We start from the raw sequence: 55249 nt of genomic DNA, 5'->3' as shown, positions 1-55249 counted from the left end.
TGAGTCTGGGTCAGCAGCACCAGCAGTGCCGCTACTGTGACCAGCCCCAGCATCAAGGCGAGCGCTCGGCTCACCTGTGCCGACACCAAGGTTAAACGGGCGATCAGATCATCCACATCAATGAGGCTCACCGTGGGGTGACGACGGATCAGCTCCACTTCTGCAGCGCGCCCTTGAGCAGGCAGTCGATAGCTGCCCAGCCAAGTCTGGCCAAACGGGGCCAGCAGATCGGCGGAGAAGATCATGTAAAAATTGGGGCGCATGTTATCCCACTTAACGCTGCGCAAACTGCTGACCCGCGCGCCAAAACTACGCCCCTCAATGGTAAAGGCCAGCATGTCCCCCAACTTGATGCCAAGCCGTTGGGCCAACTCACTATCAACCGAGACCTCCCCAGGCCCAGCAAGCCAGTGGCCAGCCACTAGCTTGTTATCCACGGGGAGCTGGGTAGTGGTGGTGAAATTGAGCTCTCGATCCACCCCTTCACGCCCGGTAGGCGCTCCCTCACCGACTGCTTCCCCCGCAATGTGGGTCAACCGCCCGCGGACCATGGGATAAAAATCGGAGGTGACAGCACCCGCCTCGGTCAGTGCGGTCAATATCGCCTCTCGCTCGTTGTCCGCCACGTTAACCAGAAATCGATTGGGGGCATCGGCAGGTAAGCGGGTAGCAAATTCATCGACCAGATCAACCCGCGCTGCCCACAGCAAGCCAAACAGCATCAAGGCCAAGGCAAAGCCTGCCAGTTGAAACAAGCCACTGCTGCGCTCGCGCGCGAGGTGTGCCAGCGCCAGCCGCAGTGCATGAGGGCCGCGGACTCGCCCCCCGAGCCGTAACATCAGCGCCACTAGTCCAGCCAATAGCCCCATCAGTAATCCCATGCCGCCGACTAGGCCCAGCGCCAATCGGACATCAGCAGTAAAGCCCCATACCAATGCAAACAGGCCAAGCAACCCCACCGGCAAGGCGAGCCAAGGGGGAATACTCGCCGCTAATTCACGGCGTAGCACACGTAATGGGGGCACTTTGAGTAACCGCAGGAAGGGAATAAACGCGAGGAGCAGGGTAATAAAAAGCGCCACCGCCGCCCCCAGCGCAAAAGGGCGCCATGATGGCGCAGGCAAGTCAGCTGGCAGCAGATCCCCCAGCAGCTGCAGGGTGAGCCACTGCATCGCGCTGCCCGCCAGTAATCCCAACAGCGCCCCGACCAAAGTCAACGACAGTAATAGCCCCCCCATCAACTGCCACAAGGCGCGACGCGAGGCCCCTAGCGTCTTGAGCAGCGCCACCATGTTGGTCTGGCGCTCAGCAAAGTGGCGCACCGCAATCCCCATCGCGAGCGCCCCCAGCAGCACCCCGCAAAGGGATGCAAGCCGGAAGAAGCGTTCCGCATTGGCCAGCGAGCGCCCTACCCCTGATTCACTGTCATCGGGGGTAATCCACTTCTGGCCCGTTTGCAATTGCGGCAGTAACCAGCGCTCGTAACGGGCAAGCGCCTCCCGCTCCCCTTTGAATAGATAGCGCCACTGCTGACGACTACCGGGTAACAGAGCACCCGTTGCTTCGGTATCTGCACTGTGGATCAACGCTCGTGGCGCCAGCAGGAAGGGGCTAAAACCTTGGTCTGGTTCCTCCCCCAGTAACCCTGCAACCTTGAGCACAGTATTACCCACTTCCAACTCATCGCCGACCTTGGCCGCCAGTAATTGCATCACGCGAGCAGAGAGCCAAATTTCACCTGGTGCTGGGGCTCGGTCCGGGGTCAGTTGGAGCGTTCCGTAGAAGGGGAAACCATCCGGCACGGCACGGATGGATGCCAGCTGCAGCGCATCCCCATGAAACAACATGCTGTTAAAGCTCACCGTTGCCTGCACCGCTAACCCTTGCTGCTGCGCCTGTTGCAACCACTCTGCAGGCAGGGCGCTGGCAGTACGCAGCACCCGATCGCCACCAATAAAATCACGCCCTGATGACTTAAGCCCAGCGTCGAGCCGATCCGCTACCAGTGCCACACTCAACACACAGGCCACACAGAGCGCCAACGCCAAGACAAACCAGCGCAACTCACCGTGCAGCCCCTCTTTGCGCAATAACCGCCATCCTAGTCGCCACAGCCTCATTGGTCTCGCCCCTGCCTGAACCCTGTGTCACAACGGTCACACCACACCATGGCTGACCTCGCGCTCTAATTTGCCGGCAACCATCACCAACTGGCGTTGACAGCGCTCAGCCAGCGTTTGGTCATGGGTCACCACCACCAGCGTGGTGCCATATTGCCGATTCAGTTCGAACAACAGCGCAATCACCTTTTCCCCGGTTTTGCTGTCAAGGTTGCCGGTGGGCTCATCGGCCAGTAATAAGCTGGGGCGGGTCATGAACGCCCGCGCGATAGCCACCCGCTGTTGCTCACCACCAGAAAGACGCGGCGGTAAATGGTGCAGCCGCTCACTTAGCCCCACCGCTGCCAGTAACTCTCGCGCTCGGGGTTCACAATTGCGCTCGCCCCGCAACTCGGCTGGGAGCATCACATTTTCCAGGGCACTCATGGTCGGCAGCAGCAAAAAAGATTGGAAGATGAAGCCGATCTGCTCGGCACGCAGCCGTGCGCGCCCCTCTTCATCTAGCTCACCGAGGGATTTACCGAGAATTTCAATCCGGCCACTGCTGGGCAGGTCCAACCCCGCCAATAACCCCAACAAGGTCGACTTGCCAGAGCCAGAGGCGCCAACCAGCGCCACTGTTTCACCGCTATTGACTTGCAGATCGATCCCTTCAAGGATGGTGAGGCTTTCTTGGCCAAGGTTGACCGACTTGCCAAGGTCCTTGACCACAATAATGGGGGTTGAACTCATGCTGTATGTCCTGTTGTCCCCATCGGTTCATCGCAATACATGATGGGAGTTAAATTGATGAAACGCGCGTTACTCATTCTGTTCGTGGGTCTGGGCTCGCTGGTGGCCAGCGCCCAGAGCCAAACCCTGCTAGTGCTTGGTGATAGTCTCAGCGCTGGTTATCAAATGCCAATTGAACAAAGTTGGCCCGCCTTGCTCAATCAGCAATGGCAAGACGAAGGGGGCGAGCACCGCTTGATCAATGCCAGTGTCAGTGGGGAAACGACCCAAGGCGCAGTGGCGCGGCTACCAGCGCTGTTGGCCACCCATCAACCAGATTGGCTGCTGATCGAACTAGGTGGTAACGACGGCCTACGTGGTTTTGCGCCAGCGATTACTCGGCAGAATTTGGCCAAGATGATTGCATTGGCCCAAGAGCGCAAGACCAAAGTGGTGTTGACCCAGATCCAGCTACCCCGTAACTATGGCGCGCGCTACTTACGCCAGTTTGAGCAGATTTTTCCTGACTTGGCGAACACCAACCAACTGCCGCTACTCCCCTTTTTTATGGATGATATTGTCCTGCGCCCTGAACTTATGATGAACGATGGCATCCACCCCACCCCTGCTGCCCAACCGCTGATCCGAGACAAGGTTGCGCGCTTTATGGCCCCTTTACTTGGCCACTGATCACCAAGCCCAGCGAACCAAAACAAGCGTTCATAACAGGATGCCCTATCGATAAAACAGATCCCGCCGAAGCGGGATCTGTTTTATCGATGCTTGCCACCCCCCGTTGTTCGGCGCTGGTGCACGCTTAGCGCCCGAGCACCTGACGCAGTCGCTCTTGTGCGACCCCCACCAACAAATCGGGTTGAAACTTAGAAATAAGACGATCACATCCCACCTTTTTGACCATGGCCTCATTGAAGTTGCCACTCAGCGAGGTATTGAGAGCCACAAAGAGATCGGACATCCGGGGATCACTGCGTACTTCATGGGTCAGCCGATAACCATCCATCTCCGGCATCTCAGCATCGGTGATCATCAATAGAATTTCGTCTGTTACTTTTTTGCCTTCATCGCACCAGCCTTTCAGTAAGCTGAGGGCTTGCAACCCATCTTGGCACTCGAGCACCTCAAGCCCCAATTGAAGAAGGGTTTCACGAACCAAGCGGCGGGCCGTGCTGGAATCATCGACAATCAACACCTTGCGGCCATGCATCTCGGGCAAGATGCCGCTGTCTAGCACCCCATCAGAGATACGAATGTCATAGGTAATGATCTCGGCCAGCACCTTTTCCACATCGATGATCTCGACGATCTCTTCATTTCCCTCCCTAAAAACACGGGTAATTGCAGTGAGGTAATTCGATCGGCCCGCAGAACGAGGGGGGGGCAAAATATCTTTCCAAGTCATGTTGACGATATTGGCCACCTGACCCACTAAAAAGCCCTGAATAGTACGGTTGTATTCGGTAATGATGAGATTATCTTCACTATTAATAGGCACAGGCCGCATCCCAATGGCACTACGCAGATTGATCACTGGGATAGAAATGCCACGAATATTGGCAATCCCACTGATGTTGTGATGTGCCCCCGGCATTTTGTTCAGGCTGGGTAGTTTAACGACCTCTCTAACCTTAAAAACGTTGATTGCAAACAGTTGTTTGGAGCCCAAGCGGAACATCAACAACTCCAGGCGGTTCTCTCCCACCAACTGAGTTCGCTGATCAACTGAATCTAATATGCTCGCCATATGCTGCCATCCATCCGAGTGATAATTTATTTCATTGTAGGGAACCACGCTGGTAAACGCTGGCTCTTTTCTTATCGGCCACGTTCCAGAAATCAGGCCATTTTCTTATCGGCCAATGTGTAAAAATAAAAAAGTGAGGCCAAGGCCTCACTTCATGACGTAGACGGTTAGATCAGTAGCTACACACCGATTTCCAACTGCCGTCAGTTGCCTTGGGCTCACTGCTGGTCCACCAATTGGCCTGCCATACCACCTTGTTATGGGTGATACGATCCCCTGCGTTGGCATGATCACCTTGTGGCCAGCTTGGATAGGCTTTGTAAGCGGCCGGGTTGATGTTTTGGCTGCTGCACGTTGCGCCACCGGGATTACCGCCGCCGCCCGCCAACACAGCTTCAGGCAAGCTTGGAAACTCCGCCTTCAGGCCAATGGTCTGGCTACCGCTGATGATCCGCATCCCACTCGGCACGCCAGCCGCTGGCAGATAGTAGGTCATCGCCACTTCAATCTCAGCTCCCGGAGCCAGGGTCTGCCAGCTTGGCAGATTCATGGCGACCTTGTGGAAGTCCTTCTCGCCCGCAATGCCTTCCGAGTTGTCGTTGCCACCGCTCTCCACCACTTTGAGCCCCATGCCACTCTGATCCGTGATGGTGTCAGAAGTGGAAGTGGGCATCAGAAACTCAATGCGTGCACCGCCCGGAATAGTCTGGGTCGATTTGTTAACCAGCTTGAGTTTCGGATTGATCGGGTAGTTCGAATCCCCTTCCTTGAAGCCGGAGAGGCTGACCTGGATATCGAGCTGAGCGCTCGGCGCGGCCTGATCGTTCTGCTTGTTGTTGTACGGGGTAGCCTTGGCAAACTTATCATAGGCCAGGGTAGTCAGGGTGCTGCCCATACCGTACTCGTTCTTGGCCGGATCGAAGGCGTAGTCGCCCGCCATCTCCCAGAACATCACGCCACCCAGACCCCGCTTGATGATGTAGTCGAGCTTCTTGCCCATCGACTCCTCATCTTCGGTAGAGAGGAACACCTTTTTCTCTTCGTTCCACAACCAAGGTGCCTGCGCCTTGTCATCGTAGTAACGCACGTATTTACCTTGCATCACATGGGCTGGGTTGTTGGGATCCAGACCCCAGGCAGTGCCGTAACTCGGCAGCGTGGTGATGCCGAGGCTGGCCGCGTTCTCTAGGTTCTTAGCGTGCCACATGGGCACAGCGCCACCGCCGATCTCTTTGCCGTTCTTGTCGAGATCATGCCAGATGTTGTCGATACCGACCGCACCGTTGCCACAAGGAACTGTGCTGCCACCGGTGCCCGGCTGACACTGGTTCTGGCTCGGTAAGGCCGCTTTGCCACCTAGGCCATGGCTACCACCGCTCACCCCTTGCCAACCACGGGTGTAATAGGGCACCCCGATGTTGATCTTGCCGGCCGCTAGTGCACCACGGAAGTAGTGAGCAGACCAAGCTGCGTTGAGGTAACCGATACCGCCAAACTGCGCTTGGCTGTAGACCCCCCAGTGGGAGAGCTCAGGGTCGGCATTGTTGTCGAACAGTGCCGCGTTGTGGCCGACAAAGTGGTTCCAAGCACCGTGGAAGTCATAGGTCATCAGATTGACGTAATCGAGGTACTGGGTGACCTGGAAGTTCTCCATCCCCCGCAGCAGATAGGCCGAGGCCGGTGACGCGATAGTCAGCATATATTTACGACCATCCTCAGTACCCGCGTTATCGAGCCGCGCCCGCAAGGTCTTCATCAGCACCTCGTAGTTGGCGAACAACTTGGCACGGCACTGGTTGGAGAGCGGGAAGTCGTTGGGGTTGCCGGCATCCTTCATCGAAGTGGGGTATTCGTAGTCAATATCGACCCCATCAAAGCCGTACTGGCGGATAAAGCTCACCGCCGAATCAGCCAAGGTATTGATCCCGGCCGTATTGACCGAGCAGTCGCCCTTAGTAGTGGCGGTGTAGAAGCCGCGCGTATCGGCCCAGCCCCCGACCGAGATCAGGGTTTTCACGTCTGGGTACTGCTTTTTGTACTTCGACAGCAGGTTGAAGTGACCCTTATAAGCAAATTCTGGGTCCATCTCTGCCCCCGGCACGCCGTCCCACGTCATCTTGGTGGCCGAATCATCCACCTTGACCTGATAGCTCTGCTCATCCACCGCCGCGAAGGCATAGTTGATGTGGGTGATCTTGTTCCACGGAATATCACTCACCAAGTAGGCGGGTAAGCCATTCTTGCCGGTACGCCAAGAGGTGAAGTAGCCGATGACCCGGCGGGCATGGTCATCCCCCATGCACTCATAACCATCTGGACGATAGACTTGCCGGATATCACAGGAGAGATTGCCCCCCGTCGGCGGTAGCGCAGCCTCTTCTACATTCACGGTGACAGCCACTGACTCACCAATCAGACTCGCCTTATCAGTCACCACCCACTTCAGGGCCGCGCTCCCTTTGGCGCTTGGCGTCCAATTCACCTGCCAAGGGGCGCTGGTGTCTTCGCCTATCTTCTTACCATCGACATAGAGCTCGACTTTGGCCACGTCGTTATTGGCATCGATGACATTGCCGCTCACTGCCACGCTGCGCCCCAAGCTCACTTTGCCGCCATTGGCTGGGCTGCTGATGCTCGCCTTGGGTGCCTCTGGCGCGGCAACGGCGGCGACGTTAAAGCTGGAATCCGCCTCGCTCAGTACCTTGCCATCTTTATCCAGTGCCCGCGCCTTAAGGGCGTGAGCACCGACACCAGCGGCATTCCAACTGGCACTCCATGGGGCAGCGCTCGCCGTGGCAACCAACTTGCCATCGACCAGATATTCCACCTTCACTAGGGCGCTGCTGCTACCGTTTAAGGTCAGCGCCAGCGCCACTGGGGCCCCTTCGTTGACTGCACTCCCCACGGCGGGCGAGCTAACCGCTACGCCAAACGCAGGTAAAGAGATCTCTCCACCAAAGAGTTTCCACGCATCCGCCCACACCACCCCGACACCGGGAGCATAGTGGTAGGACGATGCACCACACCAACCTGAATAAGGAAATTCTTTACACTCGTAAAGGGCGCCAGCGTTACTGACAACATCACCAGCTTTATAAGCAGTCCCCGCCTGATAAGTGGGGTAAGCGGCCTGCACCCAAGCGGGCACAGTGGCAAGGGCCACCAGCATGGCAAGCCGGTTGGGCCTTAAGATCTGTTGCATATCGTTATCTTCCTTGTTTTGTCTTGGCATGGTTGACCAAGCACAAAGACCGCCGCAACCAAGGGGGAAAGGGCGCCGATGATGGGCCATGGACCGGCCATCAACATCCTACTCATCCTGAGCCCCCGACAGGGATTGCGTTACCGACAGTGTGGAGAAATGACTCACCCACTCAATTGTCACTTAGGCTTTGACTTGGGTTCCGTAAGGAACAAGGCGAGTATAGGAATCAAGCAACCGACTCACAATCTTAGTTCTCGAGAAAAAATATGTATTTTAGGTGACAGCCTAGTCCATAAAAAAATCGAATTTTGATTTATTTATCATTAAATTCATCATCTTAATGAATGATAATCGGCCTCAGCTGAGAGGCTGATTAGGGTTGGCTCAGCGATATAAAATGTCAGAAATGTGACAATGCGCGCTTGCTGATGGGGCAACGGGGAGATGCCCACACCACATAACACGCGAGCGCTGGGTGACTACACCTGATGGATGGGATTAACCAGAGGCAGGATCAGGGTGAGAGCGGCTCGCGGTGATACTCAGCGCCGCCGCACTCGGGGCAGCTCGCCAGTGACTGGGGATGCAGCACGGTATGGCGCCAACCGCACTGGTCACACACCATCACCCCGAGCCCCACCCAATCACCCGCCTCATACACACCTTTGTGTTCCAGCTCGTCGGCCAGCTCGCGCCACTCCACCTGGGCGCGGTCAGTCACATCCGCCAACCAGGACCAGACCGTATCCTTGAGGGCTAGCATAAAGGCAGACTCTTCAAGCTGTTCGCGATCGTCATGGCGCCCCTCGTCATAGCTGCCCAAATCCCGCTTCACATACTCAGCAATGAGTGCCAACTCGTCCTGAGTGAGATCGCTGGCTGCCTCCAGATAGGCCTGCACCTTGGCAATCAGCCGATTGAGGCGCTCGCCCTGAAACTGTTCGGTCTCCTGCCACTGTTTTTGCAGCTCGGCAATAAAGGCTTCGTACCCTTTTTGACGTTTGTTCATGCTGATGCTCCTCTAGGATGCTGGCGGTTGTTGCCGCTGCGGGATATGGGTATTCTATTGCGATTTTCTGGCTGATTTTAGCCACTCATTTCACAGATCCGGATGTCACCAATGCAAGAGCAATACGTTCCCCAGTCCATCGAACCTGCAGTGCAAAAGCACTGGGATGCCAAGAAAACCTTCAAGGCGGTGGAGAAAGTCGACAAGGAGAAGTTCTACTGCCTCTCCATGTTCCCCTATCCCTCTGGTCGACTACATATGGGGCACGTTCGTAACTACACCATAGGTGATGTGATCTCCCGTTATCAACGCCTTAATGGCAAGAACGTGCTGCAACCCATCGGTTGGGATGCATTCGGTCTGCCCGCTGAGAACGCCGCGATCAAAAACAGCACGGCACCAGCACCTTGGACCTACGAAAACATCGAGTACATGAAAAACCAGCTCAAGATGCTGGGTCTGGGTTATGACTGGGATCGCGAGCTGGCCACCTGCAAGCCGGATTACTACCGCTGGGAACAGTGGTTCTTCACCAAGCTCTACGAGAAGGGACTGGTCTACAAGAAGACCTCCTCGGTCAACTGGTGCCCGAACGACATGACGGTGTTGGCCAACGAGCAGGTGGTCGACAACTGCTGCTGGCGCTGCGACACCCCAGTGGAGCAAAAAGAGATCCCCCAGTGGTTCATCAAGATCACCGACTACGCCGAAGAGCTGCTTAGCGACATCGACAACCTCGATGGCTGGCCAGAGATGGTCAAGACCATGCAGCGCAACTGGATTGGCCGCTCCGAGGGGGTCAACATCAGCTTCGCCATCGACGGTCAGCCTGAGTTGCTGGAGGTCTACACCACCCGCCCTGACACCTTCATGGGCGTCACCTATGTCGGTATCGCCGCCGGTCACCCGCTAGCGCTGCAAGCTGCTGCCAGCAATCCGGAACTGGCCGCCTTTATCGAAGAGTGCAAGAACACCAAGGTCGCTGAAGCGGAACTGGCCACCATGGAGAAGAAAGGCATGGCCACTGGCCTCTATGCCATTCATCCGCTGGATGGCCGCAAGGTCCCTGTCTGGGTCGCCAACTTCGTGCTGATGAACTACGGCACCGGCGCCGTGATGGCCGTTCCGGCCCACGACCAGCGTGACTTCGAGTTCGCCACCAAATATGGCCTCGACATCAAGGCGGTGATCAAGCCGGTTGATGGCGACGTCGACGTGAGCGAAGCGGCTTACACCGAGAAGGGCGTGCTGTTCAACTCCGGCGAGTTTGACGGCCTCGAGTTCCAAGGTGCTTTTGATGCCATCGCCGCCAAGTTGCAAACCATCGGCCGTGGCAAGCGCACCGTCAACTTCCGTCTGCGTGACTGGGGTGTCTCCCGTCAGCGCTACTGGGGTGCCCCCATCCCGATGCTGACCTTGGCTGACGGCACCGTGGTGCCGACGCCGGAAGACCAACTGCCGGTATTGTTGCCGGAAGACGTGGTGATGGACGGTATCCAGAGCCCGATCAAGGCTGACGCCGAGTGGGCCAAGACCACTTACAACGGCCAGGAAGCGTTCCGCGAGACCGATACCTTCGACACCTTTATGGAGTCCTCTTGGTACTACGCCCGCTACTGCTCCCCAGACTACGACAAGGGCATGCTGGACCCGGCGGCGGCCAACCACTGGCTGCCGGTGGATCAGTACATCGGCGGTATCGAGCACGCCTGTATGCACCTGCTCTACGCCCGCTTCTTCCACAAGCTGCTGCGGGACGCTGGCCTCGTCAACAGCGACGAGCCGTTCAAGCGTCTGCTCTGTCAGGGCATGGTGCTGGCAGACGCCTTCTACTACAAAGACGAGAAGGGCGGCAACGTCTGGGTCAGCCCGACCGACGTCAAGATCGAGCGTGACGAGAAGGGGCGGATTACCAAGGCTGTCGACCTTGAGGGACGTGAGCTGATCCACTCCGGTATGACCAAGATGTCCAAGTCCAAGAACAACGGCGTCGACCCGCAGCTGATGGTCGAGCGTTACGGCGCTGATACCGTCCGCCTGTTCATGATGTTCGCCTCGCCGGCCGAGATGACCCTAGAGTGGTCCGACTCTGGCGTCGAGGGTGCTCAGCGCTTTCTTCGTCGCCTATGGCGCCTGGCCTTTGAACATCTGGCGGGTGGTGCGGTGGCGGCGCTGGATGTGGCCGCACTCACCAACGAGCAGAAAGCCATACGCCGCGAACTGCACAAAACCATCGCGAAGGTGAGCGATGACGTGGGTCGTCGCCAGACCTTCAACACCGCCATCGCCGCCATCATGGAGCTGATGAATAATCTGGCCAAGCTGGGCAGCGACGAGCAGGACCGCGCCCTGATGCAGGAAGCGCTGGAAGCCGTGGTGGTGATGCTCTACCCCATCACCCCACACATCAGCTTCGAGCTGTGGCAGATGCTCGGCAAAGGCGACGACATTGACCATGCCAGCTGGCCAGTGGCCGATGAGGCCGCCATGGTCGAGACCGAAAAACTGGTTGTTGTGCAGATCAACGGTAAGATGCGCGGCAAGCTGACCGTTCCAGCAGATGCAAGCCAGGCTGATGTCGAGCAGCAGGCCATGAACGACGCTGCACTGCTTAAGTTCATCGATGGGCTGACTGTGCGTAAGGTGATTTACGTACCAGGCAAGCTGCTCAACATTGTTGCTAACTAACAAGTTGCCAACTAACCGGCTGCCAGCCACGTACTGCCGAGCTGTAGTAGTAAACAGATGATAACGGCGGGCCCAGCGCCCGCCGCTTGCTGTTGTGGCTTTCCCTTACTGCAAAGAGGATTTCTATGAGCACCATCTTCACCCGCTTGATGGCCGTCGTTCTGACAGGCTTGCTGCTGCAAGGCTGCGGGTTTCATATGCGTGGATCGGGGATTCCAAGCGAGTTGATGACCATGAAGGTCACTGGCGATAACAAAAGCGACTTTTACCGGCTAGTGACCACCCGCCTGAAAGCAGCGGGGGTGACACTCGCTGATAAAGAAGGCGTTCCTGTCCTCGCTCTGGGTAACATCGGCACGACCAGCCAGGTCGCCTCGGTCAATGCACTGGGGGCGGACACTGAATATGTACTGGGCTTTAGCACCCAGTTCACCATCGCTGTCGCGGGCAAACCGACCCAAGTGTTTCCCATTAACTTCAACCGCAGCTTCCTCAACAAGCCAGATGCGGCGCTTGCCTCCTCCCGCGAGCAGGAGCAACTCAACCGCGAGATGCAGGAACAGGCGGCCAATCAGGTGCTCCGGCAGTTAAGCCAGGTCAGTTTTTGATGCGCCTATCCTGATGAGAATCGGTGAATGAGAGTCTACCCAGAACAATTTGCTGACCACCTCAAAGCAGGGCTTCGGCCCTGCTATCTCGTTTTTGGTGACGAGCCGCTACTGCGATTGGAGGCTATCGACGCCATCCGTCAGGTCGCCCGTAAACAGGGCTTTGATGAGCGCCACACCTTCGTGGTAGAGCAGGGGCTGGACTGGAATCAGGTCTATGACGCCTGTCAGGCCATGAGCCTCTTCTCTGCCCGCCAAATCATCGAGCTAGAGCTGCCCGCCAAGGTGGACAAAGATTTGGCGGCCCGCATTAGCGAGATTGGCAAGCAGCTTCACCCCGACCTGCTGCTGGTGCTCAGTGGCGGTCGTCTGAATCAAACCCAGATGAAGGCGGCTTGGTTCGACAAGCTCTACCAGAGCGGGACCTATGTCCCAGTCAATCACCCCGAACCCAAGTTTTTCCCACGCTGGATGAGTTCCCGTTTTGCCCGTTTTGGCCTCAAGGCACTGCCGGATGCCATCAACTTCATGTGCCACAGCTATGAGGGCAACCTGCTGGCCGCCAGCCAGGAGATTGAGAAGCTGACCCTGCTCTCACCGCCGCAACCCATCAGCATCGGGTATCTGCAAGAGACCATCATCCGCCACGCTCACTTCACCCCGTTTCAGCTGATCGACACCCTGCTGGAGGGAAAAGTGAATCGGGCCCAGCGGATTTTGGCTGCGCTGCGCGCTGAGGGCACTGAGCCGGGGATGCTAGCTTGGACCCTCTGCCGCGAGCTGGAACAACTGACCGAGCTGGCGCTCGTGATGCACAGCGGCCAACCGCTAGGCACCCATTTTAGTCGCCTGCGGATCTGGCAAAGCCGCCAGCAGCTGATCCAGCAGGCGCTGACTCGGCTGCCGCTGGCCAAGCTGCAGCAGCTGTGGCAACTGATGACCCAGCTGGACGATGCCCAGCGCCACTTTGATACCGAGCAAGCTTGGCTGATGCTGCAAACCCTCACCCTCGGTTTTCGTGATGCCAGCCCGCTGCCCACGGTGATGATGGCGAGGTCGCCATGCTGACAGCCCCAATCGGCTTATTAGGGGGCACCTTTGACCCGATCCATATCGGCCATTTGCGCCCAGCCATCGAGGTGCGCGATGCCATTGGTCTTGCTGAAGTGCGGCTGATCCCAAACCATATCCCACCCCACCGCGCCAACCCGTTCTGCTCCAGCGAACAGCGGCTCGCCATGGTCAGGCTGGCGGCGGCGGAGAACCGCCACTTTGTAGTGGATGAGCGCGAGCTTTTGCGCGACAAGCCCTCTTACACCATCGATACCTTGGTTGAGCTGCGGCAAGAGCTGCCCGAGACGCCACTCTGTTTTTTGATGGGGATGGATTCACTGCTCGGCCTGCCGAGCTGGCACCGCTGGCAGGAGCTGCTCGGTTATGCCCATCTGGTGGTAAGCGTGCGGCCAGGCTGGCAACCAGATTATCCGGCCGAGGTGGCGCAGCTATTGGCCCGCCATCACACCACGGATGCCAGCGCACTGCATCGGTGTCTGGCCGGCCATGTCTGGCTGGCGGACAACCAGCCCATCGATCTATCTGCCACTCGGCTACGCGCGTTGCTGGATGCAGGTCAAGATGCCCGTTACCTCTTACCCGAGTCGGTTGCGCACTATATTGATCAACAGGGGCTCTACCGCACCATGTGCCGATAGCCCTGCGGTGACCCGTTCCAGTAGGAAACGAATGTGACCATGATATAATCCGGCGCCCTCACGCTGTCAGGCGCTGGTACACAGGAGAGACTCATTGCAAGGCCAAGAACTACACGCCTTTATCATTGACAAGATCGATGACATGAAAGGCCGCGACATCATCACCCTTGATGTGCGCGGCAAATCCAGCATCACTGACACCATGATCGTCTGCTCCGGCAACTCCAATCGCCACGTCTGTGCCATCGCCAACCACTTGGCCAGTGAAGCACGCCTCGCTGGGCTTGACCTGCTGAGCGTCGAGGGGCAACTGACTGGCGAGTGGGTACTGGTAGATCTCGGCGCCATCATCGTGCACGTGATGCAGGATGAGTATCGTGACTTTTACCAGTTGGAAAAACTGTGGGGCGATGCCGCCCAGCTAAACATGCAATAACCAGAGCGGCCGCGTAGCAACCATGAAGATTCAATTAATTGCAGTGGGCACCAAGATGCCCGCTTGGGTAGAACATGGCTTCGAAGAGTATCGGCGCCGGTTCCCAAAAGAGATGCCATTCGAACTGGTCGAAATCGCGGCCGGAAAACGGGGTAAAAACGCCGATATCCCGCGCATTCTGCAAAAAGAGGGGGAAGCCATGCTCGCTGCCGCCGGCCGCGCGCGCCTCGTCACCCTCGATATTCCGGGCAACCCCTGGACCACCGAGCAACTCGCCGCCCAACTCGAGGTCTGGAAACTCGATGGCCGTGATGTAGCACTGCTGGTGGGGGGGCCGGAAGGCTTATCCCCCGAATGCAAGGAGGCAGCCGAACAGAGCTGGTCGCTATCGCCACTCACCCTGCCCCATCCGCTGGTGCGCGTGCTGGTAGCTGAGAGTCTGTACCGAGCGTGGAGCATCACCACCAACCACCCCTATCACCGAGAGTGAGCCTTAATTCATGTCTGCGCACTGCCCAACGTCGCCTCATCCCATTCATCACGCACAGCGCGCCTTCCCTTGCTGCTGTGATGAGCGAGCGCTGGGCTTAGCAAGGCTCACCCATTGCTGCCCACCCATGCCCATTGAGGAGACAGCATGTTAAAACAACGCATTGAGATGCGTGACCACAGTGCCGAGGGAAATCTGTTTTTCCGGCGTACCTTGGTTGCTTATATCGTTATCGTGACCCTCATGTTGATTTTGCTGGGCAATCTCTATTACCTGCAGGTTGAGTCTTACGATACCTATCAAACCCGTTCCAACTCGAATCGCATTCGGGTGGTGCCAGTTGCCCCCCCACGCGGCTTAATTTATGACGCTAATGGCGTGTTGCTAGCAGAAAACCGCCCCGTTTATAGCTTGGAAATTGTGCCGGAAGAGACAAAGGATCTGGAAAAAACCACCGATGAGCTGATCCAGTTGCTCTCCCTGCCGGAGGGGACCAAAGAGAAGTTCTTGACCGAGGTCAAACGGCAGCGTCGTTTTAAGCCGGTGGCGCTCTATGAAAAACTGAGCGAGCATCAGGTCGCGCTGTTCTCGGTCAACCAGCATAACTATCCTGGGGCCAGCATCGAGGCCTACCTCAAGCGCTACTACCCGTTTGGCGATACCTTGACCCATGCGCTGGGCTACGTGGCCAAAATCAACATCAAGGATGTCGAGCGCCTAGAAAAAGAAGAAAAAATCGCCAACTACGCCGCCACCCAAGATATCGGTAAACAAGGGGTAGAGAAGTTCTACGAAGATGAACTACACGGAGTCGCCGGCTATCAAGAGGTCGAGGTCAACAACCGTGGCCGCGTCGTGCGCACCCTCAAATTCCAGCCCCCGGTGCCCGGCAAAGATATCTATCTCAATATCGACATTCGGATGCAGCTCAAAGCGCAACAGCTGCTAGGGGGGCAACGGGGCGCCATTGTGATGATGGACCCCACCACCGGCGCCATCATCGCCATGGAGTCGAGTCCAAGCTACGACCCCAACCTGTTCGTGACCGGTATCTCCAGCGCGAACTATTCGGCGCTGCTCAATGATCCATCACGCCCCTTGGTCAATCGCACCACCCAGGGGATTTATGCCCCCGCCTCCACGGTTAAGCCCATGATGTCGGTGATGGGTCTCAATGAGGGGGCCATCACCCCCAACTATCGCTACTTCGGCGGCCCCAGCTTCTCCATTCCCGGCACCACCAAGAAGTTTCGTGATTGGCGTAAATGGGGCCATGGCTGGCTCGATGTCTACCGCGCCATCGAGGTCTCTGCAGATACCTATTTCTATGATCTCGCCTACCGAGTCGGCATCGACAAAATCCATAGTTACATGACCAAGTTTGGCTTTGGCCAGTACAGCGGGGTCGATCTCTATGAAGAGACCAAAGGGGTGATGCCCTCTCGTGACTGGAAGATGGCACGCTGGCGCCAGCCTTGGTATCAAGGCGACACCATCTCCATCGGGATCGGCCAAGGCTATTGGAGTGCGACCCCGATTCAGCTTGCCAAGGCCACCAGCATCTTGACCCAAAATGGTCATGATGTGACGCCACACCTGCTGAAAAGCACAGCTTCGCAAGAGGGGGTGGTCGATGCCCCCATCAACCCCAACATGGCATTACAAGCCAAAAATGAGAGTTACTGGCAGGTTGCACGGGAAGGCATGTGGCGGGTGATCAATGGCAATGAGGGGACGGGACGCAAAGCATTTGCCAATACCCCCTATAAAGCAGCAGGTAAGTCAGGCACCGCTCAGGTGGTCAACATGAAAGAGAATCAGGTCTACAACGCCAAGGCGATGAAGGTGGAACACCGTGACAACGCTCTGTTCGTGGCTTTTGCACCTTATGACGCACCGAAAGCTGTGGTGGCGTTGGTGTTAGAGAATGCCGGGGGGGGCAGTGCTAATGCCGCCCCAGTTGCCCGCGCCATGTTGGATGCCTACCTGCTCCCCCCTGAAGCGCCCTTGCCACCGGCACCGGAACCGCAGACCCAACCGAGTGAGGCCACCCCCCATGAGTAATTCAGCTCGGCAACAGAGCATCTGGTACAAGCTGCATATCGACCTTCCCCTCTTATTGGGGCTGTTGGCAGTGATGACCCTCTCGATGGTGGTGCTCTACTCCGCCTCCGGTCAGGATCTCGATGCCATTGTGCGACAGCTGGTGCGCGGTGGCCTCGCTTTCGCCCTGATGATCGGCATGGCGCAGTTACCGCCCTCCTTCTATGCCCGTTGGTCGGTGCCACTGTTTGTCCTCGTGGTGCTGTTATTGATTGCTGTGGATGTGTTTGGCCACATCGGTAAAGGAGCACAGCGCTGGCTGGATCTCGGTTTTATGAAGTTTCAACCGTCCGAGGTGATGAAACTGTCAATGCCGGTAATGGTAGCCGCTTGGCTCAGCCGCCATTCGTTGCCACCCAAGCTTAGCCATGTGCTGATTGCGCTGGTGATGGTGCTGCTGCCGACCCTGCTGATCGCAGCCCAACCCGACCTTGGCACCTCCATTCTGGTGGCCGCGTCCGGCTTTTTTGTGATTTTTTTGGCTGGCCTCAGCTGGTGGCTGATTGGGCTCGCACTCATGCTGCTAGTGGCATTTATGCCGGTGCTTTGGTATTTCTTGATGCACGACTACCAGCGCCAGCGGGTGCTGATGCTGCTCGACCCAGAAAAAGACCCACTTGGGCGTGGTTACCACATTATCCAATCCAAGATTGCCATTGGTTCTGGCGGCGTCTTTGGCAAGGGCTGGCTGCAGGGCACCCAATCCCAGCTTGAGTTTCTGCCCGAGCGCCACACCGATTTTATCTTTGCGGTCTTTAGCGAGGAGTTTGGGCTAGTCGGGGTTATTTTGCTGCTGGTGCTCTATCTCTACGTCATCAGTCGCTGCCTGTTTATTTCGATGCAAGCCCAGAGCAGCTTCGAGCGCCTCTTAGGCGGGGCCATCACCCTCACCTTCTTCGTTTATGTCTTCGTCAACATGGGGATGGTAAGCGGCATTCTGCCGGTGGTGGGGGTGCCCCTGCCGCTGGTCAGTTATGGCGGTACCTCGATGGTGACGCTGATGGCAGGATTTGGCATCTTAATGTCAATCCAGACTCACCGACGGCTGCTTGCCTGATCCAGGCTTGGACCTGCACACATGCTGCGTCCTCTTGCTTGTCCCCGCACCGATAACCGGTGAGGGGACGCCGGCCTGCTGCCATCAGGCAAGCATATCGGTTTGACCGGATGACCCATGCCCTTATGGGATAGCAACCTCACTCTTTCACCCGCATTCAGGAAACATATGTCTCTTCGCCGCACCCTGCTACCGCTTACCTTGAGCTGCTTGCTGGCCGCCTGCAGCAGCCAACCAGACCAACCCACAGCACCACGGGAACCACTACCAGAGCCTGCCCGCCCCCCAGTTATCGAGATCCCACAAGCAACCGGTGCCATTCCTCGACCCGAACCCCTGAGTAATAGGGGTAACCAGGATTACCAGATTGAGGGAAAAACCGAAAAAGTGTGGCGCGATATCAAGCATTACAGTGAAGAGGGCACCGCCAGCTGGTTGGCCAAAGACCTTGATGGCAATAAAACGGCCAATGGCGACACCATGGATAGCGCACTCTTTAGTGCTGCTCACCGCAACCTGCCACTGCCCAGTTATGTCAAAGTCACGAACCTAGATAACGGGCTGGAGACCATCGTGCGGGTCAATGATAGAGGCCCATTTGATAACAATCGCCTGATTGATCTCTCCTATGCCGCCGCAACACAGTTAGACATGGTGGCGAGCGGCGAAGCGCGGGTACGGTTAGAGCTCATCAATGACACCCCAGACCAGCAGATTGAGCTTGTTCCTCAATTTACGATGACCACCACCCCTGATACCACCAGCCAAGCGAGTCCTGCCGTGCCCCCGCAGCGTCCCCCCGTTGCCCCTACGATGCCGCGCACTCCCAGCTCACCGCCCGTGAGCAAGCCGATCACGACGCCCGCCAAGGTCAGCCCTGCGCAAGGCAAGATGATCCAAGTACTGGCCAGTGGCTCACAAGCGCGGGCGGAAGCGATGGGGAAAGTGATGACCCAGCGTTATGCCGTGCCGTATCAAGTGGTGACCCACGACGCCCTGTTTAGAGTATTACTTGGGCCAGTGGCCACCGACCAACAAGCCACGCTGTTAGAAAAGATTCGACAGGGGGGACTCGAACAAGCATTTATTGTTCCTTAATCCGCTATCTGGCGGGCAACGCCCAGCACGGCAGGCGACAGTGGCCAATTTCACCACCTTAGCGAGCCGATCTGGGCAAAAAACCAGAGATGATCGCCACGTCAGGCTATGCCATGCGGTCGCATCTGGTATAGTGATGCCCGCATTTTATCCCCATCTGGCTCGCAGGAATTTCATGATGTCCAAATTTGCCCGCTCAGTGATTCTGGCCTCACTGTTAAGTGCTACCGCACAGGCCAACACGCCGACGCCGGTACCAGTACCGACCCCAACGCCTAACGCCAATCCCGTGGTAGTGCCTGCCGCGCCGGAAATCTCCGCCAAGGCGCATATCCTGATCGACTATTACTCCGGTCAGGTGCTGGCAGAGGCCAATGCTGATGAGCGTCTGCCACCTGCTAGCCTGACCAAAATGATGACTTCCTACATCGTTGGCGATGAACTGCTCAAAGGAAAAATCAAGGGCACCGACATGGTGACCATCAGCGAGAATGCGTGGTCAAAAAACTACTCCGACTCTTCCAAGATGTTTATCGAAGTGGGTAAGCAGGTCTCCGTCGATGATCTCAACAAGGGCATCATCATCCAATCGGGTAACGATGCCTGCGTTGCCATGGCAGAACATCTGGCCGGCAGTACCGACTCCTTCGCCAGCCTGATGAATGCTTGGGCCGCCAAGCTCGGCATGAAAGACTCCCAGTTCAAAAATCCTCACGGCCTCGATGAAGAGGGGCACTACAGTACTGCCCGCGACATGGCCCGCTTGGGTCAGGCGCTGATCCACGATCAGCCGGAGGAGTACAAGATTTACGCCCAGAAGTCGTTTGTCTTCAATGGCATCACCCAGCACAACCGTAACCGCCTGCTGTGGGATCAGTCGCTACAAGTGGATGGCATCAAGACCGGTCACGTCAGTCAGGTCGGCTATAACTTGGTCTCTTCTGCGACCAACAACGAAGGGATGCGCCTGATCGCCGTGGTGCTGGGAGCCAGCAGCGAGGGCTCGCGCGCTGCCGAGAGTAAAAAGCTGCTGACCTATGGTTTTCGCTTCTTCCAGAGCCTGACCCCCTACAAAGCGGGCACCGAATTGGTCACCCAGAAAATCTGGATGGGCGACAAGCCACAAGTGAAACTCGGTGTCGATCAGGATGTGTCGGTATTGGTCACCCGTGGCCAAGGCAACAACCTCAAAGCCGATTTCCAACTGAATAGCGAACTGAAAGCCCCGTTGGCCAAAGGGCAGCAGGTCGGCATCGTGTTCCTCAAGCAAGGGGAAAAAGAGATTAAACAGGTGCCGTTGGTGGCGCTGGAAGAGGTGGCTGAGGGTGGTTTGATCAGCCGTCTGTGGGATTATGTGGTGATGCTGGTCGCCAGCTGGTTCAAGTAATCCCCCAGCGTGGCATAGCCCCACCACAGCGGCGCCAGCGGGCGCCGCTGTTCGTTTTCCTAGGCAACGAACCCGATACCCCTATCATCTGCCGGTTCCGCCCCATCCCAATTTGTGATAAAAACAGCGCCTCTGCCCCGTGTACATGGGTGCGGGTTCTGATCTAGATACTTGCGACATCCATATCATCCCATGTCACCTTCGTCGTGACATGGTGGTCCACGAAGAGTATGTGTGAGTAGCCATAAAGAAACGATCATCGCTGTGATGATCCAAAGGTGAGTAAATGAATACCAAGTTTGACGAACTGCTGGAATTTCCCTGCGAATTTCCGTTCAAAGTGCTCGGCATCGCCGATCCGGCTCTGCCGGACATGGTGGTGGCAGTCCTTCAGCAGCATGCGCCCGGCACCTACAGCCCGACGGTCCAGCCCAGCTCCAAGGGCAACTACCACTCAGTGCGTGTGACCGTGACCGCCCAGAGCAAGGAGCATATCGAAACCATGTATGCCGCGCTTGGTAAGATCGCGCTGGTAAAATACGTCCTGTAGTTTCTTTCTCGCCCCGGCTTGCGGGGCGATCATGTTTAGCCGAACAGCCCGTCGTGAGGAAGCCATGCCAGCTGGGATTTCCCAACTTCCGTTGATAGTTAGGCATTTGGGTCGCCGCCCCTACCAGCGAGTATGGGAAGCCATGAAAGCCTTCACTGATAGTCGCAGTAGCGACACCCCAGATGAGTTTTGGGTGGTGGAGCACGACCCCGTCTATACCCAAGGGCAAGCGGGCAAAGCCGAACATCTGCTTAATCCGGGCCAGATCCCAGTGGTGCACAGTGATCGCGGTGGCCAAGTCACCTATCACGGCCCCGGCCAGCTGGTGCTTTACGTGCTGGTGGATGTGCGCCGCAGCCAACTGTCCGTGCGCGAGTTGGTGACCGCCCTGGAAACCGCCATTATCCGCACCGTCGCCCAATACCATATCCACGCCTACGCCAAAGCAGACGCCCCTGGGGTTTATGTGAAAAACGATCTGGGTATCGAGGCGAAGCTTGCATCGTTGGGGCTGCGTATCCGTAAGGGATGCTCCTTTCATGGGCTGGCCCTCAATATCAACATGGAGATGAGCCCCTTCCTGCACATCAATCCGTGCGGCTATGCGGGCATGGCCATGACCCAGACCAGCGCGCTGGGTGGCCCACACAGCGTGGCAGAGGCATACCCCATCTTGGTGGCCGAGCTGGCCCAGCTGATGGGGTATCAAGCCATCAATAACATCGACGAAACAGCATGAACAACCCCATGCAGCGTCGTGCTAAGGGCATCGAGATGCCATTGGTGATGATCAATCCGACCACAACAAACACCGAGAGTGAATCATGAGCAAACCCGTTCGTATGGAGCCGGGCGTCAAGCTACGGGATGGCGACAAGATGGCCCTGATCCCGGTGAAATTCATGCCAGATCCCACCGAGGAAGTGCTGCGCAAGCCTGATTGGATGCGGATTAAGCTGCCTGCGTCGAGCCAAAAAATCGAGCATATCAAGAGCACCCTGCGTAAAAACAAGCTGCATTCGGTCTGTGAAGAGGCCTCCTGCCCCAATTTGGCGGAGTGCTTCAACCACGGCACCGCCACCTTCATGATCATGGGCGCTATTTGCACTCGTCGCTGCCCCTTCTGCGACGTGGCCCACGGCCGTCCGCTGGCACTCGATCCGGAAGAGCCGAAGAAGCTGGCGCTGACCATCAAGGAGATGAACCTCAAGTATGTGGTGATCACTTCGGTGGATCGCGATGACCTGCGCGACGGCGGTGCCCAGCACTTCGCCGACTGCATTCGCGAGATCCGCGAGCACAGCCCGCAGACCCGCATCGAGATCCTGACCCCGGACTTCCGTGGCCGGATGGAGCAGGCACTGGAGGTGTTCCGCGAGACGCCGCCAGACGTCTTCAACCACAACCTGGAAACCGCCCCGCGCATGTATCGCGTGGCCCGCCCAGGGGCCGATTACAAGTGGTCACTGGAGCTGCTGCGCCGCATCAAGGAGATGCATCCGCATATACCGACCAAGTCTGGGGTCATGATGGGATTAGGTGAGACCAATGAAGAGATAGTACAGGTACTCAAGGATCTGCGTGAGCACGGGGTCAACATGCTAACCCTCGGTCAATATCTGCAGCCAAGCCGCCACCACCTGCCGGTCAAACGCTACGTACCACCGGCAGAGTTTGACCAGCTCAAAGAGGTGGCCATGGGGCTAGGCTTTACCCACGCCGCCTGCGGCCCTTTTGTGCGCTCTTCTTATCACGCGGACCTGCAGGCAAAAGGCGAAGATATTGTCGGTTACCAAGCCAAATAGCTGGACTGGGTATTGATAAGCCATGGGCAACGGTTGCCCATGGCTTATCTGATAGATGAGATCGGCACGATGCCACAACCAAGATCCTGACTGATCCGCCCCTTCACTCATGAGCAGGCGTTTGCAACTAGGTGATCGTGGGTTTATAACCATGATTAGCCCAGCATGACTGCTGAGTCATCAGAGATGAACATGGCATGTAGCTAACGGTTACATGACTCCCTACAAGTGAAAAAACCTAAGAGTGGGGGGATGGCAATCATGAAACGAAGTGGGTTTACTCTGCTGGAGTTACTGATAGGGATAGCCCTGGGTGTGATACTGCTGGGGATCGGCGCTCCTTCACTCGTTAACCTGCTTAATAGCAATATTGCCCATCAATACGCACAACATCTGCTCCAGCACCTTAATTATGCTCGCCAGCAAGCCATCGATAATCAGCAGCTGATGACCGTGTGCTTAGCCGTAAGCGACAACAATAATGGGGAGTCTTGTCTCGATGCCAATACAGCAGGTGCATCGCGCTTGATCGTATTCATTGATAGCAGCTCCGACCAAATATTAAATGCTAACGAACAGCTGCTGGCAGCCAGTGATCCCCTACCGAATAACTTAACCCTGAACGGCAATCGCCAGTTCACCCAATTCTCGCCAGATGGCACCGCCATCGGCACCCATATGACGTTCCAACTCTGCGTGAGCCAGCAACCCATGGTTAATGTAACTATCTCTCCCTCAGGGCGGAGTAGTATCGCGACTGACTCGCTTATTTGTCCGTGATCTGTATCGCCGCAGTGGTTAATAAACCCAAACCATCCAGGCTATTTCGGCGATAGGCCAGCGTTACCCAGTAAATAATATCTGCGCTATACGCCTTGAGATCAGCGCCAATCTGCTAGTCCGATAATGTGGCAACTTATTCCATGGTCGCTGCCTACTGCTAACCATAATCGGTTAACCGTAGGCAACAACAAGGATGAGCTAGGCCGAAGATTAGCGATTAATCCTAGTAATCATGGCCAATGTTATTCTGCGGTCTTTTTCAGCGGCTTTTTAGGCAAAACAAAGCCAAGCTTTTCTAGTATGGTATCAAAATGGTTGAGATAAATATTTAAACCTACCGCCCATAAGGTCGCAATTAAGATACCACTGTGTAATAACGGCGATAAATACTCCGGCATATATTTGAAAAAGTCTTTTGCCACAATAGGGATCATCCCCATACCAAGACTGATCGCGACAATATACAAGTTGTAGCGATTATTCTGATAATCAACCAGTGATAAAATCTTAATCCCCGTCGCTAATACCATGCCAAACATCACAATTCCTGCCCCCCCTAACACAAATAAAGGGATGGAAGAGATAAATGCGCTCATCTTAGGCATTAAGCTAAACATAATTAAAATGACACCGCTGGCCACACAGACATAGCGACTACGGATCCCCGTCAGGCTGACCAATCCGATATTTTGTGAGAATGAGGTGTGGGGAAATGAGTTGAATACGCCACCAATAACAGTCCCGATAGCATCGACTCGTAACCCACGATTTAAGGCTTTTTCATCGACCGGCTGCTCGACTATATCGCCAAGAGCCATAAACATACCCAGTGATTCAATAAACACGATCAAACAGACAATCGTCATGGTCAGAATTGACCAAAACTCAAACTTAGGCATACCAAATGCAAAAGGCGTCACGATACCAAACCACGAGGCATCAGCAACTTTAGCAAAACTAATTTCCCCCATCTGCCATGCAACAATAAACCCAAAGATAATCCCAAGTAACACCGAGATATTGCTGATAAAACCTTTAGCAAAGCGGGTGATCAACAATATAAAGACCAATACTGCCCATGCAGTCCCGATATAGCGTAAATCACCATAAGTTCCTTTCGCTATTGCTTCTGAGCCCCCTGCGGCCCAGTTAATACCGACCCCCATAATGGAAATACCAATTGAGGTGATAACCACACCAGTTACAACATGAGGGAACAGCCCTTTAAGCTTGCCAATTAAAGGTACGAAAAAGAAAGAAATAATACCTGCTGCAATCGTGGCACCAAATATACCTTGGATACCTAGCTCACTATTATTGCCAATCGCCATCATCGGAGGCACTGCGGCAAATGTTACCGCCATAATGACCGGCATCCTAATACCGATGTATTTACCTACACCCAATGATTGTAAAATAGTAGCGACACCACAGCAAAATAGATCGGCACTGATCAGCATCGCCGTTTCTTGCTCGCTCAGACCTAAGTTCTTCGCAATAATCAGTGGAACTGCAATGGCTCCCGCATACATAACCAAAACATGCTGAATCCCTAAGGTCCATAATTTATTTGCAGGTAGACGCTGATCAACCGAGTTAACACTTTTACTCATGAGATATTGTCTCCACGGTGATGCAATATTTTACTGAACTACATATACATGCAGCCATTAAAAATGGTGCGGATAAGTATTGTCGGCAATGTCGCATTAAAATATCCCTTTCGATAAGAGTGATGACCACTGGCTAGTATCAAGCCTCGCGTGCTACATAGTTTCAGACTGACATTAACATACCCAGTATTTCAATTGGGTGGAGGAAACCACCACCATAATTGAAATTAATAAATTTGCCACATGTCTTATGCTAATAAAGCATGTAAGCGGAAATAAGCAATTTGGTAGATCTGTGTCAACGCAGTTTTTATCTCCTGCTCACGCGAGTTAGCCAATCGCTGAGTAAACGCTTGAATAATACTTTCTCTGTTATGACCTTTTACTGCGATGATAAAAGGAAAGCCAAACTGTTCATTGTAACGCTGATTCAAATATTGCAATTGCTGAAACTCTTCGGCACTGCACGCATTTAAACCGGCCCCTTGCTGCTCATTGGTCGATGCAGCGGTAAGTTCACCACGGATCGCCGCCTTGCCAGCTAATTCAGGGTGCGCACGAATTAACGCTAGTTGCTGTGCAAGATCAGCACACTCGACCACATTAACCATGGCCTGGTGGAGCTCATCAATCCCGCTATAAGGGCGCGTGGCTAAGGCGCCTTCAGCGACCCATGGCGAATGTTCAAATATATCTGCCAAATGCTCAATAAAGCTGGCACTAGCAAACTGATTTAATTCGGTAAGCAACATAGTATTACCTTTTATTTTTGCTTTTTATAATACCCATCAACATCACTCAATAATATTACTGAACTACCCAATTACTAATTAATAGGCGTTCATCATCAGTCATCTGAGTAACATTACCTAGCGGCATATTTTTGCTATTCACTTCCTTCTTTATTCTTTCTGCATTTAATTGAATGTTAGTTGGATTGGTTAACACTAGCCCTTTTTGTGGTGCTGCCATAATAGTGCCTTGGTCTGCGTGACAAGCTGTGCAGCGATTTTTAATCACTTCGACCACTTTGTTAAATTCATCTTGTTGGCCAAGCGCAGCGTTACCCGAGGTAGCGGCAGCTAGCGTATTTTCAGGCGGTTTATTGGTACTATCAGCAGAAATAGTGGTGGCTGCGGCTGATGGCTGTACAGCGTTAGCTGACTTGTTTTGTGGCGCGGCAAAAAAACCAATAACAAGTAAAATCACGCAGCCAGCTACTAATAATGGCGCTTGGTTTTTCCCTGCATGCATAGAAACAAAGTATTGACGAATTAAGGCACCAGCAAAAATAAAGCCGACCATGAATAACCAAGAAAACTCATGGGAATAAATAAACGAGTAATGGTTAGACAGCATCAATATCACAACAGGCAAAGTAAAATATGTGTTGTGTAAAGAGCGCTGTTTGCCACGTTTACCATCTAGTCCATCGACGGCTTCACCCGCTTTAAGGGCTTTCACCATCCGCCTTTGTCCTGGAATAATCCAGAAAAACACATTGGCAGACATGCAGGTTGCCATGACCGCACCAGTGATCAAGAAAGCGGCACGTGCATGAAACATGTGCGTGCTTAAGTAAGCGACGGCAATCATCATCACTGCCACAGCGATAGATAAAAGACCATCTTGCTCCATATTAGGGCTAATCAATTTGCACAATTGGTCATATACCAACCAACCGGCCAGCAAGAATAACACCACCACTAAATTCGCAGTCATGCCATCCATCTTGGCAAACCAGCTCCAACTAAGATTGGGGTCTACCAATAAGAAACTGGAGTTGAGCATGTATACGACGATAAACAGCGCAAAACCAGACAGCCATGTCACATAGGACTTCCAAAATGACCAATGTAAATCTGCTGGAATTTTCGGTGGGTTAGTTAAATATTTTTGATAATGATAAAAGCCGCCACCATGCACGGCATATAACTCACCCAAAAATCCCTTTTTCTTGCCTTCAGCATCACTCGCTGGTTTGAGGCTGTTGTCGAGCATGACAAAATAAATCGACTCACCAATCCAAGCTATCGCGGCAATAACATGTAACCAACGGATGAGAAAATGCGCATATTCAATTAAGAAATCCATTCTATATCCTTATTTAACCTTATTTTTATAGGAGTTTACCTGCATAGAAGCCTATAAAATATTAACTACCACGATAGGTTGAATAGCTCCAAGGGGTAACGACGAGGGGAACGTGAAAGTTATCGGCAGCATTGGTAATATTAAATTGTAAAACCACATCATCTAAAAACTTAATCTCCGGCAAGGTTATGTTCTGCTTATCGAAATAAGGTCCCATCTCAAATATGAGTTGATAACGACCAGGCTGTAAATCATCCCCTTGTAAAAGCGGCACATCACATCGTCCATCAAGGTTGGTAATATGGCTACATATTCGCTCAAATGTTTGGCCGACATACCGATATAGATGAAAGCTTACCCCTGCAGCGGGTTTACCTTGTGAACTGTCTAAGACATGGGTTGATAACTTGCCCACAACATTATCCTCCAACGATGAAGTATTAATATATTTTATGTTATGTATTAGAGGGCTTAGCTAGTGACATAGCTTAATAACAGCTAGCCCTCTATCTTGATATTATCCGAGCGGCCATTTACATGATAAAAACATGTACCAGCAATATCAGTTTTTATAATATTCAATACTAATGCGCGTTAGTATTTTCAACGGCAATATCTTCACCGCTCACATCAACATAGACGGCTTTTTTATCTGCAATGCAATAATAAATTGTCGCAGCAATCCCTACGCCGAAAAACCAAGTGAACGATGACATAAATTGAAAGGAGGGTAACAGCGCTAAGCCCAATGCTATCAGCGATGATGGAATCAGTGCATATATTGCTTTAGGGTTGTATCCAGCCTGATAAAAATAACTACCATGGCTCGCTTCAGTGTATAAGTCAGGCACATTAACTTTCGCCTTTCTTAGCAACCAATAGTCGGCCATGATGATGCCAAATAATGGCCCTAACAGGGCGCCAAGTCCACCTAGGAAATACACAATCACAATCGGTGAGTTATATAAATGCCATGGTAAAATCACTAATCCAAGCACCGCACTAACGATAGCAGCACGTCTGAAATTAAGTGATCGTGGAAACAAGTTAGTCAAGGCATAGACTGGCGCAACAAAGTTCGCCATCAGGTTTACTGCAACTGTCAATACTAGCAAGGCAATACAGGCGATACTTAATATAAATTTATTCGGAATGCTTTGTACAATATCTGATGGGCTCTGGATAATTGTGCCATTGAGACTAAATTGTCCTCCTGCCATTAAGATAACAATCACCCCGAATAGGAACATATTGATCGGGATACCCCAGAAATTACCCCGCAACATTGATTGCTTACTTTTCGATGATCGCGTGAAATCACAAAAATTGAGTACAAATGTGCCATATATCGCCACCCAAAGTGCGCCACCACCAAATATGGTGAGCCACATTTCTGTGCCGACTAATTTGTTAGTAATCGATGGTGCAATATTCCCATCGACCTGAATGAACATCCATATGGCCAAGCTCGTCATGGTTACTAAGACGATAGGACCTGCAATCGCCTCATATTTACGAACCAGTTCCATGCCATAACTAATAATCACTGTTTGGACGACCCATAAACTGAGAAACGTAGCCCAGCCAAGTGACGATAAACCGAGAATATTGTTTTGGTTATAGGCTGCCACACCGGGAAAGAGTGCTTCGAGCATAATCCGCAGCACCACTGAGGCTAAGTAGGTTTGTATACCAAACCAGACGATAGCAACCCCACCTCGGAGTAGTGCGGCGATTTGAGCGCCGTGGATGCCGAAAGCAATCCGGCTCATGACAGGGAATGGTATTCCGGTTTTTTCGCCCATCAGGCCAGATAGGCTCAGTAATAGAAAGAGCAACACAGCACCAATACTAAGTGAGAGCAGTATTTGCCAGCCACCCAACCCTAGCGCGAATAAACCGATGGCAAAGGAGTAGTTGCCCAAGCTATGCACATCATTAACCCACAGCGTAAAAATATTGTAACCGCTCCAACTCCTGCCCTCACGCTTGGTCGGTGCAAGATCCTGATTGTACAGCCGAGGACTCAGTTTATCGTCCACGTCCGGCAGGCTATGTGGGGTTGCTGGTGATCTCACCACATTCCCAACAACCGTTTCTCCGAACGTCCCAGCAATCGAATTGGTCATGATGACTCTTTCTCCAACGATATGGTAAGGGTGTTACATCTATAAATTCCGTATTATGAAAATTTGATACTGCATTATGAAAGTACAGTGATTACTGTCGAGCAGTCAATACTTGAACAAGGTTTTGAGTACGAGGATGTGACATAACACGCAACATTTATGAAACATTTGATTAATTGACTGAGCTGAAACAGCGTGGGATTAACGACAACGAAGAAACAATAACATACTGAAAAAAAAGAATTTTAATAACTACACTATGCGTGGTAGCACATTATTTGGTCACTCCATTCAATCCTCTCCTTCATCTAGCAATGAATAATTTCCATAAACAAACCTTAACAATTCATCGTCGGAGGGTGAAACCTAAGCCAATCCTCAAAAGAACCTTCAATTGTGTGAGATTGGTAACAAAATGAGCAGCACTTCATTTACCACTTATTGACGTAGCACAATAAACAACACAAAATTTCACATAATGGAAAACAATTTCCCAATTATGAAATTAAAATCAAGACAGGAATAACGATGCGAATTCTCGTTGTGAACGTTAATACGACCGACAGTATGACCCGCGCCATCGCGGCGCAGGCCCGCGCAGTGGCAGCCGTAGAGACAGAGATCATTGGTCTAACGCCACGGTTTGGTGCTGAGTCATGCGAGGGTAATTTCGAGAGTTACTTAGCTGCATTAGCGGTGATGGACGCCGTCCAGCACTATCCCCATCCGTTTGATGCGGTGGTCCAGGCAGGCTACGGCGAACATGGTAGAGAGGGGCTGCAGGAGCTATTAGATGTACCGGTAGTCGACATTACCGAAGCGGCAGCCAGCACGGCGATGTTCTTAGGCCACAAGTACTCGGTGATTACCTCGCTGGATCGGGCAGTACCGCTGATTGAGGATCGTCTACGGCTGGCGGGATTACTACAGCGTTGTGCATCAATTAGAGCAAGCGGTCTTGGAGTGCTAGAGCTAGAAGAGCATCCAGAGCGGGCAATCGATGCTATCGCCGCGCAGGCCGTGCTCGCCGTTGAACAAGATAAAGCGGAAGTGATCATTCTTGGCTGTGGCGGCATGTCTGGGCTGCGTGAGCGGGTATCTCAACGCACCGGCGTCCCGATCGTCGATGGCGTGGCCGCAGCGGTCACCATTGCAGAATCATTAGTGCGGCTTGGGCTCACCACCTCGAAAGTCCGCACCTATGCCCCGCCGCGTCCCAAACAGGTCAGCGGCTGGCCGACATTCTTCACTGATCACGCAGGCAAATGAACGCGCACTGGGGAGTGGTACGGGCAAGCATATGCAGAGCGGCTAGCCTCACCACAGGCCTCCCCCCAAATCAGATAACAGTGACACCGCACTAGCCGCGCAACGATCAAGCAATCCCATCACAGCAGTGCATGGGGTTATTGAACTAGGAGCCGATTCCAGTAGGCGCAATGGCCACCGCCAAGGTGGTCACGCATAGCGAGCAGAAACTGCAGCGAACATGGCGTAGCTGAGGATTTCGAGCACGATGCAGGATCAAGTGACAAGTGCAATCGCCCTACTGGAATTGTCTCTAAACGTCTGAGCAGAACCATGCCATGACGTTATTTCGCAGTAATGTTCCCTGCCGTCCATGAGGGAATTTATGTTGACTGAGATTGTCGGACGATCTCAACCTTAATAACTAATAGGAGTTCAATAATGATGCTTAAAAAAGTGGTATTAACCAGTGCATTACTTTTTACTGCCGTCTTGCCCATGCACTCTTATGGCGCTAATCCAGCGATATATATCAACGATCTGAATAAAGGTAGCCAAGCTGAATTTGAATCAGCGCTCAGTAAAATTTTTGAACGAGCACCTTGGGCCATTGAAAGTGTTGCGGCTAAACGCCCTTTTAAAGGATTTGTCGATCTCTATGAAAATATTATTTTGACGATTAAAAATGCTGGTCCAGAAACCCAGATGACATTAATTAAAAGCCACCCAGATCTTGCCTGTAAAGGTATTCGCCCAGCTGAGATCACTCAGCATTCAGAAAACGAACAGGGCGGTGCTGGCCTCAATGAATGTTCACCAGAGGAGGCGAGTAAACTGGCTGAGCTCAATAAAACCTATAAAGCCAAATTTGGTTTCCCTTTTATGTTGGCGATCAAAGGATTTAATAGAACCGAAATGATCGAGCAGCTTGAGCAAAGAATTAACAACGATCGCCAGCAGGAATTTGATACTGCCCTTCAGCAAATATATAAAGTCGTCATGTGGCGTCTCTCTGATACTGTGAAATAACAATCTACCCACCACCTATTTTCTCATTATCAAGCAGCGATAAACATTGCGTTTATCGCTGCTTTTATATTGCCTACATACCTTACCCTGTCGGCATGATGGGCACAGCCTATTGGGCCTCGCATCGCGCCTAAAAACGCAGCAAACAAGTCGTACCTGAAGGTGTCGAGCACAGACGCAGGGCCAACATGGTGAGCTAACTCGCCTAATGGGATAGGTTCTACATAGCCAAATAACGTGCGGCTATCTGCCACCCATGCTCGTCACGGGCTGAGGTTCTTAGCAGATGAAGGAACATAACAAGAGGGCGGGGAGCAGGAATACCCCATCAATGCGGGTCAACATCGCCCCTCTGCCAACCGCAGAGGGGCGCTAGCTATCTGGTGAATATCAAACGGCACGCGCCGTACCACTTCACTGGCATGTGCCCGATCATCATCACCTACTGCGCCAACCGAGATGGCCGAGGCGTGTTACCTCAGCCGACCGGATAACGAGGTGAATCGGGCCTTAATCAATGCCGTGGTTAGCGCACATCAATGACGCAGGGGAGAGAGCGCGGTCGGAGCATCCGCCGCACAGCTCGCCAGATCCTCAAACTCATTGATATTGTTGATTTCTGTCCCCATCGCGATGTTAGTCACCCGCTCCAAGATAATCTCCACAACCACCGGCACCGAATACTCGGCAATCAGGGCTTTCGCGTCGTTGAGGGCCGCATAGATCTGGCTTGGGTCTTTCACCCGAATGGCTTTACAGCCTAGCCCCTCGGCGACTTTGACGTGATCAACGCCATAGCCTTCGGTTTCCGGCGAGTTGATATTCTCAAACGCCAGCGAGACGTGATAATCCATCTCAAAGCCACGCTGTGCCTGACGGATCAAGCCCAGATAAGAGTTATTCACCACCACATGGATGTAAGGCAGCTTGAACTGAGCCCCTACCGCCAACTCTTCAATCATGAATTGGAAGTCATAGTCACCGGATAGCGCCACCACGGTTTCATTCGGCTTGGCACGCACCACCCCCAAGGCTGCTGGGCCAGTCCAGCCCAGTGGGCCAGCTTGCGCCGCGTTGATCCACTTGCGCGGACCATACACATGCAGGAGCTGGGCGGCAGCAATCTGCGACAAACCGATGGTGGTCACATAAGTGGTGTCACGGCCAAAGGCGCGGTTCATTTCCTGATACACCCGCTGCGGCTTAATCGGCATATTGTCGAAATTGGTTTTACGCTGCAGCGTCGCTTTACGGTCGCGGCACTCGTTCACCCACTGGCTGTAATTAGCCACATCCCCTGCGGCTTTGCGCTCTTTGGCCACCTCTAACAGTCGATCGAGGGCAATACCTGCATCGGAGGTAATCCCCAAATCGGGGGCAAACACGCGGCCAATTTGGGTCGGCTCAATGTCGATGTGGATAAACTTGCGCCCCTGGGTATAGGTTGCCAGACCGCCAGTGTGGCGGTTCGCCCAGCGGTTACCAATCCCGATGACGACGTCTGACGCCAGCAAGGTCTGGTTACCGTAGCGATGGGACGTTTGCAGCCCGACCATGCCGACCATCAGCGGGTGATCGTCAGGAATGGCGCCCCAGCCCATTAAGGTCGGGATCACTGGGATTTGTAATATCTCAGCCAACTCCACCAGCTTTTCGGAGGCATTGGCATTGATCACCCCGCCGCCTGCCACGATCAGTGGTCGCTCGGCACTGAGCAACATATCCAGCGCCTTTTCAGCCTGCTTGCGCGAGGCGGCAGGCCGCTCGACCGCCAGTGGTTCATAGGTCTCAGGGTCCCACTCAATTTCGGCCAGCTGCACATCGATCGGCAGATCCAGTAACACTGGGCCTGGACGACCGGAACGCATCAGCTGGAACGCCTTTTGGAACGCCCCCGGCACCTGAGCAGGCTCCAGAACGGTCATGGCCATCTTGGTCAGCGGAGCGGCAATCGTCTGAATATCGACCGCCTGAAAATCTTCTTTGTGTAACTTGGCAACCGGCGCCTGACCGGTGATGCACAGCATAGGGATCGAGTCCGCCCACGCGGCGTACAGCCCTGTGATCATGTCGGTCCCAGCCGGGCCCGAGGTGCCGATACAGATGCCAATGTTGCCGGGTTTGGCACGGCTATAGCCGTCGGCCATGTGGGATGCACCCTCCACATGGCGAGCGAGGGTGTGACGGATACCACCATGGGCACGCATCGCAGAATAAAAGGGGTTAATTGCCGCACCGGGCAAACCGAAAGCCTCTGTCGCGCCTTCTAACGCCAAAATGGCCACTGCCACATCAACCGTACGCATCTTCGCCATAACGTGTTCTTTCCTTCATCTTGACTGGGTGTGGGCCGCGCTTAATCAAGGTCCCATTCACCACGAAAAATAGTGACCGGTTAACCGGCGTTGCCTTGACCACGGCCAGAGAGTTGCTCCACTTGCAGTAACAGGGCGGAGTGGTCTAATGCGCCATGACCTTGGGCGCGTAATGAACCCATCAGTTGCGCCGTCAGGGCCCCTAATGGGATCGCCACCCCCGCCTCCCGCGCAGCGGCGGTCACGATGCCCATGTCTTTGTGGTGCAAATCGACGCGAAAGCCCGGCGCAAATTGATGGGCCAACATGGTGGCAGCTTTGCGATCCAAAATCCGGTTGCCCGCCAGCCCACCTGCCAACACCTTGATCGCCGCCTCGGTATCCACCGCATGGGCTTCTAAAAACACCAAGGCTTCGGCCACCAGTTGAATGGTGCCCGCTACAATCAGCTGGTTGGCCGCTTTCACCGTTTGGCCAGACCCAGCAGGGCCCACGTGCACGATGGTTTTACCGACGGCGTCGAGGATCGGACGCGCTTCGGCCATATCTTCAAGCGAGCCACCGACCATGATCGATAAGGTGCCCTCGATAGCGCCTTGTTCTCCGCCCGAGACCGGAGCATCCAGCGCCCGCAGCCCTGCAGCTTGCGCCGCAGCCGCCAACCGCGCCGCTACGTCAGGGCGAATACTGCTGGCATCGATCCACAGCGCCCGTTTGCTGGCGTGGGCAAAGACCCCGTCCTCTCCTAATACCACCGCTTCAACATCGGCAGAATCAGGCACCATGGTGATGATCATCTCAGCACCCTTGACGACCTGTGCAATGCTGTCAGCCCCTTGGCCACCCGCGTCCACCAGCTTTTGGGTATTCGCGGGGGTGCGGTTGTAACCCACCACCTGATGCCCCGCCTTGACCAGATTGATGGCCATCGGTAATCCCATGATCCCGAGCCCAATGATTGCGACCTTTGCCATTGTATAAACCTCCTAGGTATGAATTACGCCCGCTGTGCTGGTGCTAACCAGGCGAAAGGATCGGCTTGGGTTGCTTTGTATTCCAAACCGATATGTCCTTGGTAACCAAGGGCTTGGCTACGTTTGATCCACGTATCGAGAGGCAGCTCACCAGTGCCAGGTTCGCCACGGCCAGGTACATCAGCGATCTGGATATGGCCAAATTGGTGGGCATACTGCTCAATCACGGCCGCCACGTTGTCACCGTTGCTGGCAAGGTGATAAAAGTCGGCTAACAGGCGCAGGTTGGTGACCCCACTTTGCTGCTCCACGCGCGTAATGATCGCCATCGCCTGCTCTGCGGTTTTCAGGGGATAGTGCTCGGCGCCGCTGAGCGGCTCCAGCAACACGATGCCACCGATGGTGGCAACGGCACGGCAGGCCATGGCCAGATTCTCGGTCGCGATATCATCTTGCTGTGCAGCGCTGTAACCGGATTCACGCAAGCCATACAGCGCATTGAACGCCTTACACCCTAACCGCCGCCCGATCTCCACCACGACATCGATGTTGTCTTTAAACTCTGCGCTGCGCGTGGGTGAGGAGAGTAAGCCGCGATCCCCCCCTGGCATGTTACCGGCGTTAAAGTTCAGGCCGGTCAACGCCACCCCCGCCGACTCTATCGCACTGATAAACCCTTCCACTTCCTGTGCAGAAGGCACCGAGCTATCGAAAGGCCACCAAAATTCGACCGCGGAAAACCCCGCCGCTTTGGCCGCTGCTGGACGAGCCAGCAGGGGAAGGTCTGTCAATAAAATCGAGCAATTCACGGTATATGCCATACGTCACTTTTCCTTTAGCTAAACGGTTTAACCACCAACTCCTTGATGAGAGATCCCCGTTTACCCCAAGAAATTTCTCATTGTGGAATTATGTTTTTGTTATGTGAAAGATTATGCACTTGTTATCACTGTGTCAAGACACTAAAAACGTCGATAAACCGAACTGTGATCGCGTTAATAAGAAGGGGATGGCAGACCTGAGAGGGGAGCTGGGCTGCTAGGAGCAAGCAGCGCAACAGCCACCCATAGCGATGGGTGGCTCAAAAACCACAGAAGAGGAGTGCAACAGCGCGCAATTAAGCGGGTTTGTTACCGCGCCCTAGGGTGATTTGGCGGTTAACGTCTTTGTACAGCAGATAGCGGAAGCGGCCAGGACCACCGGCATAGCAGGCCTGTGGGCAAAACGCCCGTAGCCACATGTAATCCCCTTCCTGCACTTCTACCCAGTCATCATTGAGCCGATAGACCGCTTTACCTTCCAGCACATATAAGCCGTGCTCCATCACATGGGTTTCGGCGAAGGGGATAGAACCGCCCGGCTGAAAAGTGACGATATTGACGTGCATGTCGTGCGCAAGATCGTTCGGGTCCACAAACCGAGTGGTCGCCCACGCATTGTCGGTATCTGGCATCGCGGCAGGGGCAATATCTTGCTCTCGGGTGACAAATGCTTTAGCAACATAGCCAGCCAACGGCTCATAGACTTTGCGTACCCAGTGAAAGCTGGCACTGCTGCTGCCCTGATTTTTAAGGCTCCAGACTGCACCGGCGGGTAAATAGGCATAACCGCCCTCTTCCATCAGGTGCTGCTTGCCTTCCAGAGTCAGGGTAATGCTGCCTTTGGTGACAAACACCACCGATTGCACATCCGCTTCTAACTCTGGCTGCTCACTGCCACCGTCAGGCAGCACCTCGACGATGTATTGGGCAAACGTGGTGGCAAATCCGGCGATGGGCCGCGCCAAGATCCAGCAACGGGTGTTGTTCCAACCGGGCAAATTGCTGGTGACGATATCCCGCATGACACCGCGCGGGATCACGGTATAGGCCTCTTTGACGATCGCCCGATCGGTCAGTAACTCAGTTTGCCCCGGCAAGCCGCCGCTGGGGGTGTAATAGTGCGGGCTAGACATAACAACGAATCTCCTTGTTCAACATAAAATAACGTCAGATAACCAAGTGGAACACTCCTCGCCAAGGTGCCGGCATGACCCGCCGGCACTGGCATTACCGGCCTGTTCGCATCAACTGATAGAAATGTTCGGTGCTGATTTGTACCTGCTCTTGCAGCTCTGAGGTAGCAATGGCGCCACAACTCAGCCCACGCTCAATGAAACGGGCCAAGGCTTTGACCGTCGCAGGTTCATCGAGAATGCCCGCCACACTGCCATGTACGTAGTTATACAGACGCTGCGCTGCACTGGCGAAATGTGAACGATAGAACGCATAGGTAGCAATGTAACGAGTGACCAACTGCGCCGGATGCAGATCCCAGCCCTGGTAGTAACCATTCTCCAAGGAACGATTGACCAGACGGGCGTGCAGCATCCAGGCGGCTCTCACGTCGCTCGGGTCCCCCACTGGAATAATGTTGGTAGAGCCATCGGAGAGGGTAACTCCCGTCCCCGCCACCGCCACCTGCATCACCTGCTTGGCATAATCTGCCGCTGGATGCTCCATGGATTGGTAGGCAGCGGAAATCTGCAACGAGGCACTGTAATCGTAAGTGCCGTAGTGCAGCGCCGTGACCCGCCCCTGACCGCGATGTAACAATTGAGCGACCGGCACGCTGCCATCTGCCGCCAAGATCAGCTGCGGCGTTTCAACCTGCACCTCAAACTTTAATCTGCCTGCTGCCAAGCCGTGAGCCTGCTCCAATGCTTGGCACACCGAGACCATCGCCTCGACCTGCGCCACCGTAGAGACCTTAGGCAGGGTTAATACCAGCTCCTCTGGCAGTGCACCGCGCTGCATCAAGGTCGCCAGAAAAATATCTAAGGTGCGCAGCCCCTGTTCACGAAATGCCGCTTCGAGGCATTTAAAGCGAATGCCAATAAAAGGAGGGCTGAGCTTGTCATCTAGCGCCTGCAATACTCGCTCGGCGGCGGCTTGCGCCTCGGCATCTTCGAGCCCAGCGGCACGAATGCCGTAGCCGTCCTCAAAATCGATGCGCAGATCTTCGATCGGTTCTTGCTGCAGCTTGGTGATCACCCGTGGGGCGATCTGCTCAATCAGCGCAGGCGCCATCCCCGTGAGGTGACAGACCGCAGCGATGCCACCATGCTGTTCCGCGCTCTCTAACGCCTGCGCCCCCATTCGCTGGGCAAAATCTGGGGTGTAACGATCTGCCGGCGTGTAATAGGTGTGCACCGGTTGGCGAGCAAAGGTGTCACCGGGATACTGGGTCGCCAGTAAGGCGTCCGTGCTGGCCAGCGCGCTTTCTACCCGCCCCAAATCGGTGGCGGTTAGCCGTCTTGGGATCGGGTTCATGCAGTCACCATGGCATAAGCACGAGTGGTCAGGAAATCTTCATACTGTTCCGAGACGCAGAGATCCGCCATCAGCTTACTGGCAGGGGCATAAGCGCTCACAAACAGGTCTGGGGCGACCTCACTTTGTAAGCGAGCCGTCTCTTCGGCCAAGATGGTGGTGACCAATTCCGGTGTGACGATGCGGCCGGTGTCAGCCAACTGCACGTTACTGTGGATCTGCTGCCACACTTGCGAGCGCGAAATCTCCGCCGTGGCGGCATCTTCCATCTGGTTGCGGATCGCGACCGCGCCGTTGCCCGCAATCCAGCTGCCCAAGTAGGCAATGCCGACGTAGAGGTTATCCCGCAGCCCAGCTTCGGTTGCTTGACCTTGTGTCGAAGAGATGTCGAGCAGCTGCGCCGCACTGACCTGCACCTCATCACGCAAGCGATCTAGCTGGTTAGGGCGATCCCCCAACACGGCACTAAAGGCGGCTTGGCAGATAGGAATTAAGTCTGGGTGCGCGACCCAAGAACCATCGAAACCATCGTTCGCTTCCCGGGTTTTATCGGCCCGCACTTTTTCAAAGGCAATTTCGCTAACGTTAGGATCGCTGCGGTTCGGGATAAAGGCGGCCATCCCCCCCATGGCGAAGGCGCCACGCTTGTGACAGGTCTTTACCAGCAGCTCGGTGTATGCCCGCATAAACGGCGCCGTCATGGTGACCGAAGCGCGATCGGGCAAGGTAAAGGCACTGCCGGCATCACGAAAGTATTTGATGATGCTAAACAGGTAATCCCAACGGCCCGCATTTAGCCCAGACGCATGTTCACGCAGTTCATAGAGGATCTCTTCCATCTCAAATGCCGCGGGAATGGTTTCTATCAGCACGGTTGCTCGTACCGTGCCCCGCGGGATCCCCAGCGCTTTTTGGGCAAAAATAAAGATGTCGTTCCACAACCGAGCCTCATGATGGCTTTCCATTTTTGGCAAATAGTAGAAAGGCCCATCCCCTCGCTCCGTCAGCAGGGTCGCGTTATGGAAAAAGTGCAGACCGAAATCCACCAGCGCGGCCACCGCAGGTTTGTCGTTCCACAGCAGGTGCGCTTCATCCATGTGCCAGCCACGAGGACGCACCACGATGACTGGGCGTGGGCTACTGGTCTGCAACTCATAACGCTTGCCATTGGGCTCTGGGGCGGTGTAGCTGAGGGTGCCACGGGCGGCATCAAACAGATTGATCTGCGAGTCGATCACGTTAAACCAGTGGGGGGAGTTGGCGTCTTCCAAATCCGCTAACCAGACATTCGCGCTGGAATTGAGCGCGTTGATCGCCATCTTGGCGGGTGACGCGGGCCCCGTGATCTCAACATGGCGTTTTCTTAATTTCTCAGGGGCACTGGCCACTTGCCATTGCGCTGAGCGGATTGCCGCTGTTTCAGGCAAAAAATCTAGCTTACCTTGCTGAGCAACTTGATTGCGGCGCACCGTGCGCGCAGCCAGGAGCTGATCACGACGCACGGCAAACTGCTCATGCAATGACGCAACGAATGCTAACGCTTCTGGGGTCAAAATCTGATTTGCGCGCTGAGATGGAGCGGCAGATGTCTGTTTCAATGCCATGTGATCAACTCCTTTAAATGGGCAATAGGTTCTTTTTGATTCCACAATACGGATATTACAATCTACAATGTGGAAAAACAAATGATTTACCTATTCGTCACAATTACCGTAAGGTGAGCAAGAAACTTTATTTATCCATTTGTTATTTAATGGTATTTTGGATTTTGCGCTTTTCTGGCGGCTGGCAGCTAAAAACTGGACGAAAATCCAGCACAGGGAGTGCGGGATAGCATAAAGAAGTGTGGTTTAATACCAGCAAAGGATATTGGCCATGGTTATCTGTTAAACTGGCCGCGCGTCGTGCACGATGGTGAACTGCCTCGGTTTCATTGCATAAGCTCAATGATTCTTACTGGATATGAACGCTATAATGCATTGATAATTAACTCTATTTTCTATCTAAAGAGCCCATGAGATGAGTGAAAAAAAGTCCACAACAGGAAGTGTTCAGTCAATTGAGAGGGCCTTTGAACTCTTGGAAACGATTGCTGATGCTGGCCATGCTGTGACGCTGAGTCAGTTGGCTTCCACCACCCATTTGCCACTGCCCACGATCCACCGCTTGTTGGGGACGCTTGTCACCTTGGGGTACGCCCGCCAACTGCCTAATCGTCGCTACTCGCTGGGGTCAAAATTGATCCGCCTAGGCGATCTCTCAAATAAGCAGATGGGGGCGGCGGCCGTTCCCCATCTCAAAATCTTGGTAGATAAGCTGGGTGAAAGCGCCAATATGGCGATCTTGGATGCAGAGCAGGTGGTGTATGTTGCCCAGGCCCCCTCTCCCCACTCCATGCGGATGTTTACCGAAGTGGGCCACCGTGCCAGCCTGCACAATACGGGGGTGGGCAAAGCCCTCCTGGCCCAAATGAGTGATGATGCGGTGCGCCGTATCGTGGCCCATACCGGTTTACCTGCCGCCACCGAGTTCAGCATTACCCATATTGACGATCTACTGGCGGAACTGGGCAAGATCCGCCAGCGTGGCTATGCCATTGATGATCGAGAGCAGGCAGTTGATGTTCGCTGTTTTTCTATCGCCATCCCCAATGCCCCCACTCCCACCGCGATCTCGGTCTCTGGCCCTATCACCCGAGTGGATGAAGTGTTTGGATTGCGGGCGGTGCCCATTTTGCAAGAGGTCAGCCGGGTGATCTCTGCCGAGCTCAATGCGGATTAACCCGTGATGGGCTGCGATCCGCTGGCCACATCAAGACCGCCCCAACCGTGATCTAGCGCCTCCTCCCCAGTATTTGACTGGGGAGACCACACGGACTAAATAGGAGCTGTGTTCACCAAGGCCACGCTATCAAGATAGGTGTATCGCTCGTTGATTTTTCAGTCAAATATCCGCAAGGAAGGGCAGTTCAGGGTTGTATCTCACTGATAACGCGGTAGAGTAAGGGCATCTTGAGTTTGCCTGATCTTATGCTCGATTTATCAGCACTCAGGCGTAACTTGGCCAGTATTTATCAACCTTACGTCAGTGGTAACAATATGGAACAAGTCAACAAGTCCACCTTTAACGATGTACTGGAATATGTGCGTATGTCCCGTCGTCAAAACAAACTCAAGCGCGAAATAGCCGATAACGAAAAGAAGATCCGCGATAACCAGAAGCGGGTCTTGCTGCTTGATAACCTGAGCGACTACATCAAGCCAGGCATGAGTATTGATGAAGTGCAGGCCATCATTGCCAACATGCGCACCGACTATGAAGAGCGGGTCGATGACCACATCATCAAGAATGCCGAGCTCTCCAAAGAGCGTAAAGATCTCAGCGCTCGCTTAAAAGGCATGAGCTCGCAAAAGTAACGAGCACAGCACTCGCCGTTATCAACAACACCGCGCCTAATGGGCGCGGTGTTGTTTGGTAAAGGAAGCAGCGACCGACAAGGCGCGGACTCTCAGCTCCTCCCCCCGCTCTACGCTCTGGTTTTTAGCATCGCGCCACGCTGCCAAAGGATCTGGATTCTCGGTATACTCGCCCCTCGCTTTTATGTTTCCTGCTGGTACAGCGATAACGACATTCGCCTTTGCTGGATTGACTTGTTCTATTGTATCGCCAGCCACCGTCCCCATTGGCAACCGAGTATCGCCAGCCAGTGAGTACAAACATAGGGCAGATTCAATCAACAAATGTCTGGAAATACCCGCAAATGACGCAGAAACAAAGCAGTAAAAACCCCGTTAAATCAGGCGCCGAGGCCATCTCTGGCAAGCTTGCCCACCGCCAGACATTCTCTATTGCCCCGATGTTAGACTGGACTGACCGTCATTGCCGATATTTTCATCGATTAATGAGCAAGCAGACCTTGCTTTATACTGAAATGGTGACTACTGGCGCTATTATCCACGGCAAAGGGGATTATCTGGGGTATAGCGTGCAAGAGCACCCACTGGCCTTGCAGCTAGGGGGCAGTAACCCGGCAGATCTGGCCCGTTGCGCCAAGCTGGCCGAAGAGCGTGGTTATGACGAGGTCAACCTCAACGTCGGTTGCCCCTCGGATCGCGTACAAAATGGCCGTTTTGGTGCCTGCCTGATGGGTGAGCCTGCGTTAGTTGCCGATTGCGTCAAGGCAATGCGCGATGTGGTGAATATTCCGGTCACCGTCAAAACCCGTATTGGCATCGACGATCAGGACTCCTACCCATTTTTGCAGGCCTTTATCGAGCAAGTGCGGGACGCGGGCTGCGATACCTTTATTGTTCATGCCCGCAAGGCGTGGCTAAGTGGCCTGAGCCCGAAAGAGAATCGTGAGATTCCGCCACTCGACTACCCCCGCGTCTATCGCGTTAAGCAGGATTACCCAGAGCTGACCATCGCTATCAATGGCGGTGTGACCTCCCTTGAGCAGACCCGTGAACATCTGCACCATCTGGATGGGGTGATGATGGGGCGAGAAGCCTACCAGAACCCTTACCTGCTCGCGCAGGTCGACCAACAGATATTTGGCATGACAAGTGCGGTGCCCAGTCGCCACGAGGTAGTGCGGATGATGCTGCCCTACATCGAGCAGGAGCTGGCCAAGGGGAACTATTTATCCCACATGACCCGCCACATGTTAGGACTGTTCCAGCACATGCAGGGCGCACGCGCTTGGCGCCGTCACCTCAGTGAGAACGCCTGCAAACCCGGAGCCGGTATTGAGGTGGTATTGGATGCGATGGCCCATGTACCGGAAGATGCCGCTACCGGCTTAAACATCGACCACCCCGTCCGCTGAATAGCTCACGTAACCATGCACTCACCGGCGGTGCTGCTGCCAACAATAACGACCAACAGAAGATAGCCGCCCTCTTGCTCTGTCATCCCCAGCCCAGCATCAGCCATGCTGACACTGGGCGGCCAGCGGCGTATACTGGCTCCTCTTGTATCTGATGTGCGGCGCTGATGGAGGTAGCAATAATGAGCGATTGGGACAGGGTATTAGCCGGTGGTGCGTTGGACGGCCAGAGTGAGGAGATAACCCGCGATCGATTGCACGGCCAAAGCGTGTTGGCGCAACTCAATGCCACCGCAGCCAGCGATAACGGGCAGCGCCAACAACTATGTCGTGAGCTGTTTGGCCACTGCCCTGACTCTTGCTGGATCAGTACCCCCTTCACCTGTGAATTTGGCCGTAACATCTACCTCGGTGAGCAAACCTTCTTTAACTTCAACGTCACCATCCTCGATCTGGGGGAGGTGCACATCGGCAGCCATGTGCTGCTCGCCCCTAACGTGCAGATTTATACCGCGACCCACAGCATGGATCACTTGGCTCGGCGCGGCTGGACGGCCTACAACCAACCCGTCCACATAGGCGATGATTGCTGGATCGGTGGCGGCGCCATTATCTGCCCTGGCGTGACCATTGGACCACGCTCGGTCATTGGCGCTGGGGCAGTGGTGACCCGTGATATTCCGTCAGACTCGCTAGCGGTGGGCAACCCCGCTCGGGTGATCCGCACCCTGCATCCAGCAGAAACTCGTGCAGAGCTGATCTCATGATGGCGCTGGCACTCTTACCATTGGGCTGGACCCTGTGGTTAGGCCTCGATAGCCAGCGCTGGTGGCCACTGGCGGTACTCGTTGGGATGAGCCTGCTCACCTTCGCCGCGTATGGTTGGGACAAACGCCAAGCGGTACGCGGAGGCTGGCGCATTCCCGAGTATCGTCTGCATCTGCTGGAGTTATGCGGTGGGTGGCCGGGCGCCCTGATCGCTCGGCAATGGCTGCGTCATAAGACCCAAAAACGCAGTTATCGGCTGGTGTTCTGGTTTATTGTGCTGCTGCATCTCACAGTATGGGGCCTCTGGCTGGGTCGCCCACTGTGGCAATAATCGACACAGCAACCCTCGGCCGTGTGCCCATTTCTCCATTACCGAGGGGTGAGCACAGACCAGATACTGGCCAATCTGGTCAGTCGCCCTTGAAAAGCTGCATTTCATCTCCATCTCTTTGACTGTTGCTCGCAACACATAAGATGTGGTGTGAATATTGTGCAGTCCGTGGCATGAGGCCATGTGCACTGTGTCGTTATTGACTAGGAGAATTGATTCATGAAGCTTTATTACAGCCCAGGTGCTTGCTCGTTATCTACCCACATCGCCCTGCTCGAAGCTGGGATGACCGCTGAACTAGTACAAGTCGATGTCCGTGGCCACAAGCTGGTTAAAGATGGGTCTGATTTTTATGCCATTACCCCGTTAGGCTATGTGCCGATACTGGAGCTCGACGACGGCACGCGTCTGAGCGAGGGCGTGGCCATCGTTCAGTACATTGCTGACCAAGTACCTGAGAAAAACCTGGCGCCCGCTAACGGCACGCTGGCCCGTTATCAGCTGCAAAGCTGGTTGAACTTCATCACCACAGAGCTGCACAAAGGGTTTGGTCCGCTGTTTAAACCCACAACCCCAGAGGTATACAAGCCAGTTGCCACAGAGGCACTGCTCAACCGCTTGGCGTTTATGGATGCGCACTTAGCTAAGCAGCAATATGTAGCGTCCAACGAATTTAGCGTGGCGGATGCCTACTTGTTCACCGTGTTGGGCTGGGCTCCACACGTCGGGATAGACCTCTCCCCGTTCGCTCACCTGCAGGCTTTCCAAGGTCGGGTTGCGGCGCGCCCTGCGGTACAAGCGGCACTTAAAGCGGAAGGATTGCTCAAGTAATCCCGCCCTGCTGTCACTTGGGCCGCTATCGGCTATCTCTGGGGGGCACGGTCATACCGTGCCCCTTTCTATTGCGACTGAGTGCTGGCGCACTATTTACAGCATGATACCGCCGAAGAAAAAGCCAAGGGCCACAGCAATCGCGATGGTCGTCACACCGGGAATGAAGAAGGGGTGGTTGAACACCGCCTTGCCAATCCGCGTCGAGCCGGTGTCATCCATCTCCACGGCCGCTAGTAGAGTGGGATAAGTCGGCAGCACAAACAACGCACTCACCGCAGCAAACGAGGCAATCGCAGTGAGCGGGCTGACGCCCAGTAGCAGTGCAGCAGGCATCAATGCCTTGGTGGTCGCGCCCTGTGAATAGAGCAGCATGGCGGCAAAAAACAGCACCACCGCCAGCAGCCAAGAGTATTGATTTAGCAAATCACCGGCGATCAGCTGGATGGTGTCCATGTTGCCTTTCACGAAGACATTACCCAACCAAGCAACCCCCAACACACAGATACAAGCGGACATGCCGGACTTAAAGGTCGGCATATTAGTCACTTGGGTCGCATCTAACTTACAGACCAAGGTCATGATGGTCGCCGCCGCCAGCATGATGCCCATGATGGCGCCGTCACGGGGGATGGGCGGGTTGCTGATAAGCCCCACTTTGCCGGAGATGGCAGTGGCGTACGCCATCACCGCAACGATGGCAGCGATGAAGATCCACACCGACAGTTTGGCGTAGGGCTTAAGTTCCAGCTGGGTGGCACCACGCAGTTTGATCAATCCCTTGGCTTTACGATCCAGATAGACTTCATCCTGTTCCAACGGCTTGCCAAGCATGTTGGCGACCACGGCCCCCAACATACAGGCGATAAAGGTGGACGGGATACAAATCGCCAACAGGGTTAGGTAGTCCACCCCGAGCGGCTCCAGCATCCCAGAGAAAGCGACCACGGCAGCCGAAATCGGAGAGGCCGTGATAGCTATCTGGGAGGCGACGACTGCGATGGAGAGGGGCCGAGATGGCCGGATCCCTTGCTCCTTTGCCACCTCAGCAATCACCGGCAAGGTCGAAAATGCCGTGTGGCCTGTCCCGGCCAGCATGGTCATCAGATAGGTCACGATGGGGGCAGCAAAGGTGATGTATTTCGGGTTTTTGCGCAGGGCTTTTTCAGCCAGATGCACCAGATAGTCCATCCCACCAGCCAACTGCATACAGGCGATAGCGCAGATGACAGAGGCGATGATCATGATCACATCCCACGGGATGTAACTCACTAGCTGGTCACTCGGGATGGAGACACCCAAGCCCCAGGTCAGTACCAATACCCCTAGCCCTCCCGCAAAACCGATGCCGATACTGCCTATCCGAGCTCCCAGATAGATAGCAGCGAGCACCACAAATAACTCAATTCCAATCATGACAACGACTCCACATTTAGTTTTATTGATGCGCTGTGGCATAAAGCCAATTCCCGATAGACGCGAGCAGCGGCGATCGGGAGTTGGCTCTATGGGTCGGGGAATCCCCGACCCAAGCTAAGTTATACGGCTGCGTCGCGAGTGAAACGCTTGGCTTTGTATTGCGGATTCATCAGGTTATCAATGGAGAGAATTTCATCTAACTGCTCGACACTCAGTAACCCCCGCTCCAGCACGACTTCACGGACGTTTTTACCCGTCTGGGCACAGATCTTACCCACGATATCCCCTTCGTGATGGCCGATGAACGGGTTCAGATAAGTGACGATACCAATAGAGTTGAGCACATGATTCATGCAGATCTCTGGGTTGGCGGTGATCCCTTCCACGCACTTCTCACGCAGGGAAATACAGGCTTTCTCCATCAGGCTTAACGATTCAAACATTGCCTGACCAATCACCGGCTCCATCACGTTCAGCTGCAGCTGACCGGCTTCGGCGGCGAAGGTGATGGTGATGTCGTTACCGAATACCTTGAAGCAGGACTGATTGACCACTTCCGGGATCACCGGATTAACCTTGGCCGGCATGATGGAGGAGCCCGCCTGCATTTCTGGCAGGTTGATCTCTTTGAGTGCGGTGCGCGGGCCAGAGGAGAGCAGCCGTAGATCGTTACAGATCTTGGAGAGCTTCATCGCCAACCGCTTGATGGCGCCGTGTAGCATGACGTAGGCGCCACAGTCAGAGGTCGCTTCGATCAGATCTTCTGCCGGTACGTAGCCACGGCCAGTGATCTCGGCTAATCGCTTGATCGCCAGCGCAGAGTACTCAGGAGGAGTATTCAGGCCTGTGCCTATGGCGGTCGCGCCTAAGTTCACTTCCAACAGCAGCTCTTGGCAGCGTCTGATGGACTTGATCTCTTCACGCAGGGTCACGGCAAAAGCGTGGAACTCCTGACCCAAGGTCATCGGCACCGCATCTTGCAGCTGGGTACGGCCCATCTTCAGGATCTTCTTGAACTCACTCGCCTTACCATCAAAAGCGGCGATCAGCTGCTCCAGCGCATGGAGGGTGACGTCGGTGCTGTTAACTACCGCCACGCGAAAGCCGGTGGGGTAGGCGTCGTTGGTGGATTGGCACTTGTTCACATGGTCGTTGGGGTTGATCACATCGTAGCGCCCCTTCTCCAACCCCATGATCTCCAAAGCGATGTTGGCCAACACTTCATTGGTGTTCATGTTAACGGAGGTGCCAGCACCGCCCTGATAAACATCGATCGGGAACTGATCAAAGCATTTCCCTGTGCTCAACATCAGGTCACACGCCTCGACGATCTTGTCGGCAATTTCAGGGCGAATCGTACCCAACTCACCATTGGCTAGCGCAGCGGCTTTTTTGGTCAATACCATGCCACGGACAAATTCGGGTACATCAGAAATCTTCTGGTTGCTGATCTTGAAGTTCTCAACGGCTCGCAAGGTGTGCACGCCATAATAAAGCTCATTAGACACTTCTTTACTGCCCAGCAGGTCTTCTTCAATGCGAACGTTGTGGTTGTCGCTCATTGCAATGCCTCAGAAATCAGATAAGTAGAAAAATCCATACCGAGTGGTCACGCATTCCCTGCGAACAGCTCATCCTGAAGCACCACCTATCGTGTAGGGCGGTTGGGTTTCCCCGTCCCGTCAACTGACCGTCATGCTACTCCAATTGAGGTATCAGTTATCAGAACTTGATCACTAAATTCATCTCTCTTCAAATTACGTTTATGGATTCAAAGATATATGAATTTATTTACATCCTATTGATACATCACTTCTTTTTTATTTCCCAAACGATGAAATGACGCACTCATCTATCCGGTGCACCTACCTCTCGGTTGAAAAATGCCTCGCAGCCCCCATTTATTAGCCATATAGGGTCATGCAGCAGCCCGTGGAGTCTACCTGAATCAAGGCCTCCTTGAGCAAGGCAGGGCATCTCTTTTTCAGCTATGTGAGGTAGATATGGGTAAGTTATTGCTGCTGGTATTAGGCCTAGTGGTGCTGGAGCTCACCGTGATGATCGAAGTCGGCGCCGCCATCGGTGCGCTACCTACGATCGGCTTACTGATATTGACGGCGGTGGTGGGCTCCTCGCTGGTGCGCAGCGAAGGGATCAAAACCCTTTTGCATGCGCAACAAAAAATGCAGCTAGGAGAGATGCCAGGGCGCGAAGTCATGGGGGGGATGCTGCTGGCAGTGGCTGGCCTACTACTGGTGATCCCGGGATTTGTCACCGACTTGTTTGGTCTGTTGCTGTTGCAGCCTTGGCTACGTCACTGGTTCGCAGACCAGCTGATTAGCCGCAGCCGTATCCAGATGAGCGGCTTTCCGCGCCCCCAAACGCCTTTTGGCCACGCTACCACTGATGATCAGCCCCCCAAACAGGGCGGCACTACCATCGAAGGGGAATTTGAGCGCAAGGAGTAGAGTTGGCGTATCAGCACAAGGTATTTACTGCACTCTTTGCTGACACAGTGCCTCGAAACGGTGACGGGCATACCACCAGGCGAGGGTGCCCGCCGCCAAATTAGCCAGCAGTATGCCCAGATAGACTCCCTGCTCTCCCCCCAGCCTTGCGCCCAACCAGGCCCCTGGCAATAAAAACCCAAACAATCGTAGCCCATTGAACAAGAAAGAAATGCTCGATGCTCGCACGCCATTGAGCGCCGAGGCCAGTAGCATCACCATACCCTGAAAGCCATAACCTATCGGCACCAGATGCAGGTAAAGCGTGATAAGACGGATCACCTGCGGATCATCGCTAAACAGCTTGGCAATGAGCGGAGCCAACAGCCACGTCAGGCCATAGATGGCAAGCTGAAACAGCAGTGCAAAACGCATACTGCGCTGCAATGCCTCTTTCGCGCGGACAGGATTACCCGCCCCGCAGTTTTGTGAGATGAAGGGCGCTAAAACAGACGCCAGCGCCATCATTACAATCAACAAAAACGCCTCGACCCGAGAAGCAGCCCCATAAGCGGCGACCGCCTCGGTGCCGAGCCTAGCGAAGATAGTCATTAACACCGTATTAGCCAACGGGATCAGCATGTTAGTGCAGGATGCAGGAATGGCCACACTGAGGAGTGCACGCCAATGGCGCAATAACGACTCTCGCGCCGAGAGGCGCCACAACAACAGCCGTTCTCGGTGGCGCAAGATGTAGAGGCTAACCAGCATGGCCATCAGCCAAGAGAGGCCGGTCGCAACCGCCGCGCCTCTGATTCCCCATTCAGGGAAAGGGCCTAAGCCGAAGATCAGCAAGGGATCTAAGATACCGTTGATCAACCCTGCGACCGCCATCACTAGGCTCGGTGTTTTGGTATCGCCAGTGGCGCGGATCGCCGCATTACCTACCATCGGCAGCACCAACATCGGGACGGTCAGATACCAGATCAGCATGTAGTCGTGGATCAGCGCAATCAACTCATGACTCGCCCCTAGCCAACTAAACAGTGGGGTAATGGTGAAGGCACCAGCCCCAGCGAGCAACGCAACGAGCAGCACCGCTAAGAACAGGCTGTCAGTGGCAAGATGGGCCGCCTCTTGATGTTTCCCCTGCCCCAGCGCATGGCCAATCACCGCCGATAGCCCAGCTCCCAGTCCCATGGCCAGCGAGGTGACCACAAAAGTGACCGGAAAGGTAAAACTGATAGCAGCCAATGCGTTGGTGCCCAGCATCCCGATAAAGAAGGTATCCACTAAGTTGAAGGCCAGAATGGCCACGATGCCGAGGATCATCGGCCCAGCCATGTGGCGTAACGCGGTATTAATCGGAGCAGTTAACATCAGATGGTGGCGGTTCAACATCGCGCATACGCCTTTGGTGATTCAACATAAACCGACTACGTACCATCGTACGGGCATCCCTGTTGCTCTTGGGCGTCCAAACGGTGGGCAGAATGACCTGATAGGTCGGCGTTGAGGGTAATCCATCAAAAACATTGATAGTACGTGAAAATATTTTTTTTGTATTTGCCCTTGAAGGGCCCTCACCTTTGCCCCACATCAGGGGCATACCTAATTTGGCCAAGCATGGCCATTACTCAAAGCAACAATGAGACTCATTTTGGGAGAGTTATCGATGAAAATTCGTCCACTGCACGACCGCGTCATCATCAAGCGCATCGAAGCTGAAGCAAAATCTGCTGGCGGTATTGTGTTAACAGGTACCGCAGCCCAGAAGTCCACCCGTGGTGAAGTGCTTGCCGTGGGAACTGGCCGTATTTTGGACAATGGTGATGTAAAAGCGCTAGCGGTGAAGGCCGGTGACAAGGTGATCTTTAACGAAGGCTACGGGGTGAAAACCGAGAAGCTGGATGGTCAGGAAGTCCTGATCCTGTCCGAAACTGACATCCTTGCGATTGTCGAAGCGTAATCCATCCTCCTTTTCCCTGAATTGATTTAAGGATTGAAGAAACATGGCAGCTAAAGACGTTAAGTTTGGTAACGAAGCCCGCATCAAGATGCTGGAAGGCGTAAACATCCTGGCTGATGCCGTCAAGGTGACGCTGGGCCCGAAAGGCCGCAACGTGGTGCTGGACAAATCCTTCGGCGCCCCGACCATTACTAAAGATGGCGTGTCCGTTGCGCGCGAAATCGAGCTGGAAGACAAGTTCCAGAACATGGGCGCCCAGATGGTCAAGGAAGTGGCTTCCAAGGCCAACGACGCGGCGGGTGACGGCACGACTACTGCAACCGTTCTGGCTCAGGCTATCGTCAACGAAGGTCTGAAAGCCGTTGCCGCCGGGATGAACCCGATGGATCTCAAGCGCGGTATCGACAAGGCCGTTGTGGCTGCTGTTGCTGAACTGCAAGCACTGTCCCAGCCGTGCGCCGACAGTAATGCCATCGCTCAGGTGGGCACCATCTCCGCAAACTCCGACGAGAAAGTGGGCAAGCTGATTGCTGAAGCCATGGACAAAGTGGGTCGCGATGGCGTCATCACCGTTGAAGATGGTCAAGGTCTGGAAGATGAGCTGGCTGTCGTCGAAGGGATGCAGTTCGACCGTGGCTACCTCTCTCCGTACTTCATCAACAAGCAAGAGACCGGTTCTGTTGAACTGGATGACCCGTTCATCCTGCTGGTTGACAAGAAAGTCTCCAACATCCGCGAAATGCTGCCGGTACTGGAAGGTGTTGCCAAAGCTGGCAAGCCACTGCTGATCATTGCTGAAGACGTTGAAGGCGAAGCACTCGCAACGCTGGTGGTCAACACCATGCGTGGCATCGTGAAAGTCGCTGCAGTTAAGGCGCCAGGTTTCGGTGACCGTCGCAAAGCCATGCTGCAGGATATCGCCGTACTGACTGGCGGTACCGTCATCTCTGAAGAGGTGGGCATGGAGCTGGAAAAAGCGACCCTAGAAGATCTGGGCCGTGCTAAGCGCGTGGTCATCACCAAAGAGAACACCACCATCATCGATGGCGTGGGCGATGCCAGCGTGATTGAGGGCCGTGTTGCCCAGATCCGTCAGCAGATCGAAGAGACATCTTCCGATTACGACCGTGAGAAGCTGCAAGAACGCGTAGCCAAGCTGGCTGGCGGTGTTGCCGTAATCAAAGTTGGCGCTGCCACCGAAGTCGAGATGAAAGAGAAGAAAGCCCGCGTGGAAGATGCCCTGCACGCTACCCGTGCCGCCGTTGAAGAGGGTGTGGTTGCCGGCGGTGGTGTGGCACTGGTGCGTGTGGCAACCAAACTGGCTGAGCTGCGTGGCGACAACGAAGACCAAAACGTGGGTATCAAGGTTGCCCTGCGTGCCATGGAAGCCCCGCTGCGCCAGATCGTAGTGAACGCTGGTGAAGAGGCCTCCGTCATTGCCAATGCGGTGAAGAACGGTGAAGGAAACTTCGGTTATAACGCTTACACCGAGCAGTATGGCGACATGCTGGCCATGGGCATCCTGGACCCAACCAAGGTCACTCGCTCTGCTCTGCAATTTGCCTCTTCCATCGCCGGTCTGATGATCACCACCGAGTGCATGATCACCGAACTGCCGAAGAAAGACGCACCAGCCGTGCCTGACATGGGTGGTATGGGCGGCATGGGCATGATGTAATCGTCATCCCGGTTGATTTGATAAGAGCGGCTCGCATCAAGCGGGCCGTTTTTTTTAATCCGGCTAAGCTAATTTAGTAAGCAAAATAACAAGGAGAGATCGATATGAAAATGTTAGGGATCATTTCATTACTCTTTTCATTGGCGCTACCCGCTATGGCTCTCGAATCCCCAACGGGACCCATTATTCTCAAGGTAACGGGTAACATCAACGCGACCAAGACGGTCGATGGTGGAGTGCAATTTGACTTGGCCATGCTGCAAGCACTACCGCAACATGAAATCGTGACCAGTAATCCTTGGGTAGATAAAGCTCATACCTATAAAGGCCCCAAGCTAACGGATCTATTGACGGCGATTGGTGCTAAGGGCAAGACTGTCACGTTAACGGCGCTTAATAGCTTTCAAATTCAGGTCGATTGGGAGAAGGTAAAGCGATACGACCCAATTCTTGCGTGGCAAGATAATGGCGCCATCATGAGGGTGCGTGATAAAGGGCCGCTGTGGTTCATGTTACCACTTGATAAATATCCAGAACTTAGACGGTCTGAGTTTACCGATATGATGATCTGGCAACTACATGTGATAGACATTCAGCATTAATTGATAATTTAGACAGGAGTGCAGAGTGAAAGGGAAGAGCAAGGCTTGGCCTCTTGTTGTTATTCTTTACTTCTCCATTCTGTTGTTTACAGGCAGCACCCTTTATTCGCTAATACAGATCCAGAATGCGACAAAGGTGATGGAAAGATATACCTACGATGTCTCCTGGGCTTTAATGCAGCTTCAAATGGAGCTTGGTCGTTTTCTAAACGCAGTTGAGGTGTACCACTATGGGGGGATAGACCACGATACGCTAATGCTGCGTTACGACATTCTTTGGAGCCGCACACCGATCTTGTTAAGTGGTCAATTGCGTCAAAGCATGCAAGATAAACAAAAAACGCTCCGTCAAGTGCAACTCATTGAGAGCAATATACGCGCGTTAGAGTCTGATATTATCAATCTCAAAAGTGGCAGCACTGATTATCAACAAATCATGATGCGCTTATCCCCACTACAAGAACCCCTTTCTTATTCCCTTGCTTCTGTCATGCAGAAAAATATCAATATCTACTCTGAAAATGATCGTTATTTTGGCCAGCTACGCAATGCTCTCCTTTTTATGGTGTCAGGCCTCATTATTTCGGTATTACTGCTCAGCGGCTTACTCATTTATGAAGGCAGACGCCATTTTAGAACAGCAAGGGTTGATCCCCTAACCGGCTTAGCAAATAGACTTGCGTTATTAGAAAAGATGGAGCTTTACGCAGCGCAAGCAACTCCTTTTGGCTTGGTGTTAATTGATATTAATGATTTTAGAGATATTAATAGCAAATTTGGTTATGACACTGGTGATTTCTTATTACATGAATTGGCAATGCGTATACAAAATTTGTGTGAGGAGAAAGAGTGGCTAGTGAGGCTTGGCGGTGACCAATTTGCGATCATTCAACATGGTAGTAGCGATCTGCGGCAAGTTAGAGAGTTAGTAGCCCGCCTACTGCATGTATTGAAACAAGATATCGTGTTTGATAATTACCCATTCCGTCTTGAAGTAGGTATCGGCATCGCATTCTATCCCATGGATAGTGAAAAAACCCAAGAGCTATTAAGTAGAGCAGAACAAGCCTTATTTCATAGCCGTAAAACCCATGTTCCCTATGTTATTTATGACAACTCACTGCTCAATGAGACTGCTCGCCGTAAACACTTAGCATCAGACATGCTGATGGCTCTCGAGCACAATGCCCTAGAGCTTTATTATCAACCCATCGTGAATTTAGAGAGTGGCCGCTGTGAAGCTGTTGAGGCTTTATTACGTTGGCGCCATCCAGAGCTTGGCTTTATCCCTCCGAATGAAGTCATTATGGTTGCTGAAGAATTTCAGTTAGCAGAACGACTAGGTGGATGGGTATTAAATACCGCTTGCGCACAATTATATAAATGGCAACAGCTTGGGCTAGTTGATTTACAAATGTGTGTCAATATTTCTCCCGGTATGTACCAACGTAACTTGCTCAAATTAGTCGCCAAAGCGCTCATGGAGCACCACCTGACCGCGCGTAGCCTAGTTTTAGAGGTCACGGAAGACACAACTATGAGAGAAGTTAAAAACTCACTTCAGTTGATGCAAGACCTCAATCAGCAAGGGGTATTACTGGCATTAGATGACTTTGGTACCGGTTATTCATCTCTGAGTTATTTACAAAAATTGCCGGTGAGCAAAGTAAAAATAGACCGTTCATTTATTCAAGGCATCGACACTTCGATAGAAGCTTCTGAACTTGTCGCGAATATTTGTCGAATGGGCTCCATGCTCGGAAAAAGCCTCGTATGTGAAGGCATAGAAACACAAACTCAGTTAGATGTCCTGCGTTCCCTCACAGATATACATTTATACGGTCAGGGATATCTATTCAGCCGCCCTGAACAGGCCGAAAAAATATATCAAACGTTACTGGAGATGGAAGAGGCATGGTTAGCGCAACTGCAACCAGAAGTGGTGTATATAAGCTAGCGATTTCTTCAACAAAGAAATCCATAGCAACTAAAATGGCAAGCTAATGCTGGCATTTGTACAATCACCAACAAGCGAAGTTAAAACGCACTTAAATTCGAGAAATGAGCAGATGCCAAGGAAAATAAAAAAACACCGCAGATTATGCGGTGTTTTTTTATTTGGTGGAGCTACGCGGGATC

47 protein-coding genes are annotated in these 55249 nt (G+C 53.8%); 28 read left to right on the top strand and 19 right to left on the bottom strand.

The annotated features are described in order from the left end of the window. Both CUC53_RS08770 and CUC53_RS08765 read right to left on the bottom strand, forming a co-directional pair. A partial coding sequence (locus CUC53_RS08770) for an ABC transporter permease (protein ID WP_100293806.1) occupies positions 1 to 2120 on the bottom strand: 2120 nt, incomplete at its 3' end. 36 nt (positions 2121 to 2156) lie between these two features. After that, complete coding sequence (locus tag CUC53_RS08765) at positions 2157 to 2852, bottom strand: ABC transporter ATP-binding protein (protein WP_100293801.1); 696 nt, start codon at positions 2850 to 2852, stop codon at positions 2157 to 2159. 57 nt (positions 2853 to 2909) lie between these two features. On the opposite strand from CUC53_RS08765, the gene CUC53_RS08760 reads away from it, so the two are divergent. Further along, complete coding sequence (locus CUC53_RS08760) at positions 2910 to 3521, top strand: arylesterase (protein ID WP_100293800.1); 612 nt, start codon at positions 2910 to 2912, stop codon at positions 3519 to 3521. A gap of 127 nt (positions 3522 to 3648) precedes the next feature. Here CUC53_RS08760 and CUC53_RS08755 read toward each other — a convergent pair whose 3' ends face one another. The 3 genes from CUC53_RS08755 to CUC53_RS08745 form a co-directional block, all read right to left on the bottom strand. Beyond that, entirely contained in the window at positions 3649 to 4593 is a 945-nt protein-coding gene (locus tag CUC53_RS08755) for a chemotaxis protein CheV (protein WP_100293799.1), read from the bottom strand. 172 nt (positions 4594 to 4765) lie between these two features. Beyond that, positions 4766 to 7795 carry a glycosyl hydrolase family 18 protein gene (locus tag CUC53_RS08750; RefSeq protein WP_476692209.1) on the bottom strand — a complete coding sequence of 1010 codons (3030 nt, stop codon included), beginning with the start codon at positions 7793 to 7795 and terminating at the stop codon, positions 4766 to 4768. A gap of 517 nt (positions 7796 to 8312) precedes the next feature. Further along, positions 8313 to 8807: a zinc ribbon-containing protein gene (locus tag CUC53_RS08745; RefSeq protein ID WP_100293798.1), complete on the bottom strand. Its 495-nt coding sequence runs from the start codon at positions 8805 to 8807 to the stop codon at positions 8313 to 8315. A 111-nt stretch (positions 8808 to 8918) separates the two neighbouring features. On the opposite strand from CUC53_RS08745, the gene leuS reads away from it, so the two are divergent. The 14 genes from leuS to CUC53_RS08675 all read left to right on the top strand — a co-directional run bounded on the left by leuS (position 8919) and on the right by CUC53_RS08675 (position 23521). Further along, positions 8919 to 11495, top strand: a complete 2577-nt coding sequence (leuS, locus tag CUC53_RS08740; protein ID WP_100293797.1) for a leucine--tRNA ligase — start codon at positions 8919 to 8921, stop codon at positions 11493 to 11495. 125 nt (positions 11496 to 11620) lie between these two features. Further along, entirely contained in the window at positions 11621 to 12103 is a 483-nt protein-coding gene (locus CUC53_RS08735; RefSeq protein ID WP_100293796.1) for an LPS-assembly lipoprotein LptE, read from the top strand. 27 nt (positions 12104 to 12130) lie between these two features. Further along, positions 12131 to 13171, top strand: coding sequence for a DNA polymerase III subunit delta (holA, locus tag CUC53_RS08730; protein WP_100293795.1), 1041 nt, complete (start codon positions 12131 to 12133; stop codon positions 13169 to 13171). Next, positions 13165 to 13815, top strand: a complete 651-nt coding sequence (nadD, locus tag CUC53_RS08725; protein ID WP_100293794.1) for a nicotinate-nucleotide adenylyltransferase — start codon at positions 13165 to 13167, stop codon at positions 13813 to 13815. Before holA ends, nadD begins: the two co-directional genes overlap by 7 nt. Before the next feature lie 94 nt (positions 13816 to 13909). Further along, positions 13910 to 14251 carry a ribosome silencing factor gene (rsfS, locus tag CUC53_RS08720; protein ID WP_100293793.1) on the top strand — a complete coding sequence of 114 codons (342 nt, stop codon included), beginning with the start codon at positions 13910 to 13912 and terminating at the stop codon, positions 14249 to 14251. Between the two features lie 22 nt (positions 14252 to 14273). Continuing rightward, a complete protein-coding gene (gene rlmH / locus CUC53_RS08715) occupies positions 14274 to 14741 on the top strand; it encodes a 23S rRNA (pseudouridine(1915)-N(3))-methyltransferase RlmH (protein WP_100293792.1) in 468 nt (155 codons plus the stop codon). A 147-nt stretch (positions 14742 to 14888) separates the two neighbouring features. Beyond that, a complete protein-coding gene (gene mrdA, locus CUC53_RS08710; protein ID WP_100293791.1) occupies positions 14889 to 16805 on the top strand; it encodes a penicillin-binding protein 2 in 1917 nt (638 codons plus the stop codon). Beyond that, on the top strand, positions 16798 to 17901 hold the full coding sequence (gene rodA / locus CUC53_RS08705; RefSeq protein ID WP_157798234.1) for a rod shape-determining protein RodA: 1104 nt from the start codon (positions 16798 to 16800) through the stop codon (positions 17899 to 17901). The genes mrdA and rodA overlap by 8 nt, the downstream gene beginning before the upstream one ends. Positions 17902 to 18069: 168 nt before the next feature. Further along, positions 18070 to 18999, top strand: a complete 930-nt coding sequence (locus CUC53_RS08700) for a septal ring lytic transglycosylase RlpA family protein (RefSeq protein ID WP_100293789.1) — start codon at positions 18070 to 18072, stop codon at positions 18997 to 18999. A 178-nt stretch (positions 19000 to 19177) separates the two neighbouring features. Next, positions 19178 to 20386 carry a serine hydrolase gene (locus CUC53_RS08695; RefSeq protein ID WP_100293788.1) on the top strand — a complete coding sequence of 403 codons (1209 nt, stop codon included), beginning with the start codon at positions 19178 to 19180 and terminating at the stop codon, positions 20384 to 20386. Positions 20387 to 20672: 286 nt separating this feature from the next. After that, positions 20673 to 20936, top strand: coding sequence for a DUF493 family protein YbeD (gene ybeD / locus CUC53_RS08690; RefSeq protein ID WP_100293787.1), 264 nt, complete (start codon positions 20673 to 20675; stop codon positions 20934 to 20936). Between the two features lie 64 nt (positions 20937 to 21000). Next, positions 21001 to 21675 carry a lipoyl(octanoyl) transferase LipB gene (gene lipB / locus CUC53_RS08685; RefSeq protein WP_100293786.1) on the top strand — a complete coding sequence of 225 codons (675 nt, stop codon included), beginning with the start codon at positions 21001 to 21003 and terminating at the stop codon, positions 21673 to 21675. Between the two features lie 85 nt (positions 21676 to 21760). Next, positions 21761 to 22741 carry a lipoyl synthase gene (gene lipA / locus CUC53_RS08680; protein ID WP_100293785.1) on the top strand — a complete coding sequence of 327 codons (981 nt, stop codon included), beginning with the start codon at positions 21761 to 21763 and terminating at the stop codon, positions 22739 to 22741. Positions 22742 to 23002: 261 nt separating this feature from the next. Further along, positions 23003 to 23521 carry a GspH/FimT family pseudopilin gene (locus CUC53_RS08675; RefSeq protein WP_100293804.1) on the top strand — a complete coding sequence of 173 codons (519 nt, stop codon included), beginning with the start codon at positions 23003 to 23005 and terminating at the stop codon, positions 23519 to 23521. Positions 23522 to 23766: 245 nt separating this feature from the next. Here the strand turns inward: CUC53_RS08675 and CUC53_RS08670 are convergent, their stop codons facing one another. From CUC53_RS08670 to CUC53_RS08650, 5 genes are all read right to left on the bottom strand, one after another. Beyond that, the gene (locus CUC53_RS08670) at positions 23767 to 25137 is read right to left on the bottom strand and encodes a nucleobase:cation symporter-2 family protein (protein ID WP_100293784.1); all 1371 of its coding nucleotides are present in this window, start codon (positions 25135 to 25137) and stop codon (positions 23767 to 23769) included. Between the two features lie 248 nt (positions 25138 to 25385). Next, entirely contained in the window at positions 25386 to 25889 is a 504-nt protein-coding gene (uraD, locus tag CUC53_RS08665; protein WP_100293783.1) for a 2-oxo-4-hydroxy-4-carboxy-5-ureidoimidazoline decarboxylase, read from the bottom strand. 55 nt (positions 25890 to 25944) lie between these two features. After that, complete coding sequence (locus CUC53_RS08660) at positions 25945 to 27231, bottom strand: urate hydroxylase PuuD (protein WP_100293782.1); 1287 nt, start codon at positions 27229 to 27231, stop codon at positions 25945 to 25947. Between the two features lie 61 nt (positions 27232 to 27292). Continuing rightward, positions 27293 to 27646 carry a hydroxyisourate hydrolase gene (uraH, locus tag CUC53_RS08655; protein WP_100293781.1) on the bottom strand — a complete coding sequence of 118 codons (354 nt, stop codon included), beginning with the start codon at positions 27644 to 27646 and terminating at the stop codon, positions 27293 to 27295. Between the two features lie 169 nt (positions 27647 to 27815). Next, positions 27816 to 29360, bottom strand: a complete 1545-nt coding sequence (locus CUC53_RS08650) for an NCS1 family nucleobase:cation symporter-1 (RefSeq protein WP_100293780.1) — start codon at positions 29358 to 29360, stop codon at positions 27816 to 27818. Positions 29361 to 29888: 528 nt separating this feature from the next. Here CUC53_RS08650 and CUC53_RS08645 point away from each other — a divergent pair. Together CUC53_RS08645 and uraD (CUC53_RS08640) are read left to right on the top strand one after the other, a co-directional pair. Next, the gene (locus CUC53_RS08645) at positions 29889 to 30629 is read left to right on the top strand and encodes an aspartate/glutamate racemase family protein (RefSeq protein ID WP_100293779.1); all 741 of its coding nucleotides are present in this window, start codon (positions 29889 to 29891) and stop codon (positions 30627 to 30629) included. A 420-nt stretch (positions 30630 to 31049) separates the two neighbouring features. Beyond that, entirely contained in the window at positions 31050 to 31637 is a 588-nt protein-coding gene (gene uraD, locus CUC53_RS08640; protein WP_100293778.1) for a 2-oxo-4-hydroxy-4-carboxy-5-ureidoimidazoline decarboxylase, read from the top strand. 536 nt (positions 31638 to 32173) lie between these two features. Here uraD (CUC53_RS08640) and gcl read toward each other — a convergent pair. The 6 genes from gcl to aceB form a co-directional block, all read right to left on the bottom strand. Beyond that, positions 32174 to 33952 carry a glyoxylate carboligase gene (gcl, locus tag CUC53_RS08635; protein WP_100293777.1) on the bottom strand — a complete coding sequence of 593 codons (1779 nt, stop codon included), beginning with the start codon at positions 33950 to 33952 and terminating at the stop codon, positions 32174 to 32176. 80 nt (positions 33953 to 34032) lie between these two features. Then, entirely contained in the window at positions 34033 to 34926 is an 894-nt protein-coding gene (locus CUC53_RS08630) for a 2-hydroxy-3-oxopropionate reductase (protein WP_100293776.1), read from the bottom strand. Between the two features lie 23 nt (positions 34927 to 34949). Further along, positions 34950 to 35747, bottom strand: a complete 798-nt coding sequence (locus tag CUC53_RS08625; protein ID WP_100293775.1) for a hydroxypyruvate isomerase family protein — start codon at positions 35745 to 35747, stop codon at positions 34950 to 34952. Between the two features lie 296 nt (positions 35748 to 36043). Next, positions 36044 to 36880, bottom strand: coding sequence for a bifunctional allantoicase/(S)-ureidoglycine aminohydrolase (locus CUC53_RS08620; RefSeq protein ID WP_100293774.1), 837 nt, complete (start codon positions 36878 to 36880; stop codon positions 36044 to 36046). A gap of 94 nt (positions 36881 to 36974) precedes the next feature. After that, the gene (locus CUC53_RS08615; RefSeq protein ID WP_100293773.1) at positions 36975 to 38237 is read right to left on the bottom strand and encodes a DUF6986 family protein; all 1263 of its coding nucleotides are present in this window, start codon (positions 38235 to 38237) and stop codon (positions 36975 to 36977) included. After that, entirely contained in the window at positions 38234 to 39841 is a 1608-nt protein-coding gene (gene aceB, locus CUC53_RS08610; RefSeq protein WP_100293772.1) for a malate synthase A, read from the bottom strand. The genes CUC53_RS08615 and aceB overlap by 4 nt, the downstream gene beginning before the upstream one ends. Before the next feature lie 415 nt (positions 39842 to 40256). Here aceB and CUC53_RS08605 point away from each other — a divergent pair, with 415 nt between their 5' ends. The 6 genes from CUC53_RS08605 (at position 40257) to gstA (ending at position 44995) form a co-directional block, all read left to right on the top strand. Then, a complete protein-coding gene (locus CUC53_RS08605; RefSeq protein WP_100293771.1) occupies positions 40257 to 41018 on the top strand; it encodes an IclR family transcriptional regulator in 762 nt (253 codons plus the stop codon). Between the two features lie 317 nt (positions 41019 to 41335). Next, a complete protein-coding gene (tmaR, locus tag CUC53_RS08600) occupies positions 41336 to 41653 on the top strand; it encodes a PTS system regulator TmaR (protein ID WP_100293803.1) in 318 nt (105 codons plus the stop codon). Between the two features lie 344 nt (positions 41654 to 41997). Further along, positions 41998 to 43065, top strand: a complete 1068-nt coding sequence (gene dusA, locus CUC53_RS08590; RefSeq protein WP_100293769.1) for a tRNA dihydrouridine(20/20a) synthase DusA — start codon at positions 41998 to 42000, stop codon at positions 43063 to 43065. Between the two features lie 179 nt (positions 43066 to 43244). Next, positions 43245 to 43832, top strand: coding sequence for a sugar O-acetyltransferase (locus CUC53_RS08585; RefSeq protein WP_100293802.1), 588 nt, complete (start codon positions 43245 to 43247; stop codon positions 43830 to 43832). After that, a complete protein-coding gene (locus tag CUC53_RS08580; RefSeq protein ID WP_100293768.1) occupies positions 43829 to 44164 on the top strand; it encodes a DUF1294 domain-containing protein in 336 nt (111 codons plus the stop codon). The genes CUC53_RS08585 and CUC53_RS08580 overlap by 4 nt, the downstream gene beginning before the upstream one ends. Positions 44165 to 44383: 219 nt before the next feature. Further along, a complete protein-coding gene (gene gstA, locus CUC53_RS08575; protein ID WP_100293767.1) occupies positions 44384 to 44995 on the top strand; it encodes a glutathione transferase GstA in 612 nt (203 codons plus the stop codon). 96 nt (positions 44996 to 45091) lie between these two features. Here the strand turns inward: gstA and CUC53_RS08570 are convergent, their stop codons facing one another. Continuing rightward, positions 45092 to 46411 carry an anaerobic C4-dicarboxylate transporter gene (locus CUC53_RS08570; RefSeq protein WP_100293766.1) on the bottom strand — a complete coding sequence of 440 codons (1320 nt, stop codon included), beginning with the start codon at positions 46409 to 46411 and terminating at the stop codon, positions 45092 to 45094. Between the two features lie 122 nt (positions 46412 to 46533). Next, positions 46534 to 47976: an aspartate ammonia-lyase gene (aspA, locus tag CUC53_RS08565; RefSeq protein ID WP_100293765.1), complete on the bottom strand. Its 1443-nt coding sequence runs from the start codon at positions 47974 to 47976 to the stop codon at positions 46534 to 46536. Positions 47977 to 48417: 441 nt separating this feature from the next. Between aspA and CUC53_RS08560 the strand changes: the two genes are divergently transcribed. After that, on the top strand, positions 48418 to 48882 hold the full coding sequence (locus CUC53_RS08560; protein ID WP_100293764.1) for an FxsA family protein: 465 nt from the start codon (positions 48418 to 48420) through the stop codon (positions 48880 to 48882). A 24-nt stretch (positions 48883 to 48906) separates the two neighbouring features. On the opposite strand, the gene CUC53_RS08555 is transcribed toward CUC53_RS08560, so the two are convergent. Beyond that, a complete protein-coding gene (locus CUC53_RS08555) occupies positions 48907 to 50262 on the bottom strand; it encodes an MATE family efflux transporter (protein ID WP_100293763.1) in 1356 nt (451 codons plus the stop codon). Positions 50263 to 50536: 274 nt separating this feature from the next. On the opposite strand from CUC53_RS08555, the gene CUC53_RS08550 reads away from it, so the two are divergent. From CUC53_RS08550 to CUC53_RS08535, 4 genes are all read left to right on the top strand, one after another. Then, complete coding sequence (locus tag CUC53_RS08550; RefSeq protein ID WP_100293762.1) at positions 50537 to 50830, top strand: co-chaperone GroES; 294 nt, start codon at positions 50537 to 50539, stop codon at positions 50828 to 50830. A gap of 43 nt (positions 50831 to 50873) precedes the next feature. Further along, positions 50874 to 52508 carry a chaperonin GroEL gene (groL, locus tag CUC53_RS08545; RefSeq protein ID WP_100293761.1) on the top strand — a complete coding sequence of 545 codons (1635 nt, stop codon included), beginning with the start codon at positions 50874 to 50876 and terminating at the stop codon, positions 52506 to 52508. A gap of 104 nt (positions 52509 to 52612) precedes the next feature. Continuing rightward, positions 52613 to 53110, top strand: coding sequence for a putative pterin-binding protein (locus CUC53_RS08540; protein ID WP_100293760.1), 498 nt, complete (start codon positions 52613 to 52615; stop codon positions 53108 to 53110). A gap of 25 nt (positions 53111 to 53135) precedes the next feature. Beyond that, positions 53136 to 55067 (top strand): putative bifunctional diguanylate cyclase/phosphodiesterase, encoded by a 1932-nt coding sequence (locus tag CUC53_RS08535; protein ID WP_100293759.1) that lies wholly within the window; start codon positions 53136 to 53138, stop codon positions 55065 to 55067. Positions 55068 to 55249 lie beyond the last annotated feature (182 nt).

The organism is Aeromonas cavernicola (assembly GCF_002795305.1).
Lineage (GTDB): Bacteria > Pseudomonadota > Gammaproteobacteria > Enterobacterales > Aeromonadaceae > Aeromonas > Aeromonas cavernicola.
Note: the sequence above shows the minus strand (reverse complement) of the source record. Positions and strands in the feature narration are given on the sequence as shown.

Coding starts and splice junctions, on each gene's coding strand:
- CUC53_RS08765 (WP_100293801.1), bottom strand. CDS start 2,852: ATGAGTTCAACCCCCATTATTGTGGTCAAGGACCTTGGCAAGTCGGTC.
- CUC53_RS08760 (WP_100293800.1), top strand. CDS start 2,910: ATGAAACGCGCGTTACTCATTCTGTTCGTGGGTCTGGGCTCGCTGGTG.
- CUC53_RS08755 (WP_100293799.1), bottom strand. CDS start 4,593: ATGGCGAGCATATTAGATTCAGTTGATCAGCGAACTCAGTTGGTGGGA.
- CUC53_RS08750 (WP_476692209.1), bottom strand. CDS start 7,795: ATGCAACAGATCTTAAGGCCCAACCGGCTTGCCATGCTGGTGGCCCTT.
- CUC53_RS08745 (WP_100293798.1), bottom strand. CDS start 8,807: ATGAACAAACGTCAAAAAGGGTACGAAGCCTTTATTGCCGAGCTGCAA.
- leuS (WP_100293797.1), top strand. CDS start 8,919: ATGCAAGAGCAATACGTTCCCCAGTCCATCGAACCTGCAGTGCAAAAG.
- CUC53_RS08735 (WP_100293796.1), top strand. CDS start 11,621: ATGAGCACCATCTTCACCCGCTTGATGGCCGTCGTTCTGACAGGCTTG.
- holA (WP_100293795.1), top strand. CDS start 12,131: ATGAGAGTCTACCCAGAACAATTTGCTGACCACCTCAAAGCAGGGCTT.
- nadD (WP_100293794.1), top strand. CDS start 13,165: ATGCTGACAGCCCCAATCGGCTTATTAGGGGGCACCTTTGACCCGATC.
- rlmH (WP_100293792.1), top strand. CDS start 14,274: ATGAAGATTCAATTAATTGCAGTGGGCACCAAGATGCCCGCTTGGGTA.
- mrdA (WP_100293791.1), top strand. CDS start 14,889: ATGTTAAAACAACGCATTGAGATGCGTGACCACAGTGCCGAGGGAAAT.
- rodA (WP_157798234.1), top strand. CDS start 16,798: ATGAGTAATTCAGCTCGGCAACAGAGCATCTGGTACAAGCTGCATATC.
- CUC53_RS08700 (WP_100293789.1), top strand. CDS start 18,070: ATGTCTCTTCGCCGCACCCTGCTACCGCTTACCTTGAGCTGCTTGCTG.
- CUC53_RS08695 (WP_100293788.1), top strand. CDS start 19,178: ATGTCCAAATTTGCCCGCTCAGTGATTCTGGCCTCACTGTTAAGTGCT.
- ybeD (WP_100293787.1), top strand. CDS start 20,673: ATGAATACCAAGTTTGACGAACTGCTGGAATTTCCCTGCGAATTTCCG.
- lipB (WP_100293786.1), top strand. CDS start 21,001: ATGCCAGCTGGGATTTCCCAACTTCCGTTGATAGTTAGGCATTTGGGT.
- lipA (WP_100293785.1), top strand. CDS start 21,761: ATGAGCAAACCCGTTCGTATGGAGCCGGGCGTCAAGCTACGGGATGGC.
- CUC53_RS08675 (WP_100293804.1), top strand. CDS start 23,003: ATGAAACGAAGTGGGTTTACTCTGCTGGAGTTACTGATAGGGATAGCC.
- CUC53_RS08670 (WP_100293784.1), bottom strand. CDS start 25,137: ATGAGTAAAAGTGTTAACTCGGTTGATCAGCGTCTACCTGCAAATAAA.
- uraD (WP_100293783.1), bottom strand. CDS start 25,889: ATGTTGCTTACCGAATTAAATCAGTTTGCTAGTGCCAGCTTTATTGAG.
- CUC53_RS08660 (WP_100293782.1), bottom strand. CDS start 27,231: ATGGATTTCTTAATTGAATATGCGCATTTTCTCATCCGTTGGTTACAT.
- CUC53_RS08650 (WP_100293780.1), bottom strand. CDS start 29,360: ATGACCAATTCGATTGCTGGGACGTTCGGAGAAACGGTTGTTGGGAAT.
- CUC53_RS08645 (WP_100293779.1), top strand. CDS start 29,889: ATGCGAATTCTCGTTGTGAACGTTAATACGACCGACAGTATGACCCGC.
- uraD (WP_100293778.1), top strand. CDS start 31,050: ATGATGCTTAAAAAAGTGGTATTAACCAGTGCATTACTTTTTACTGCC.
- gcl (WP_100293777.1), bottom strand. CDS start 33,952: ATGGCGAAGATGCGTACGGTTGATGTGGCAGTGGCCATTTTGGCGTTA.
- CUC53_RS08630 (WP_100293776.1), bottom strand. CDS start 34,926: ATGGCAAAGGTCGCAATCATTGGGCTCGGGATCATGGGATTACCGATG.
- CUC53_RS08625 (WP_100293775.1), bottom strand. CDS start 35,747: ATGGCATATACCGTGAATTGCTCGATTTTATTGACAGACCTTCCCCTG.
- CUC53_RS08620 (WP_100293774.1), bottom strand. CDS start 36,880: ATGTCTAGCCCGCACTATTACACCCCCAGCGGCGGCTTGCCGGGGCAA.
- CUC53_RS08615 (WP_100293773.1), bottom strand. CDS start 38,237: ATGAACCCGATCCCAAGACGGCTAACCGCCACCGATTTGGGGCGGGTA.
- aceB (WP_100293772.1), bottom strand. CDS start 39,841: ATGGCATTGAAACAGACATCTGCCGCTCCATCTCAGCGCGCAAATCAG.
- CUC53_RS08605 (WP_100293771.1), top strand. CDS start 40,257: ATGAGTGAAAAAAAGTCCACAACAGGAAGTGTTCAGTCAATTGAGAGG.
- tmaR (WP_100293803.1), top strand. CDS start 41,336: ATGGAACAAGTCAACAAGTCCACCTTTAACGATGTACTGGAATATGTG.
- dusA (WP_100293769.1), top strand. CDS start 41,998: ATGACGCAGAAACAAAGCAGTAAAAACCCCGTTAAATCAGGCGCCGAG.
- CUC53_RS08580 (WP_100293768.1), top strand. CDS start 43,829: ATGATGGCGCTGGCACTCTTACCATTGGGCTGGACCCTGTGGTTAGGC.
- gstA (WP_100293767.1), top strand. CDS start 44,384: ATGAAGCTTTATTACAGCCCAGGTGCTTGCTCGTTATCTACCCACATC.
- CUC53_RS08570 (WP_100293766.1), bottom strand. CDS start 46,411: ATGATTGGAATTGAGTTATTTGTGGTGCTCGCTGCTATCTATCTGGGA.
- aspA (WP_100293765.1), bottom strand. CDS start 47,976: ATGAGCGACAACCACAACGTTCGCATTGAAGAAGACCTGCTGGGCAGT.
- CUC53_RS08560 (WP_100293764.1), top strand. CDS start 48,418: ATGGGTAAGTTATTGCTGCTGGTATTAGGCCTAGTGGTGCTGGAGCTC.
- CUC53_RS08555 (WP_100293763.1), bottom strand. CDS start 50,262: ATGTTGAACCGCCACCATCTGATGTTAACTGCTCCGATTAATACCGCG.
- CUC53_RS08550 (WP_100293762.1), top strand. CDS start 50,537: ATGAAAATTCGTCCACTGCACGACCGCGTCATCATCAAGCGCATCGAA.
- groL (WP_100293761.1), top strand. CDS start 50,874: ATGGCAGCTAAAGACGTTAAGTTTGGTAACGAAGCCCGCATCAAGATG.
- CUC53_RS08540 (WP_100293760.1), top strand. CDS start 52,613: ATGAAAATGTTAGGGATCATTTCATTACTCTTTTCATTGGCGCTACCC.